The following is a 52067-nucleotide window of genomic DNA, read 5'->3' as shown; positions in this document are numbered from 1 at the left end:
GAACAGCAGCGGCAGCAGAATGCCCATCGAGATCGCCGAACTGCGCACGACGGTCGCGATGCCCATGGAGAAGGTACAGATCAACGTCAGATAGACCACGGCCCCGGCGAGTGCGGCCGGGACTCCGTCCGCGGTGAGCTTCGTGCCGTACGGGCCGAGCGCCGCCTGTGCCACGAGGAAGGTGACGAGGACGGTCACCGTCGAGCCGGCGAGCGCGGTCACAGTGCCGGCCAGCACCTTGCCGCAGTAGAGCAGACCGCGTCCCGGCACCGCGGACAGCGAGGTCCGGATCGATCCGGACGCGTACTCGGAACCGACGAGCAGGGCGCCGAGCACGACGAGGGCGAGCTGCCCGAGCGTCACGCTGTACAGGGCGGCGACCAGCGGATCGAAGTTGACGACATGCTCGATGTCGCCGCGCCAGTTGAACGCGACGAGGGTGCCGATACCGGTGCTGAGCACGAAGGCCAGCAGCAGGGTGAAACCGGTCGAGCGCACGGTCCACACCTTGGTCCATTCGGCGGCGAGAACCGCCCGGGGCGAGTTGCTGGTCATCGCTGTGCTCCTCCCGGCTGCTCCGCCCGGTACTCGACCGCGTCGGCGGTCAGCCGCATGAACGCCTCCTCCAGAGACGCGGTGCTCCGTGTCACCTCGTGCACCGGCACCGCGTGTGCCGCGACGAGTGCGCCGATCCGCTCCGCGCCGGCGGCCGCACTCAGTGTTCCGTCGGCGCAGGCGGTGACCTCGATCCCCACACCGGCCAGCACCTCGCGCAGCCGCCGCGGTTCCGGCGTGCGCACCCGCACCCCCGCTTCCGTGTGCCTGTCGATGAACGCGGCCATTCCGGTGTCCGCGAGGAGCCGGCCGCGGCCGATCACGACGAGGTGGTCCACGGTGAGTGCCGCCTCGCTCATCAGGTGACTGGAGATCAGGACGGTGCGCCCCTCGGCCGCCAGGTCCCGCAGGAGGTGCCGGATCCACCGGACACCTTCCGGATCGAGCCCGTTGACCGGCTCGTCGAGCACCAGGACGGCCGGGTCACCGAGCAACGCCGCGGCGATTCCCAGCCGTTGGCCCATGCCCAGCGAGAACGTCCCCGTCCGCCGGTGCGCGGCGCCCGCCAGCCCGGCCAGCTCGATCACCTCATGGACACGGCGGGCCGGGATCCGGTTGCTCCGGGCCAGGCACCGCAGGTGGTTCAGCGCGGTCCGGCCGGGGTGCACGGCCCCGGCGTCGAGCAGCGCGCCCACCGTACGCAGCGGATCGCGCAGCCGCCGGTACGGTGCGCCGTCGATGCGCACCTCGCCGGCCGTCGGCCGGTCCAGGCCCAGCATCATCCGCATCGTGGTCGACTTTCCGGCGCCGTTGGGGCCCAGGAACCCGGTCACCAGACCGGGCCGTACCCGGAAGCTGAGCCCTTCCACCGCGGTGGTGTTCCCGTAGCGCTTGGTCAGGTTGGTCACTTCGATCATGTCGGCGATGGTCCGCGACGCGAAGCCCCGCCGCATCAGGCCCGGGGCCGACCGCTTTTTCTCCACCCACGGGTGGAGGCGGGCCGTCACAGGAGGCCGCGCGTCCGACCACGGGGGGAGCGCCCGGGACAACCGCCGGACGGAGGTGGCGCGCCGTGCGCCTGGATAGGGTCGAGCGGTGCGAGCAGGTACTGAGGTGGACGCGGACGAACATCCGATCCTGGCCCGGCGGCTGAGCCGACGCCAACTGATCACCCTGGACTGCGCGTTCGTGTTCGGCTACGCGGTCGCGCTGCTGCTGACCGGGTCGACAGCCGATGCGCCGTCGTCCGCGACAGTCACCCCGGCCCCGGTGCCGTGGGAGCGGATCGTGCTCATCGCCGCGGCCACCGCGCCCGTCGCCGTACGGAGGATCCGGCCGTTGCCCGTGTTCCTGTCCGTGCTGGCGGTGACCGTCGTCGCTGTCGTACGGGACGCCACGTGGGACCCGTTCCTGTCGGCGGCGTACGCCATGTACACCGTCGCCCTCACGATGCCGTCGCACCGTTGGTGGCAACGATGGCTGCCCGGACTGTCGCTGGCGGCCCTGGCCCTGGCCGGCGCCGCCGGAGCGACGCACGCGGGCGACGCGTACTGGTGGCGCGGCGGCCCGGGGCTGCTGCTGCTCGGCTCCACCGCGCTGCTCGGCGCCTGGCAACTGGGGCGCTCCGCGCGGCAGCGGCGGGCGTTCGCCGTCCGGGCGGCGGAGCAGCTCGCTCAGCGGGCCGTCACGGAGGAACGCCTGCGGGTCGCCCGCGAACTGCACGACGTCGTCACCCACAGCATGGGCCTGATCGCGGTCAAGGCCGGCGTCGCCAACCACGTCCTGCACGTCAGGCCGCAGGAGGCGCACGACGCCCTGCAGGTCATCGAACGCACGAGCCGCACCGCGCTGAACGACATGCGCCGGATGCTCGGTGTGCTGCGCACCCCCGAGGGCGAGCGGCAGCCGGCGTCGCTCGGACCGGTTCCCGGCGCGGTCGCACTTCCCGAACTCGTCGGGCAGGCCGGTGCGCAGCTGACGGCGCACGGCGTCGAGAACCTGCCCGAAGGAGTCGCGCTGGCCGTCTACCGGATAGTTCAGGAGGCGCTCACCAACGTCGCCAAGCACGCCGGCCCGGAACCCCGTTGCCGGGTGGAGGTCGCCGCGAACGGCCGCGACGTCCGGATCGACATCACCGACGACGGCGGCGGTCGGGTGCCCCCGACGGAGACGACCGGCGGTCATGGCATCGTCGGCATGCGCGAACGCGTCGCCCTGTACGGCGGCACCTTCACCGCCGGACCGCGTCCGGAGGGCGGCTTCGCGGTGCACGCGTCCCTGCCCTACGAGGAGAGCACATGATCCCGCCCACCGACTCCGGCGATCCGGTCCGGGTCCTCATCGCCGACGACCAGGCGCTGCTGCGCGGCAGCCTTCGGGTGCTCGTCGATGCCGAGCCCGGCCTGGTGACCACGTCGGAGGCGGCGAACGGCACGGAGGCGGTGCGCTGCGCCCGGCAGGACCCGCCGGACGTGGTCCTGATGGACGTACGGATGCCGGGAACGGACGGCATCGAGGCGACCCGGCAGATCTGCGGCTCTCCCGGCACCGCGAACGTCAAGGTGCTGATCCTGACGATGTTCGACCTGGACGAGTACGTCTACGCCGCGCTGCGGGCCGGCGCCAGCGGCTTCCTGCTCAAGGACACACCGCCCGCCGAGCTGATCGCGGCGATACGGATCGTCGCCGGAGGCGATGCGCTGCTGGCACCGGCCGTGACGCGGCGCCTGATCGCGGAGTTCGCCCACCGCCCGGAGCCCTCGCAACCGCTGCCGCGCACCCTGGACGGTGTGACCGGGCGCGAGCGCGAAGTCCTCGCGCTCATCGCCCGCGGCCTGTCCAACACCGAGATCGCCGAACGGCTGTACCTCGGCATCGCCACCGTGAAGACCCACGTCAGCCATCTGCTCACCAAGCTCGACTGCCGTGATCGCGCCCAGCTGGTGATCGTCGCGTACGAGAGCGGCCTGGTCACGGCGGCGCGGCCACCGACCGGTCCCTGAAAGCGGGTTCCCGGCTCCGCCGGAGGTGTCGGTCCGCCTTGCGGAGCAGGTCGTCGATCGCCCGGAGCACGGCGTCCTGGCGCTCCTCGTGCAGCCAGCCGTGCCCGGCGTCGGCCAGAATCCGGTGCTCACCGTCCCGGACCGAAGCGGCCAGCCCGGCGTGCAGCGCGGTCTTGGCGTCGTTGATCCGCCGCAGCACCGCCGCCGACCACAGCTGGGCCTGCGTGTCGTCGTGCCCCAGGACGGTGAGGACGATCAGCGGGACGTCCGGGAGCTCCGGTCCGGTGCGGAGCTCGTCGGCGACCACGTCGTAGAGGTTGCGGTCCTCGTACAGACCGGCCCGCCACGCGGTGGTGACGTGGTGTTCGACGAGCGGCTCGCGCACGGGTTCCGGCCAGTTCGCGAAGAGCGGCGCGGCCTGGTTGCGGGCCTGCCGGAGCTGTTCCTGTGTCAGCTCCGGTATGTCCCGGCTGTGCAGCCGCGCCAGCTTCTCCCGCGCTTCCTCAGGTCCGTGCGCGTGGAGATCCTCGTGGAAGGGGTCCAGCAGGAGCAGCCCGGACACCTCGTCGGGGAAGAGCTGCGCGTAGCGACGCGCGTAGGCGCCGCCCAGCGAGTGGCCCACCAGCAGATACGGGGCGGGTACGTCGGCGGCGTGCAGCAGATCGTGGAGCTCGTCGGCGACCTCGGCGGCGGTGCGGGGCAGGTCGGCCGGCTCGCTCCAGCCGGTACCGGCGCGGTCGTAGAGCACACTGGTGGTCGACTCGGCCACCCGGTCGTGGGTGTTGAGGTAGTCCAGGCCGACCTGCCCGGCTCCCGGCAGGAACACCACGGCCGGGCCCCCGCTACCGGAGCGGTGCAGCATCAACTTCCGCCCGGCAGCGGCGTACAGGCGACCCAGCGGGGGTCGGGAGCACGTTTCCTCGGGGCCGACTGAGCCGACTTCGGGCGACGGATGGGGCATGGCCGGTGTCCTCACTCTCACTGTTCTCATCTTTGAGAAAAGTATCGAAGGTGAGAACATTCGTCCATGGATACGGTTGATCTGCTTCTGCACCCGGTGCGGATGCGCCTTGTGCACGCCATGCACGACGGGCGGACGCGTACGACCACCGAACTCTGCGCCCTGCTGCCCGACGTCTCGAAGGCCACCGTCTACCGGCATGTCGGCCTGCTGGCCGACGGGGGGCTGCTCGCGGTGGAGGGGGAGCAGCGGGTGCGTGGCTCGGTCGAGCGCCGGTACCGGCTGCACCGTACCCGGGCGGTGATCGACCCCGACACGATCGCGGCGATGTCGCCGGAGGACTACCGCCGGGGCTTCGCCGTGGCCATGGCCACCCTGCTGGCCGAATTCAACGCGTACCTCGACCGCGAGGACGCCGATCCGACCGCCGACCTGGTGGGCTTCCGCCAGCACGCGCTCTGGCTCAGTCGCGATGAACTCATCCAGATGATCGGCGAGTTGCGCGAGGTGATCGTGGCCCGGATGAGCCATGTCCCGTCACCGGAACGCACCCGACACCTGCTCAGCCCGATCCTGTTCCCCACCGAGGCACCGTCCACCGAGGCACCGCCCCCGGACCTCACCCCGCCGCGGGGCGCAGCTCGCGGATGATGCGGGTCAGGTCGGCCGGGGCGGCCGCGAGGCGGACCGGCCTGCCCTCGTCGTCGAGTTCGGCGATGTGCCAGCCGCCGGGGACGGTGTCGCCGTCGCCGCCCCGGACCCGCCGGACGCTCTTGACGGTGAGCCGGTCCACCGGGATCGGTTTCGCCGCGAAGCGGCCGGGGCCGGGGTGGGGCGTCACCGCGGGCGGGCCGTCACCGAGGACGATGTGGGTACCGAAGAGGTGCGGGTTGTAGTCGGTCTGCTCCAGGAAGCGGGCGGCCACGAACACCTTCCCCCGCTTCCCTCTCCTTCTCCGCGTCGAACTCCGCACGGTCGTCGGGCGACCAGCTCTGCGGCAGAGGCAGGAGCCGCCTGCGCCCGTCGCGGAGCGCCAGACCGACGCGCCGGGATTCCGGCACCCGGGAGTTGCTCTCGTGCTTCAGGAGGATCCGCAGACCGGCGATGTCGTGCCACGGCACACTCCGGCGGCGCAGCAGCGTCCGGGTGTGCACGCCGTACGCGTCGGCGCTCACCCGGGTGGTGACCATGCTCAGCGCCAGGACACTCAACAGCGCGAGCAGCAGACCGACGCTCAGCCACACGTCCAGGAGCCCGCCCCGGTACGCCAGGCGCACCGCGGCCAGGCACGCCCCGGCACCCCCGAGCCCGACGAAGAACCACAAGGGGCGTTTCCGGAGCGGGGGGCAGGTCACTTCCCGGACATCCGCACCTACGCCCTTCCGCTCCACGCCCTGCCGCTCTACTTCTTCTTTCCGCTCCACTCCCCTTCGGCTTCCGGGTCTTCCGGTCTCATACGTTCGAACGCGGTGGGGGTCGTCCGCCGGCGAAGGAACTCCTCGATGTCCCGGGCACACCCGGCCGGGCTCGATTCGCCGGTGTCGCACTCGATGTCATAGACGCCGTGCGCATGGACCCGGTCGAACTGGCGGGCAGCCAGCCCTGCCGGACGATCGCCGCGCGCCCTCTCCCGGCGCTCCAGCACCGGCAGGGGGCAACGCACACCGACGAGGACGACGTCCCGAGGGGGAAACAGGGCCAGGCAGTCCTGGAGGCGCCACGGCTCGCTCAGGACGTGGTCCACGACGACGATGTTGCCTGCCGAGGCCATGCCCGCGACCGCGCGGTGGAACCCCCTCCAGGTGCGCTTGAGTACGACATCCAGCTGGTCCGGTGTCTGCTCGGGCCCTGACCGCATGGCGTGGAAGGCGTCCACGGGCATGTGGAAGCACGGCTCGTCGAGGACTGCGACCAGTTCCCGGGCGATGCTCGACTTGCCCGAACTGGACGTGCCGTTCAGAAAGATGATCAAACCGTCGGCCTCCTGATTGCAGGCCGGACCCGAGGGGGATGTGTTCATGACCACACAGTAGGACCGGGGGTGATCTACGGGGCGGCCTTCCGGTCCTCGACTACGGGTGTCAGGCCGTCGAGTAGCGCCTTGAGGCCGAGTTCGAAGAGGGCGTCGAGACGCAGGTCGTAGCCGTCGTCGAAGGCTCCGACGACCTTGGTGAAGGTGGGGAAGCGGCCGGATTCCGCCAGCCCCTGGAGGGTGGGGGCGCGGCTGTCCATCCACTCGTCGTCCGACTGGCCCGTGGAGGCTTCGGCCTGTGCCTCCCGCTCCAGGTGCACCGCCAGGCCGTGGGTGTGGCTGTAGACCAGTACGTGGATGTCGAACAGTGTGGCGGGGGCGAGGCCGTGGCCGTCGAGGGCGCTCAGTACCCATTCGCCGTGGACCATGAGGTTGGGTGCGAGCAACGGGCGGGTGATGGGCCCGAGTTGGGCCAGCCAAGGGTGCCTGCGATACAGGGTCCAGAGGGTCCGGGCCCCCAGCTCGACGCGGGAGCGCCACCCCTCGGGGGCGTCGGCAGGGTAGGACTCCTCGCCGAATGCCGTATCAGCCATGAGCAGGACGAGGTCGTTCTTGCCGGTGACGTAGCGGTAGGGCGACATGGCGGCGACGCCGAGGCGGGCCGCGACGCCGCGCATGGAGAGCGCCGGCAGCCCTTCGGCATCGGCGATGTCCATTCCCGTGCGGACGATCCGGTCGAGGGTCAGCTCCCGCTCGGGAGCGGGAGCTGAGGCAGGAGCGGAGGCCGGGGCCGTGGTCGAGGTCGGCGACGGGATTCTGCGGCGCGGTGTGACGGGAGCGGTTCCGGCGACGACGGTGCCGGTCCGGGGGCGGGTCTCGACGAGCCCCTCAAGACGCAGAGTGGTCAGAGCCTTGGTGGCGGTCGCGAGCGCGACACCCCACTCCTTGGCGATCTGACGGGTCGAGGGAACCCGGTCCCCGGCGGCGAGTTCGCCATCGGTGATGCGGCGGCGGATTCCGGCGACGATGCGCAGATAGGGCGGCTCGGCGGGTGTGGCTGTGGGCTTCGTCACGTACGGCGGCCTTCCTGTTCTGTACTAGTGCAGAGGGGAGCAGCGGGAACGTCGGGAAGATGTCAACTGTCCTAATACAGAGGGGCTGTTAGGCCAGTTGAGACGGGTGCGCGTACGCCGTACGTTCAGCTTGCGTACAGCGTGCCGAAGGAGCTTCCCATGCAGACCGTTCTCATCTCCGGCGGCGGAATCGCCGGACCCGTGCTCGCCCACTGGTTGCACCGCCACGGCTTCGGGCCCACCGTCGTCGAGCGTGCCCCTGGCCCACGTCCCGGGGGCCAGGCCGTGGACATACGCGGAGTCGCCCTCGACGTCATCGAACGGATGGGCCTGCTGGAGCAGGCGAGGGGCGTACGCACCCGGATGCGTGGCATGTCGATCCTCGATCCCGGGGGTCACGAGATCGACCGCTCCACCGAGTCGACCTTCAGCAGTGGCCGGCTCGACAGCGACGACATCGAACTGCTCCGCGAGGACCTGGTGCGGATGGTGCAGGAGCACACGCGGGCAGATGCGGAGTACCTCTTCGGCGACAGCATCGCCGCGCTCCAGGAGGACGGTGCCGGTGTGCGCGTCGACTTCGTCCACGGGGCCTCCCGCACCTTCGACCTGGTGATCGGGGCCGACGGCCTGCACTCGACCGTACGGCGCCTGGCGTTCGGCCCCGAGGAGCGTTTCGTCCATCACCTGGGTAGCTACCTCTCGGTGTTCGGCGCGGACAACTTCCTCGGGCTCGACGACTGGCAGGTGTGGCTGCGGGACGGCGACGCGGGCTTCGGCATCATGTCCGTACGCGACAACACGGAGCTCAGGATCGCCTTCGGTTTCGAGTCCGGACCCCTCGCCCTCGACCAGCGCGACAGTGGCGCCCTGCGGCGACTCGTCGTCGACAAGCTGTCATCCCTGAGCTGGGAGGGGGCCCGTCTGGCCAAGGCCGCCGAGGAGGCGCCCGACTTCTACTGCGACGCCATGGCCCAGATCCGGATGGACCACTGGTCGCGCGGCAGGGTGGCCCTGCTCGGGGACGCCGGCTACTGCCCCTCCCCGATCTCGGGGCAGGGCACCAGCCTGGCCCTCGTGGGCGCCCACGAGCTGGCCGACTGCCTCGCCCGGACGCCCGGCGACCACCGCGCCGCGTTCTCCCGCTACGAGCGGCGGATGCGCCCCTTCGTCACCCTCAACCAGGCCCTGGCCACCGAGAATCCCGGCGGACCCGCCTCCGAGGCCTCCCTCGCGCACGCCAAGAACGCACTCTCGCTGGACGGCTGATTCGTATACCAATGTATGTGTCGAGGGCGATCTGGACATCGCCCCGACCACCGTGGCGCCCAGTGCGTCGCTGGTCCTGCCGATCGAGAAGCTGCGCGAGCACGGCGTACGGGTCGGGCTCGGCTCGGACGGGGTGCGTGACTCCTGGAGCCCCTTCGGCAACGCGGACATGCTGCACCGGACACACCTGCTCGGCTGGGTCACGGACGTGCGCCTCGACAAGGAACTGGCCGCAGGCCGCTGTGTTCCCAGAGCCCGTGGCAACCGGCCCACGGTTGTCGCCGATGCCTGCGCGACCCGGCCCCTGCGGTCGGTGGGCACCGAACTGACCGCCGACCAGATCCATCACGGCGCGCTCGCCACGATCTCCGACCTCTACGGGGTCGTCGTCGAGTCCGGGAAGTCCCTGTCCTGAGGGCCGCGGCCCGGTCGCCGAGGGCGACGAGGAGGCGGCCTGCGCGCCGCCTCCTCGTCGCCACGTCCCTCGCCCACCAGGAGCACCGGGGCGGCCGACGGCATCTTCACGACGGACGTATCGAGTGGCGCTGGGCCGGTTCCAGAAGGCGCGAAACATTCCAGAGAGACTGGGGACCTACGGCCCGGCGACCCGTAGGGCACTCATCTCGGAGACGGATTCGGCTGATCACGATTCCTATGCCCAGGCGGCCCCGCGAGGCCGGCGGCGGTAAAGGTGTGCGGCACACCGTAGCGAAAATGGGGCACGGTCCGGTCTTTCGAACTGCTCGGCAGCGGACGCTCCTATGAGCCCGCAGCGTCCTGGGCCAGGGGGATCGGGGCCTGTCGTACAGGTTGTGTTTCGGTGCCGTCGGTGAGGATCTCAGTCGTGGTAGGCGGCGATCGCGGTCTGGACGAACGAGCGGATCAGTGGATTCCTGTCGTCCTCGTTCCATGCCGCAACCACGCGGCTCGGTGGCATGCCGATCAGTGGCACCACGGTGAGCCCCGCTGCCGGCCCGTGGTTCAGGAGGGTCATGCCGACCGTGCCGTTCCAGAGAACGGCTTGCCGACACTCCTGGACAGTACGCACCACCGGGCCCTCGCGAGGTTCCCCGCCGTTCCAGTACGACTGCCAGATGGGGTCGGTGCCCTCCGGAAACAGGAACCAGCGGCGATCGGCCAGGTCGGCCGGCTTCAAGCTGCCGCGGCGGGCCAGCGGATCGTCGGCGCGCAGCAGTGCTCCCACCGGGTCGGCGCGCAGCGCGTGCACGGTCAGGCCGGTCTCGTCGAAGGGGCCGCGGGTCAGAGCGACGTCGACCAGTCCGGCGTGCAGCCCGCAGGTGGGATCGGTCAGATCGGCCTCGCGGATGCGGACCTCAACGCGCGGGTGCAGCCGGTGGTAGGCGCGGGCCAGCCGGGATGCGCCCGGGTCGGTGCTGTCGCCCAGGAAGCCGACGGTGATGGTCGCGGCGCCGGCCGCCGCGGCCACGCGTACGCGTACCCGGTCGGCCTGGTCAAGCAGGGAGCGCGCTTCATCGAGCAGTACCGCCCCCACCGGAGTCAGCGTGACACCGGCGGACGATCGATCGAACAGCACGGCGCCGACCTCGGTCTCCAGCTGCTTGATCGCCCGGCTCAGTGGCGGCTGGCTCATGTGCAGCCGGGCGGCGGCCCGGCCGAAGTGGAGCTCCTCGGCGACCGCGACGAAGTAGCGCAGCGTGCGTAGCTCCATGGCGCGACGATACCCGTACGGTATCGACTTCACGGAATGGGTCTTGGACTTTCGGGTTGCCCCGGCGGTGGAATCGACGCATGACTGACGAACCGAAGACCAGCGAGCCGATGGCCGACCCCGCCGTATCGGTGGTCGGTCCGGGCGACGGCGAGACGATCCTCCTGGGCAGCACGCGCATGCGTGTCCTGGAAGACGGCAGCAACACCGGGCACCGTCTCGGCCTCGCCGAGTCCGTCCTCGCGCCGCACACGCCCGGACCACCCCAGCACCGCCATGCCCAGCACGACGAGGGCTTCTACATCATCTCCGGCACGGTGCGGTTCACGGTCGGCGACAAGGACTACGACGCGACCGCGGGCACGCTCGTGATGGTCCCGCCCGGAGCCCCGCACACCTTCGCCAACACGACCGACCAGCCGGCCGTCATGCTGAGCACCTTCACGCCGGACCTGTACGTGCAGTACTTCCGGGACCTGCAGGAGATGTTCGCCGGTGGCCAGCCGCCGACCCCACAGGCGGGCATCCAAGTGATGAGCCGTTACGCCACCGAGCCCGCCGTCGACTTCGCCCGGCCGGCCGTCACCGGATCCGGTCGGCCGCAGCGAGAAATTCAGCCGCCGGGGCGGCCAACCGCTGTCGGCAGCACGGGACGTCGGCAGCCTGTCGGTGCTAGGTCGGCAGACACGCGCAAGCTTGTGCACATGACTGAGCTTCTCGCATCGTCCGATGGCCTCCGCCCCATCACCGCTTTCGACGACGGATCCGGGCCGAACCTGCTGGTGGTCCACCCGGGTGGTGGGGACGCGACCACCTGGAACAGTGTCACCCGCCACCTGACCGACGACTATCGCGTCGTCAGGATCCACCGACGGATCTACGCTCCCGGAGCAGACATCGCACTACCCCACTCGATGGCCGTCGAGGCAGCCGACATCGTCGCGGTCGCGGAACTCCTCGATTCGCCGGTGCTTCTCGTGGGGCATTCCTCGGGCGCCGTCGCCGCGCTGGAAGCAGCGTTGCTCGACCCGACGGCGTTCGCCGGACTGTTCCTCTATGAACCTCCCATGCCCACCCGGGAGTTGCTCGCCGGGGCGGCGGGAGCACGTGCGCGTGCCGCGCTCGACACGGGCGACCCGGTCGAGGCGATGCGTATCCACATGCGCGACATCGTCCGCATGCCTGCGAACACGGTCGATGCGATGTTCGCCGACCAGCAAGTGCAAGCGGCGTTCGCCGCCTACGCGCCGGCCCAGATCGCGGACGACGAGGCAATCGACGCACTCGGCGTCGGTATCGATCGCTTCGCGAACCTCGAAACGCCGACGAGCCTGATCGAGGGAGACCTCAGCCCCGCCCACTTGCGCGAGCGCCTGGCTGATCTGGCGGCAACCCTGCCGAACGCGCGGACCGTCACGCTCGCCGACCAGGGACACATCGCCCACCTCACCGCTCCTGACACACTGGCCAACGCCATCCGGGACATGGCGGAACAAGTTCTCCACGTATGAACCATCCGGGATGCCCCGTCGGCTGAAGCACTCGTTCAACAACACAACGACCGGCGGGCCAACCACCAACTGTTGCCCCGCCGCCCCTGGTTCGGCCGCACGGACCGCGTCCCGCACGGGACCTCAGGACTTCGGAACCGGCGGCAGTTCGGCGTGCTCGACCGTGTAGCCGCCCTTGGTCACCGGGGCGTACGGCGCGGGCGCCATGCAGGTGCCGACCGGGGCATCCTCGGGAGCGGCATCGTCGTTCGGCATCAGGTTCACGCCGTTCCAGGAGAAACCCACGCGGTCGTCGGAGTGCCCCTTGTCCCTGCCGCCGTCGTAGACGCTGAATCCGAGCCGGCGCCCGACGTCGGGCGGCCCACCGGGACTGACCTTGGTGATGATCGCCGTCAGCGTCGCAGTGCGGGGGCCCGTGACCAGGCAGTCCACCCGCCCTTCGGACGTGTAGGTGGTGTTCCGCTCGGCCGAGTAGTGGGAGACCTTGATCGTTCCCCGGGCATCGGTCGGCAGACCCGTGGGTATCCCGGGCAGCGGCCGGCTGTACGGGGCAGCGTGCGCGTCGAAGCTGAACGAGCGGATGTCGTCGTCCTTGTAGTAGGGCAGGACGAACTCCGCGCTTCCGGTGACACTCGCGTACGCCGGCTTCCCCGCACGCTGCCCGGCAGAAGATGCGGACGAGGGAGAGGATGCGGACGAGGCAGGCGAGGGAGAAGAGGGAGAAGAGGCCGAAGCGACCGAGGCGCCGCTGAGGGGCAAGCAGGCGGCGAGCGCGACGAGTACGGCCATCGTCTTGCGGGGGGACAGTCGGGGGGACAGTGAAATCACCGTGTTCTCCTGGGAGTTGCTGTTCCTTCGTGGCGTGGTCCATCCTTCACGACCGTCCCCTCCCGGCCCATCAGCCGCGATCCGTAATTCCCGACGCGCTCACCTCAACCGTGAGACCTACCGGTGTCAGCCTCCGGTCGCACGGGAGGCAGCCCGCTCAGCGCGACGTGGGGAACACGGCGCGCAGAGCGGATCCGTTGATGACGAAGGCGGCTGCGGCGATGGCGAGGGTGCATGCGGCCTGCATCACGGCGAACCACGCAGGGCAGACACCGGGGATCATGTCGACGGCGACGATCCCGAGCGGCATGACGATCGAGATGATGCGTATGCGCAGATGGGCCCATCGCGCTCCCCGTGAGGCGAGGACGGTCAGCCGGGGGCTCATCGAGGCCGTTCGCGCCTTTGCCCTGGACAGCCCGCTCTAAGTGGCCGTCATCACGGACCTTCGGCTGCGCCTGGACCCGCCGGTCGAGTCGGCCGTCTACTTCGGAGTCGCCGAACTGGTGACCAATGCGGTCAAGCACGCCCGTGCGACCCGGGCGCGGATCTCCATGACCCGGGACGACACCGACCTCGTCATCGATGTCGAGGACGACGGCCGGGGCGGAGCCTGCGTGCGCGCCGACGGCGGACTCGCGGGGCTGCGCCGCCGCCTCGCGGCCTTCGGCGGCACCCTGGAGATCACCAGCCCGGCAGGCGGCCCGACCCGCGCGAGGATAGTGGTGCCATGCGAATCGTTGTAGCCGAAGACCTCTACCTCCTGCGCGACGGGATGGTCCGCCTCATCGAGGCGTACGGACACCAGGTGGTGGCCACGGCGGCCACCGGACCCGAGACGCTCGACGCGCTGCTGAAGTGGCGGCCGGATGTTTCCGTCGTCGACGTCCGCATGCCGCCGACCCAGTCGGACGAGGGCCTGCGGGCGGCCCTCGCCGCGCGCGGCGAACTGCCCGGAATGCCGGTCCTGATTCTCTCCCAGTACGTTGAACAGCTGTACGCCCGCGAGCTCTTGGCCGACGGTGTCGGTGGCATCGGCTATTTCCTCAAGGAGAGCGTGTTCGACGCCGACCAGTTCATCGATGCGCTGGAACGCGTCGCCGGCGGCGGGACCGCCATGGACCCGGCCGTCATCGCCAAACTGCTGTCCAGCGGCTCCTCGAACCGGCGGCTGGAACAGCTCACCGAACGCGAACACTCCGTGCTCGGCCTCATTGCCGAGGGAATGTCCAACCAGGCCATCGGCCGGCGGCTCTTCCTCAGTGAAAGCGCCATCAGCAAGTACACCACCTCCATGTTCGGCAAACTGGGCATCACCGATGACGACGACAACAACCGCCGAGTGCTCGCCGTCCTCACCTACCTGAACAAGCCCTGACCGACTGATGAACAAGGACTCTTGCAGGCGACTGCCAGGACGAGAGGGATCATGCCGGACAGCGAGACCCGACGCCCTTTGCTCTTCCTCGACGTGGACGGCCCGCTGAACCCTTCCATCTGCTGCCGGGTGACCACGGTGTCATTGCGGTGGGTGGCCATGACACGGACGCCTGCGGCTCGGCCCGGACGAACCGGTTCACGAACCGCCCGCGCAACTCGACCAGACCAGCAGCCCACCGGACCGCATCAACATCCCCACCACATGACCGGACCGACGAGCCACCTGCAACATCGTCATCCCAACCGCAATTGCAGTACTAGGCCCTGATCCGCCGGACAGGCCCTGGCCGGGGTGGAGGTCTGCGATCCGCCGCATCGCGAGGTCCGGCAGGTGGGCGACCCGGCAGCCCGCGTCCCGGGCGACGGTCAGAGGCAGTCCGGCGGGGGGTCGTCGGTGCGTGTTCCCAGGCCGTCCAGGACCAGGTCGACCAGGACACGGGGGAGGTCCTCGTCCAGGGGCTCCCGCGAGAGCAGCACTCTGCTGTGCAGGGGAGCGATCAGTGCTTCGAGCGCCACGCGCGGGTCGGTCCCGGCGCGCAGCTCACCTCGGGCGATGCCGCGTTCGATCATTACGGCGGCCAGCTCGATCCTTGATCGCCAGAACGTTTCGCGTGCCTTGGCCATCTCTGCGTCTTCCACGGGGATCACTGCGACGTGGGCGAGGACGGCGCCGAGGGGGCTGTTGAGGTAGTCCGCCACCAGGGTGGCGAAGGCCAGCAGGTCCTCTCGTACGGAGCCGGTGTCCGGTACCGGAATGCGGCGGTCGCTCGCGGCGAGCAGGGCGTCGATGAGGAGGTTCTCGCGGGTGCGCCAGCGGCGGTAGAGGGAGGTCTCGTTCACTCCGGCCCGCTTGGCGACGTCGGCGAAGCTGAACCGAGTCGTTCCGCCCTCGGCCAGCGCATCGAGGGCGGCGTCGAGCACCGCCTTGCGTACGCGGGCGGCCCGTCCGCCGGGCCTGCGCTGGATCTCGTCGTCACTCACATGCATCACCTCTCGCACCCACCCTAACGCAAGATTTCTTGCTTTTTTGGCGAGCATGCGCCACGGTGCTTGAAGCAAGTTTTCCTGCTTTTATCGTCACCCGGTGGTGACGTGAAAGGAGACCGACATGTCCTTCGTATGGCCCCAGGACCCGCGTGACCTGTTCGTCGAGCGCTACCCGCAGATGGTCGCCTTCGGACTGCCCGCCCCCGATGTCGACGCCGTCCGCGCCGCCATCACCGAGATGTGGCCCGATGCCCCGGGCGGCTGGGTTCACGAGTGGTCGCAGCTCGCCGACCGATACGCCGCCGACGGTCGGCACGACCTGGCGGTGCTCGCCTACGGCTACGCCAAGTTCCCCACCCTGGCCAACGAGCCCAAGCGCATGGCCCTGGCCCGCCAGGCCGAGGAGTACCAGCTCGCCGCAGTCGGCTTCCCCGTCGACTTCTCACGCCGCATCCTGACGCTCCCGCACCAGGGCGGCTCGACCCAGGTCCCGGTGCACATCCTGGCCGCGCCGGACCTGCCCGCCGACGCTCCCGTCACCCTCGCCAGCGGCGGCGTGGACAGCTGGAAGATGGACCTGCACTCCCTGCTCGTCGGCCTCGCCCTGCAGACCCGCACCCGCATCATCGCCTTCGACCTGGCCGGTACCGGAGAGACCAGCCACATCCCCATGACCCACGATGGCGGCACCGAAATCATCGAGGGCCTCATCACCGAGGCCCGCAGGACGGGCAACGGACAGGTCGTGCACTTCGGCCTGTCCATGGGCGGCTACTACTCCGCCCGCACCGGCCTCACCGGCGCCGTGGACGCCGCCATCAACGTCGGCGGCCCCGTCGAAGCCGCCTTCGCCCCCGGACGCACCTTCGCCTTCGGTATGGAGGGCATCGTCGGCAACGCCCTCGGCTTCGACGAATCCCCCAGCCCCGAAGAGCAGTCCGCGGAATTCGCGAAGTTCAACCTGCGTCACCTGCTCGACCAGGACACCAACGCCCCGATGCTCGTGATCAACGGAGCCGACGACGTCCACGTGCCCCAGCACGACACCCTGGTCTTCCAGGGTCGCCGCGACACCCGCGTCGACCTCATCCCCGGCACCGGCCACTGCGCCATCACCAAGTTGCCCGAGGTCATGCCGATCATCAACGACTGGCTCAAGCGGACGCTCGGCATCTGACACGTCCTCAGCACCGACGGGCTGGTCGGGTGCCCGGCGTGCTCACGCGCCGGGTGCCCGACCAGCCGGATCGCTCACCTCAGGCCGCATCCTCAAGGCGGTGCCTCGGCTGCCCGCGCTGTCGAGCCGTCGGGTCAAGGACCGCCCGCTGCTGCCCCGCGAGGCCGACGTCGAGCTGGTGCCGGTCATGTGGCGGCGGGTGGTGCTGTTCAATGCCGAGCGGCCGTAGGGCGCGGTCGATCGCGATGCGGCTGGACGACTACCAGGTCCGCCACTACGACGGCTCCACGTGCTTCCCCGGATCTGTCGCCTTGCGCACCCCGGCCTGCGCTTCTCCTGGAAGGCCAACTCCGCGCAGTGGCACGGAATTCGCATCCGCACAGACCTCGGAGTGCCCCCGGTCCGAACGGGTGGTTGCGACGGTTGCCCTGTGACGGGATCTTCACGGCCGTGTCCCGACTGTGTGCCATCCGGCGGTCGGCCGAAAATCGCTGGTTAGCCTGGCGGCGCTCAAGGTGTCCCTGGGGGACGTCGGAACAGTCGGACGGAAGAGGGAAACAGGCATGGGCGGTCGTGACGGGCACGTGGTGTCGCGCAGGCAAATATTCAGGCTGGCCGGGACGGGGCTGGGGCTGGCCGTGTTCGGGGCCGGGGTCGTGGGGTGCGGCCCCGAGGAGGAGGCGGTCGTACCGGGCGGCAGCGCGAAGCCGGGCGGGGAGAAGAACGGTGACACTTTCACCACCCCGCCGCCGGGCACCGCGCCCGAGCCGCTGTGGAAGGCGGCTGCCGCGAACACCAGCCTGGCCGGCATCGACGCGCTCGCGGTGATCGGGGACGTGGTCCTGGTGTCGGGCGATCCGCTGGTGGGACGGGACATGGTCAGCGGTAAGGAGAAGTGGTCGCGCAAGGGCGTCACCACGCCCGGCGCCAAACTCATCGTCGGCGGCGGCACGCTCTACCTCGCCAGCGCCGAGTACGACGGTGACGTGGTGGGTCTGGATCCGGCCACGGGCAAGGAGACCTGGCGCAGCCGCCTGGGCAAGAAGTACGAGCAGCCGCGCCCGATCGCGGCCGACGACCGTCATGTGTACGTCCTCGCCGGCATCCTGGAGAAGGACTACACGACGCCGAACAACGTGATCGCCGCGATCGACACCACCTCGGGCAAGATCGCCTGGCGTGAACAGCGCGATGCGGGGACCGAGGAGTACGGCATCACCGCCGCGGCCGTCGGCGGACGCCTGGTCTACACGGACTACCGGGAGAACGTGACGGTCCGGGACATGGCGACCGGCCGACAGCTGTGGACGAAGAAGATCAGCCGGTCCAACAACCGACGCTTCGCCGTGCACGAGGGCCTGGTGATCGTGGCGGACGGCCGGCGGCTGCGCGCGTTCGACCTGACCGACGGCAAGGAACGCTGGTCGCTCCGGACGGAGGAGTTCAGCTCGTTCAACGACCCGCATGTCCTCGACGGGGTGCTCTACGCGGCCGACAGTGCGCGCGGCATGTGGGCGGTGGACCCCGGTACGGGCAAGCAGATCTGGCACAACGACGACCTGGGGGAATCGGCTACGCAGGCGTGGCAGTTCGCCAAGGTGAACGGCACCCTGTACGGCGCGACCGAGTTCGACGAGGACGGCGGCGTGCACGCCTTCGACGCGGCGACCGGAAAGCTGCGCTGGACCTACAACGACAAAACCGGCGACATCCAGCAGTGGTACGTGGTGGCAGCGGGCGACCGGCTGGCCGTGATGCACGGGAAGCGGCTCTACGCGCTCCCCGCCGTGTGATCCGAACGCCGTGGCTGCGCGACGGGACCTCGCTCGCCCGTCGCTCCGCCCACCGGCCGCCCGCAGCGTCGGGGCGGCCGGCGGGGCCGGGCGCTTCTACTCGTCGTCCCAGGCCATCGAGCTCATCCGCCAGCCGACAGGCGTCCGTACGAACTGGGTGGTCTTGCGGCCCGCGCCCTCGAACCACTCGCCGTCGAGGACACCGGACTTCCGGTACTCGCTGAACCGGTGCGCGATGGACCCGAAGACCTCGGTCCGCGCGGCGACCTCCCATTCGGAGAACTCTGTCAGCGTCCCATCGGTGAGCACTTTCTCCCGGGGCTCGATGAATGAGTCGAGGTCGTAGATCACGGGCTCGTCCCCGACGTTCGAGATGATCATCCCTTGCGGAATGAACACCTCACGGACGACATCGAGGTTCGGCCCGCTGCCGCCGGTGTTGGCGAACGCGCCCAGGAAGGCGCGCATCAGCCGGTCGAGCTCGGCCTCGACGTCGGACACCGACGCTTCCCCCGCAGACACTTCGCTCACGGGTGGCCACTCCCCGGAAAGGACCGACCAGACTTCGCTGTCGCGCCGCACGCCCCGGTACGCGGAGCGCTGCCGCAGCACACCGTCATGGGTCATCCCGAGCCGGCGCGCGACCTCGATGCTGCGGGTGTTGCCCGCCGCGACCCACCACTCGACCCGGTGCATCCCGCGCTCCGTGAAAGCCCAGTCGAGCAACGCCCGGCAGGCCCGGGTCACCAGCCCCCGGCCTTCCCCGGCGGCCTCCAGCCAGCAGCCGATCTCACACACTCCGGAGGCGCTGTCGAAGCGCGTGAACATGACGCCGCCGACCAGTGTGCCGTCCAGCCAGATCCCGTAGATCCGGGCGGTGTCCTCGGCCTGTTTGTCGGCGTAACGCCGGAGGACGGCCGTGGCGGAGGCGAGGTCGGTGCTGAACGTCGCCCAGGGTATCCAAGGGTCCACATAGGGCCGTGCGCGGTCGATATGGGCGAGGAACTCCTGAGCGTGCCAAGGCTCCAGGGGGCGGAGCTGAGCAGTGTCGCCGAGCGGCAGAGTGAACACGGATACCTCATCCCTGGGTACGTGACGAGCGTTCGGTACGTAGGCCAGCAGCATGCCGCCCGCACCCGGGGACCGTGAAGCCCGACCCCGCTTCGAAGCCGCGCACGACCAGATCGGCCCGCTGTCCGGACGATACTCCGACGGCGGCGCGACCGTACCCTCGCCCTCATCGTGCGAACGGCCCGTCGAGGGCGGCCCATTGGAGCAGCATGATGGTCTTGGCGTCGGCGATCGTGCCGTTGCGGATCCGGTCGAGCGCCTCGGTGAACGGCAGCTCCACGCTGGTGATGTCTTCGCCCTCGGCGGCGATTCCGCCGGCGGAGGCGGAGGTGTCGGCCGTGTCGTAGGGGGCGGCGAAGAAGTGCAGGCGCTCGGTGACCGAGCCGGGGCTCATATAGACGTCGAAGACGTGCTCGACGGTGCCGACGGTGTGTCCGGTCTCTTCGGCGGCCTCCCGGCGGATCGCTTCCTCCGGGCTGTCGCCGTCCAGGAGCCCGGCAGCGGTTTCGAGCAGCATGCCGTCGGGATGCTCGTTGACATAGGCGGGGAGGCGGAACTGACGGGTCAGCAGCACGGTGCGCCGGTCGGTGTTGTGGAGCAGGATGGTCGCCCCGTCACCGCGGTCGTAGGTCTCGCGCTGCTCGCGGCTCCAGTGTCCATCACTGTGCCGGTAGTCGAAGGTGGTCTTCCGCAGGACGTACCAGTCGCTGGAGAGCAGCTCCACCTCGCGGATCCGCACGCGCGGGTTGCCGGTGAGGTCGAGGCCGTGCTGATCCAGGCCGGTGCGGCCGCGCCGGTCGGGGGTGTCGAGGCCGGCGGTCATCGGGCGGCCGGCACGGCGGCGAGGCCGGCATAGACGTTCTTGCCCTGCGCACGGGCCTGGTCGACCATCCGGTCCGCCCCCTCGGAGGGGCCGCCGATCCGCAGGACCGCGTCGGAGCGGGAGAGCAGCCGCTCGGCGACGGGGTGGAAGATCTCCTGGAAGAGAGCGTCTCCAGGACCGGTGCTGCCGGCCGTCTCCAGGAGCGGCAGGGCGAGCGCCTCGCCGGTGACGGGCAGGTGCCCGGCGCGGAACAGGACGAGGGCGGCTTCGTTCATCGCCCGTACGTTGGCTTCGAGTTCGCGGGGGTCGTCGCCGGTGCCCGACCGGTAGGGGCCCGCGACGAGAATCATCTGTGCGAGTGGAACGCTGGTCATGACCGTTGACTCCTTGGGCATGGGCATGGGCATGGGCATGGGCATGGACGTGGGCGGATTCAGACCAGGAGGCTGTCGACGCCTGCGTCCCGCAGGGCGTCCAGGGTCTCCGGGCCGCTGGGGTGTGTGGCGGCGTCCTCGGCTGCCTTGTCGGTGACGAAGCGGTGCACCGCGCCGAGCGGGGCGACCCGGCTGAACGCGCGGACTCCCAGCTTGGTCGCGTCCGCCACCGCGATGGTGCGGGTGGCCCGGGTGAGTCCGACCTGCTTGACGGCCGCGTCGTCCAGCGAGAACTCCGACCAGCCGTGCTCGGCGTGTACACCGCCGATGGACATCACGAAGCAGTCGAAGGCCAGGGACTCCAGGGTGCGCAGCGCCAGCGGGCCGACGAGGGAGCGCTCGGCGGGACGGGAGCGGCCACCCACGACCAGCAGGTCGATCCCGGGCCGGTCGGCCAGGCTCAGCGCTGCCTGCAGGCTGAGCACGGCGACCGTCAACGGGGCTCGGGCGGCGAGGTGCTCGGCGACGTGCACGGTCGTGGTCCCGGCGTCGAGCAGCACACGCGATCCCGGCTCCACCAGTGCGGCCACGGCCGCACCCAGGCGGTCCTTGGTGGCTGCCTGCCACGGCTCCCGCGCGGAGAACCCGGTGTCCTCGTCGCGCGGGCGGGTGGCGACGGCGCCACCGTGCACCCTGCGCACCAGGCCCTGTTGCTCCAGCGCGTCGAGGTCCCTGCGCACGGTCATCTCCGAGACGCCCAGGCGATGGGAGAGCTCCGACACGGAGACCCGGTCGGAGCCCTGCACCAATCGCAGGGTCAGGTCCAAACGATTGGCGACACCCATGCCTCAATTTCTACCATGCTTGAGTTCGAATGAACATTCTTGTGTGCGAATGCTGATTGTGGGACGCCGGACGCCGGACGCCGGACGCGGGACGCCGAAGGCCGGACGGCTTCGCTCGCTGCCGCTCCCGCAGCCGAGGTCAGTTCATCTGCCGACGGGCCCGCTTCACCTCGCGGTCGACGGCCCAGGCATCGGCGACCGGCCCGAGGTGGCCGAGCTTGTCGGGGTTGATCACCCCGCGGACGGTCTGAATCCTCCCGTCGAGCACTTCGAGGACCATGGCGTGCAGGACCTTGCCGTCCCGGTCGCGGAAGATCGCACCGGGCTGGCCGTTGACCTCGCGCGGCTCGAACGTCACGTCGATCCGGAGCAGCCATGGGAAGGCCGAGCCCAGCACCCGGGCCACGTTCTCCGCGCCCATGACGGCCTTGGCCAGCTGCGGGGCCTTGCCGCCGCCGTCCCCGACCAGCTGCACGTCGGCAGCCAGTAGATTCTGCAGCCCGCCCACGTCGCCGTTCTTCAGCGCGTCGAAGAACCGCGTCGCCAGCTCCTGCCGCTCCTGGGAGTCCGCCGCGAACCGCGGTCGCCCGGCCTCCATATGCCGCCGCGCCCGTACCAGCAGCTGCCGGCACGCCGCCTCGGAACGCCCCACCGCCGCGGCGACCTCGTCGAACCCGAAGGCGAACACCTCCCGCAGCAGGAAAACCGCCCGCTCCAACGGACTGAGCCGCTCCAGCAGCAACAGCGCCGCCATCGACACCGAGTCGGCCAGCTCCACCGACCGCGCCGGATCCTGATACGGATCGCTCAGCAACGGCTCGGGGAACCACGGCCCGACGTATTCCTCCCGCCGCACCCGTGCGGAGCGCAGCACATCGATCGAGATCCGGGTCACCGCGGCCGACAGAAAGGCCTTGGTCGACGTGGGCCGGGTCGTCGAACCGTCGAAGCGCAGCCATGTCTCCTGCACCGCGTCCTCGGCCTCGCTCACGCTGCCCAGAATCCGGTAGGCGATCGAAAACAGCAGTGGCCGCAGCTCCTCGAAGTCCTCGACCTTGCTCACACCGACTCAGTCCCCCTGATGCTCTCCCACCTGGCCGTACTCGTCGGCGCAGGCAGCTTTCCGTGCCCGGTTCCGGTGACCGGCCGGACCACCGGCAGGTCAGAGTAATGCCCGCGAAACCAGGGCCCGGTGGCCCGCAGCGGGGCCCCGGGCCGGTGGCTGACGCCGCTCAGTGGAATTGCCCGGGTTCGTAGGTGCCGGCCGGCTGTTGGGCGATGACGTTCAGCCGGTTCGCCGTGTTCATGAAGGAGACCAGGACCACCAGGGCGGTGAGCTGCTCCTCGTCGTAGTGCTTGGCGGCGGCGGCCCACACCTCGTCGCTGACCCCGCCGGCCCCGTCCGCGATCCGGGTCCCCTGCTCCGCGAGCTCCAGCGCGGCACGCTCGGCCTCGGTGAAGACCGTGGCCTCCCGCCACGCCGCCACCAGGTGCAGCCGCGCCGCGGTCTCGCCGGCCGCGGCGGCATCCTTGGTGTGCATGTCGATGCAGAAGGCGCAGCCGTTGATCTGGCTCACGCGCAACGCCACCAGTTCCTGCGTCGCGGCCGGCAGCGGCGAGTCCTTGATCGCCTTGCCCGCCGACATGAGGTGCTTGAAGGCCTTGCCGGCGGTCGGGCTGGCGAAGTAGTTCAGTCGCGCGTCCATGCTGTGCTCCTCCGTGGTCGTCAGTGGCTACACCCTTATGACGAGGCAGCCCGACCCTCTGTGACACGGGCGGAAGTGACCTGGGTCTCCCCGGTGCGGCGCCGCTTCCAGTACGCGACGGTCAGCACGGCCAGGGTGCTGACAGCCGATGAGTGAACGCCCGCCCCGGCAGGGAGGACCGGTGTGGCGTCCGTGCCCCGGGTTGTGCTCCGGGCCGTGGCCCGGAACACAACCGCTCCCGGTGTCAGACGACGACGAGACGGTTGGGGGCGGAGCCCCGGCTGAGGTTGCGGAACAGCTTCTTGATGTCCTGCGGGGCGAGCTTGATGCAGCCCGCGGACTTGTAGTCGCCCACGCCGTCCCAGCGCCGGCTCTCGGTGCTGCCCTGCTCTCCGGTGCGGGTCATCTCGCTGTGGATGAAGAGTTCCGTACGCGTGGTCCGGCCGTTCTTGCACGTCTTGTTGCTCAGGGGGATGGCGTAGCCCTTGATGAAGTTGCCGTTGTAGCGGGTCTGGCGGGCGCCGACGGTGTACGTGCCGGCGGGCAGCCACCCCTTGCCCGAGGCGCACTCGTCGCGTCCCTCGGCGTGATCGCGGCCGAGCCCGGAGCCGGCGCGGAAGACGGCCTGCGTCTTGTTGTTGCGTACCACCATCAGACGCGAGTTCAGAGGGTCACCGGCGTTCCGTACGAACTTGAGGGTGGTGACGGCGGCGCCGGCAGCCGGGCGGCTGCCGGCCGCGGGAGCCGCCTGACCGCTCGGGGCGGTGGCGGCGGCAATGGTCACCAGGGCCATGGCACTCAGGCCGATGACAGCGGCACGGGTACGCAGGGGAGGGGTCGCGGACATGGGTGGTCACTCCTTCGAGGGTCGGTGAAGCCGGCATGCCCCGGGAGCCCGGAGCGTCTTCCCGGACTCCAGCGGTCCCGGGACGAGTTGCGGGGACCGTGCAGTGCGGGGCGCCGTGAACCAACCATGGGCCCGCGGGGACGCCGTACGGGACGACTGGCCGTCATGCGCTGATGGCCGATCATGCATGCACAAGTGCGCCGCTCCGACCTGCGCTCATGTACGCCGGGTGCGCATGGGGGACCGCGTCGTCGAGTCGCGATCGGACCGTACGGAGGTGGCCGGCAGGGGAGTCACTTGCCCAGCTTCGTGGCCAGGGCGGCACGCCGGGCGAACGTCTCGTCCTTGGACTCGGCCATCTCGCGCAGGGCCGCTTTCCGTTCCCGCTGGGCAAGCCGGTCCAGATAGAGGTGACCGCGCAGGTGGTCCGTCTCGTGCTGGAGGCACCGGGCGAAGTAGCCCCTGCCCTCGATCACCAGTGGCGCGCCGTCCTTGTCGCGGCCCCGTACGACGGCACGGTCGAGGCGGGGCACCACACGGTACGGGCCGGGAACGGACAGACACCCTTCGGATTCTTCGACCAGCCTGCGATGCTCGGCCGGCACCTCGTCCAGGACGGGATTGGCGATGTGCCCGACATGACGCACCCCCCAATCGTCCGTGATGTCCCACACGAACAACTGCAGATCCACGTCGACCTGGTTGGCGGCCAGACCCGCGCCCTCCGCCACCTGGTTCGTGGCGAACATGTCGTCGATCAGCCGCGAGAGCTCCGGCGTACCGAACCGGGTGACCTCCCGGCACCGGCGGCGCAGAACCTCCTCCCCGACGACGGTGATACGGCGCACCGCACCCCGTTCCACCTCCGGCGCGAGCCGCGGATAGGACTCGACGGGTTCGCCCTGCACACGTACCCGGCGGTCGTGCGAGGTGTCACCGAACCGAACAGCCATGGATTATCAACGCCTTCCGCACATGCCTGAGCCGACCGGGGCCGACCCCCGGTCGGCGGCAGCCCGGCTTGACCGAACGCTTTGCAAAGTAGCACCCTTTGCAAAGTGAGCGATGAAGACCGTCAAACAGCATCCGCGGGACCGCCGTCGCAACGTGCCCGGCAGTCACTCCCGGACCATCCCGTACGCGTCGCCCTGCTGGACCTCCTCGCCGAGGTCGGCACCGTCACGTCCACGCAGGCCGCCGCCCGTCTCGGTCACAGCTCCGGCCTCTGCTCATTTCACCTGCGCCAGCTCGCCCGGCACGGCCTCATCGAAGAAGCACCGCACAAAGGCGGGCGGGCACGACCGTGGCGGCTCCGCTGGGAGTCCCCCCACCCGTCCGATCAGGAAGCACCGGAACAGTTCGACGCGCTCGCACGCGGGCTGGAGGACGAGAGCTACCAGCACTGGCTGGCCCACCGGGACCAGGCGCCGGCCGAGTGGCAGCACGACGAATCCTTCAGCGCCGTCGTCCACCTCACGCCGGCGGAAATGACCGAACTCGCCGCCTCCGTCCGCCTCCTGCTGGCCGGCTACCGCGAACGGGACCAGCGCCCCGCCGCGCGCCCGGCAGGCACCATGGCCGTGGCCGCGGTCACCAGACTGTTCCCCCTGCTGACCGAGTGTCCTGCGCAGTCGCCGCCCGCGCCCGAGGGCCCGCGTGGTGGTGCTGGACAGTGCTGAACGAGCCTTCGGTGGTGCGGCAGGATCGAATATCGAATGACGGCGGCCTTCACCGGCCGGAAAAGCCTGGAACGGGTCCGCATGCCCGATGTCGAGCGTCTTGGGTTCGAGCCGATTCTGCCTTGCTGCCGGTGTGCCGGTGGCGGGCGTGGGATCTTCGGTACGGTCCCGCGAGGGCGGGTCCGGCGTGACGCGTGCGGCGTGACGGGCTTCCGAGCGGGGGTTGGGTGGCTTTGAGGGTTCTGGGCGGCCGCTATGAGTTGGTCGCATTCATCGGCCGGGGAGGAATGGGGGAGGCCTGGGAGGGCCACGATCAACTCGTCCCCGACGGTGGGCGACGGGGTCGTGTACGTCGGCAGTGACGACAGGAACGTGTACGCCCGGGGCACCACCATCGAGGCCGGCCGGGCATGATCCCACCGGCCGCGCGCTCCGGACCGGTGGTCCGGAGCGCGTTCGCGTACGTCCAGCCCCGCACACGATCACTCGGACGGACCCTCAGGCGGCCCGCACTTCGGTGTTCTGGCCGGCGTGCAGCAGCCAGGTCCCGTCCCCCTGCTTGGTCATGACATACAGCGGGGAGCCCTCCGCGTCGCTCTCCGTGTCGCCCTCCGCCGAGTGGTAGACCTGCCGGATCTTGACGGCCGCCACATCGGGCCGCAGGAACTGCGTGTGCACTGCCTCGTACGTCACCTCGCCGGCCCAACTCGCAGCGGGAAGGACGGCACGGGTGAATTCGGCGATTGCGTCGAAGCCGATGAGGACCTTGCCGTGGGCGGTCGTCCAGAGGGCATCGGGATGGAAGAGCGCGAGGAACCCCTCGACGTCCTTGGCGCGCTGAGCGCGTTCGACGGTGGCCACGACGTGCTCGATGGCCTTGATGTCCGCGGTTTCGGTGTTCATGGAGATCACTCTGGGACCTCAAGTCAACTTGAGGTCAAGGGGTCGGGGATGCAGTTGCCGAGCGGGTCGCGCGAAGTGCGGGTCGCGGGACCGCGCCTAGCATGATCGTTATGGACATCACCATTCACACGAGTTTCCTCCCGCACGACGACCCGGACGCGTCCCTGGCCTTCTACCGCGACGTCCTCGGCTTCGAGGTCCGCAGCGACGTCGGGCAGGGCAAGATGCGCTGGATCACGGTCGGCCCGGCCGACCAGCCCAGCACGTCCATCCTCCTGGCGCCGCCGGTCGCCGACCCCGGGGTCACCGAGGACGAGCGCCGCACCATCGCCGAGATGATGGCCAAGGGCACCTACGGCTGGATCCTGCTGGCCACCCGGGACCTCGACGGCACCTTCGGCCAGGTGCAGGCCGGCGGCGCCGAGGTCGTCCAGGAGCCGACCGAGCAGCCGTACGGCATCCGCGACTGTGCCTTCCGCGACCCAGCGGGCAACCTGGTCCGCATCCAGGAACTTCGCTGAGCCATTCGGCAGCGGCTCGGTGTGATCGGCATGCCGTCGGTGCGGCGGAACAGGCGGCAGGACCGATCAGGAATCGAGAAGCACCGGTTGCCGGGCCGCAACTAGCGTGACGGACATGGCATCCATCGAAACCGTCACCCTTGAGGTGGCCGACCCCACGGCCTCCCATCAGTTCTGCACCACCGCCTTCGGCCTGGACACCCAGGTGCGCCTGCGGGCCTCGGGGGCGGCCACAACCGGCTTCCGTGGGTTCACGCTCGCGCTCACGGTGTCCCAGCCGGGCTCCGTCGACAGCCTCATCGGCGCCGCCCTCGACGCAGGCGCCACGTCGCTGAAGCCCGCCGCGAAGTCTTTCTGGGGCTACGGCGGCGTCGTACAAGCCCCGGACGGGACGATCTGGAAGGTCGCGACCTCGGCGAAGAAGGACACCGGCCCCGCCACCCGGCAGATCGACGAGATCGTGCTCCTGCTGGGAGTCGAGGACGTGGTCGCGAGCAAGCGGTTCTACGTCGGCCAGGGTCTTGCCGTGGCGAAGAGCTTCAGCCGCGTGTACGTCGAGTTCGCCGCCGGGGCGAGCCCCGTCAAGCTGGCGCTGTACAGGCGCCGTGCCCTTGCCAAGGACGTCGGCGTCTCCCCCGACGGCACCGGATCGCACGGGCTCGTGATCGGCGGCGAGGCCGGCCCCTTCACCGACCCGGACGGGTTTGCGTGGGAGGCCGCATCGCAGGTGCCCACGCGATGACGGGCGCGCCGCCGCGTGGACTTGAGGAGAGGCTGCGGGACACCCGGGCGAAACTGGAGAGCGATGTCGACATCTGGGTCGCGACATCGGGCTCCCCGAGCGGCGCCCACCTCATCCCGCTCTCGTACCTCTGGGACGGGACCGCGTTCCTCATCGCGACGCCACGCGCCTCGGTCACCGGCCGCAACCTGCTGGCGGACGGCCGGGTGCGACTCAGTCTCGGGCCGACACGCGACGTCGTCGTCATCGACGGCACCGCCGAGCCGGTGGACACCGCCGGCCTCGGCCTGGAGACGGGCGACGCATTCGCGGCCAGGACCGGTTTCGACCCGCGCGAGCTCGACGAGCCCTACCAGTACTTCCTGATCCGGCCGCGGCGCATTCACGCCTGGCGGGAGGCGAACGAGTTCCAGGGACGCGCCCTCATGCGCGACGGCCGCTGGCTCGGCTGACCGCCGCACGGCAACACCCCCACGGTGGGAATTGATGCGGGGCCCTGAGCCGAACCGGATTGTGCAGCGGCGCCGGAGCCAGGCATGATCGCCCCGGCAGACTGTTGCGGCACCTGGTCCGCCGGGCCGAAGGGCCAGGGCAACCGGCCCGATCTGCTCGCCGCGGGGCCCGCCGCAGGACCCGAGGAGTTCACGGTGACGTCCCAAGTGCCCGTCTCACCCGAGCAGTTGACCATCGTCCCGGCCAACGAGGCATCCTGGGACGACATCGCCGCCGTATTCGGCACCACCGACGCGGGCCGCTGCCAATGTCAGCGGTTCAAAGTCGTCGGCTGGATCTGGCGTGACACCACCCAGCAGGAGCGAACCGAGATGCTCGGGGCCCAGACGGCCTGCGGCATCCCGGACGCCGCGGACACCTCGGGCCTGGTGGCGTACGTCGACGACGACCCCGCAGGCTGGGCCGCGGTCCAGCCCCGTACCGCCTACCCCAAACTGCGCACCTCGCGCGTGGTGTGGGCCGGCCGGGACGAGGACAAGGACGACGACGGGGTCTGGGCGGTGACCTGTCTTGTGGTCCGCAAGGGCTACCGGGGCAGAGGTCTGACCTACCCCCTCGCCCAGGCCGCCGTCGCCCACGCCCGCGACCGCGGCGCTCGGGCTCTCGAGGCCTACCCGATGATCACCCACCCCGGCAAACAGATCACCTGGGGCGAACTCCATGTGGGCGCCCAGCAGGTCTTCGAGGAGGCCGGGCTGACGGAGGTCGCCCACCCCACTGTCCGGCGCACGGTGATGCGGATCGACTTCTAGGCCCTGTCGTCGAACTGCCGTCTGTCGCGATCACGCGTTGCGGGGGATCAAGTGGCGGTCTCCTCCGGCCGCGGGACGTTGTCGACGCAGCAGCGGACGAAGTCCTGAACGACGGGATCGGTGTCGTCGGCGCAGGCCCAGACGACGCCGACCTGGCTGGGGCTGACGCCGCTGACGGGGCGGTAGACGATCCCGGGGCGGGCGTAGAAGCGGGCGGCGGATGCGGGGGCCAGGGCCATGCCGTAGCCATTGGCGATCGCGCTGAGCCAGTCGTCCGGCCGGTCGGTGACAGCGCCGATGCGGGCCGGCCGGCCGTCGCGTTCGTCGGTGGCCAGCCAGTACTCGCGCCACCGGCCCGATTCGGGCGGGGCGGCCACGAACGGCTCGTCCCACAGATCCCGGAAGGGGATCACCTCGCGTGCGGCGAAAGGGTGTCCGGTGGGGAGGGCGACCCAGCGGGGCTCGGTGAACAGCACTTTCGTCCGCAGGGTGTCCTGGCCGGGGAAGGGCAGTCGCAGCAGGGCGACATCGACGTCCCCGTCGGCCAGCCCGGCGCTCGGACGCGACCAGGCGGCCTGCCGCATGTCCACCCGCCAGCCCGGTCGGCGTCGGGCGAACTCCGCGATGATGCGCGGAGTCGTCTCGTTGGCGGCACTGGCCATGAAGCCGACCCGCAGCACGCGGGCCGCGCGGTCGGCGGCGCTCCTGGTCTCCCGCAGCACCTGGTCCCACCCGGCCAGCAGGGCGGGCACCCGCACTCCCAGGGCCCGGCCCGGTTCGGTGAGAGCCATGCCGGTGCGGGACCGCGTGAACAGCCGCACTCCCAGCTGGGCCTCCAACTGCTTGATCTGTTTGGTGAGCGCCGGCTGGGACACGAAGAGTCGCTCCGCGGCGCGGGTCAGGGACCCCTCCTCCGCGACGGCGACGAAATAGCGCAGCAGCCGAGTGTCCACATCCATGCCGCCAGGTTATAGACGCAGGTATTGGAAGTCACTCCGCGGCTGAGGAAGGCTCAAGGCATACCGCAGCGAGCGCTCAGGGATCGCCGACCTCACGACGCGCTCGGCTGGAAGAACGGAAGGAGTGGCACATGTTCACCGCCTACATGATCATCACCGTCATCACGATCCTGGCCAACGCGGGGATCGCCGTGGCGGACTTTCTGCGGGCCGAGTTCGTCGTCGCCAACTCGACCGAAGTGGGTCTCCCACAGAACTGGCTCCCGTGGCTCGCCGCGCTCAAGGCCGCAGGAGCCACCGGACTCCTGCTCGGGCTCCTGGGTGTCACGGCCATCGGCGTTGCCGCCGCGGCGGGACTCGTGCTGTTCTTCATCGGTGCGGTCGCCGCACATATTCGTGCTCGCGTCTACCACAACATCCTGTTTCCTGGCGGCTATCTGGGTCTGGCTGTTGCGTCCCTCGCCCTTGCCGTCGTGCGATAGACGACCGCGATCGGACCTCAGGGAGGCTGTGATGCAGAGCGCTTCGTTGCCGTACATCGATGAGCACGCGACGGTCGTTGCGGCGGGGCCGACGACGTCTGGTGCAGTCTGGGCGAAACATTGGACCGGTCGTCCTCACGTCCTGGTATGGCCGGCTACGCGAGACTGGTCGGATCCGCCTCCCCCTGCTCCTACCTGCTGTTCGGCCCTCCGTACGAGGACATGGCCACCGACGCGCGGGAACGAGGATGGCGGACCGCCCACCTGCCCGGCGCGCATCTGCACCAGATCGTCGATCCCGTCGGCACCACCCGCCGGCTCCTCGAACTCGCCGCCGGTGAAGCCTGACAACCACGATGCACGCGCTCCGGCACAATGGCCCGCACGGGGGACTGACGTCTGCCGTCTGCGCAGGCAGGCGTGACCTCGTTCAGTCCCGACCGTTGAGTCAGTCATGATCATTCGACGTATGACCTCTGTCCTGGGCGCCTTTGCCGCGGCCACTCTGTTTGCACTGTCGGTACCCGTACCAGCGGCTCATGCCGCCGAGTGCGGGGTCCGTTCCGACGGCCGGCTGTACTGCGGCAACAAGGCGGGCGCGAAAGGGTACGCCGACCGCTCCTACCGTTCCGCGACCCGCGGCACACTCGTCGGTACCTTCAGCTGGTTCCAGTGTTGGGGGCACGGCGACCCCCACCCGGGAGGAAACGACATCTGGTACTGGACACAGCTCGACAACGGCGCGTGGGGCAATGTTCCGGCCGTGGACGTGAGCACGGGCCAGGACCCCGCGCCCGGTCTGCGCGAGTGCTGAGAAGGCGTCATATGAGGTTTCGCCGGTCGGCCTCGACATCGGCGCCGGCGACCTGACGCGAGCCGAGCTGTGGGCCCTGCGGCACGTGACAGTGCCGCGGGGTCAGACCTGGGCCGCCTTCCCGGCCGTCTTCTTCCTGCGGGCCCGGCCGCCGAACTCCGCCATGACGTGGAAGGCGGCCTTGGGCTCCCACCCCAGCTCCGCATACGGTCCTTCGACTGTGCCGGGCGGCAGGACCCTGACTACGCCGAAGCTGGCGGCGTCGAAGTCGCGCTCCGGATCGTGGCGGGCCGTGGTCGCCAGGTCCCGGCGGGAGAAGGTGTAGACGAACGCGGCGTCGACGCCCGCCGCGTCGTGGACGTCGAGCATCTCCCGGACGTAAGTGGCCTGCTCCTGCTCGTCGCGCACCGTCCCGGCGGCCATCCTCACCGGCCGCGCGTCCTCGCTCCACTCGACGACCGAGTCCCCGACCAGCAGCGCGGCGGCGCGACCCGGCACCGGGGCGCGGCGTTGGGGGACGCGATCCTGCGGGCGGCGGTCGAGGAACTGCGGACCGTCGGCTACGCGAGCATGACGATGGACCGTGTCGCACAGCGCGCCGGCACCAACAAGAACGCGATCTACCGGCGCTGGCCGGCGCGCGCGGCGCTGGGCGTCACGGCTTACTGCCACCTGGCCGACGCGGAGTTGCGGATCCCGGACACCGGGACGCTGCGCGACGACCGCGCTGGCGCTGCTGCGCGCGGCGAACACGACGTGGTCGTCACGGCAGGGGGCCGTGCTGCGCGATCTGCTCGCGGCAGTGGCCGACGACCCCGACCTGCTCACGCTGCTCCGGGAGCAGGGTGGTGGGAGCAGCACGGACGCGGCCTGGCTGACGCTGCTCGAGCGCGCCGCGGCCCGGGGCGAAGCGACGGCCGGTGCGGTGCATCCGCGCGTGGCGTCGGTGCCGATGATGCTGCTGCGCGGCGAATACGCCCTGCGCGGCCTGCCCGAGGTCCCCGACGAGGTGCTGACGGAGATCGTGGACGAGGTCTTCCTGCCCCTGGTACGCGGACGCGCGATCGACCGCTGAGCAGCGCCGGGTTGTTGTTCGGCCGCTACGTCGTCGACGGCTGCTGCCGCAACCCGCACGGCCCAGCGACCACCGGTCCCGCGCCGACGTTTTCCTCGCACAGCTGCCCGATCAAGCCAACTTGCCTGCCACTTCAGCGACATGGGCGCCCGGGGTGCTCGTCGGAACCCGTGCCTGACGGTCTATCGTGAGCGGTATGTCCGCCCCTGAGCTGATCCGTATCGTGTCCCGCGACTCGCCCATGGCCCTCGCCCAGGTGGAGCGCGTCCGTGCCGAGCTGGCCGCGCTCCACCCCGCCACCGCGACCGAAGTCGTCCCGGTCAAGACGACAGGTGACAAATGGATGGGCGACCTCTCCCTGGTCGAGGGGAAGGGCGCGTTCACCAAGGAGGTCGACCAGGCACTGCTCGCCGGGGAAGCAGACCTCGCGGTGCACTGCGTCAAGGACGTCCCCGCCGACCGGCCCCTGCCCGCCGGGACCACCTTCGCCGCCTTCCTCGAACGCGACGACATCCGCGACGCACTCATCCACCCGGACGGCCTGCGGCTCGACCAGCTCCCGGCCGGCACCCGGATCGGCACCTCCTCCGTACGACGCATCGCCCAGCTGGCCGCATCCCACCCGCACCTGGAGTGCGTACCGATGCGTGGCAACGCCAACCGCCGCCTGGAGAAGCTCGCCGCGGGCGAGGCCGACGCCCTGCTCCTGGCCGTCTCCGGACTCGAACGCATCGACCGCACCGACGTGATCACCGAGATCCTGTCGATCGAAGTGATGTGCCCGCCGATCGGAGCCGGGATCCTGGCCCTGCAGTGCCGCGAAGGCGACACCGCCCTGATCGACGCCGTCAGCCCACTCGGCGACCCCGCCACGTACCGCGAGACCACCGCCGAGCGGATGTTCCTCCACGTCCTCCAAGGCCACTGCAACAGCCCCATCGCGGGATACGCCCAGGTCGAAGGCAATGGCGAACTGTCCCTACGGGCCAAGGTCTTCACACCCGACGGCAAGACCGTCCTCAACGCCCACGAATGGGCCGGCCCCCTCGACCCCGCCACCCTCGGCACCTCCGTCGCCGTCAGCCTGCTGCGCCAAGGCGCACGCGAGCTGATCGACGGCATCGCGCACTGACGCCGACTCCCGTCCGGAGCAGCCGATACCTCACCGGACCGGGCTCAAGGCGCCGTTGGCGGAGGCCATGTACGGGATCCAGCACCGGGCCCGCTCGGCCCTCGGGGGACCGTGTGTCGCCCTCCTCCTTGTCGGTCGTGTTGTCGGCGGCGCTGATCTCCAGTCGCCACGGGCCCAAGAACAGGTGACAAGGAGCCGGCCGAAAGCGACATCGGAGCAGCGTCTGCTCGGCACGCGGCCGTATCCCACGGCTATTCGAAGTGCCGGCCGTCAGTGCCTGCAACCGACACGGAAGTGGTGGACGCCATGGGTGACATGTGGACCGGTGAGAAGATACGCCTGCGCGGTGTCGAGCCCGAAGACTGGGAGGGCTTTCGTGACCTGGCCCGGAACACCCTCGATGTCCGCAATGCCGACCTGGTCGCCCCTCCGCGCTCTGCTGAGAGTTTCCGTTCCTGGACTGCTGAGCGGGCCGGGCGTCCGCCCGGGGGTGAAGCATTCCGCCTGGTGGTCGAGGTGCTGGCCGACCACACGTTCGCAGGGTCTGTGACAGTCGGAGAGACCGACAGCCGTGCAGGACGATTCAGGACGGGTATCGAGATCATCCGCGACCACCGCCGCATGGGATACGCGGCCGAGGCAACCGAACTCGTTCTCACCTACATGTTCGCCGAACAGCGCTGCAATAAATGTGAGGTGGAGGTCTACGCCTTCAACGACGCCTCCCTCGCCCTCTACCGCAGGTTGGGCTTCGTCGAGGAGGGACGGCTCCGCCAGCATGAGTTCTTCGCCGGCAGGTACCACGACCTCGTGCTGCTCGGCATCACCGCCGCCGAGTACTGGGCCACACACCAGCGCCCGTCAGTGCGGTGATGAGCCCTCCTGGCCACTGGGACAGGGACCAGGAGAGGCTCGGGGGAACTCGTGGGATGTCGTACACGCAGCAGTGCTGCGTCAGTCCAGGCAGAACTCGTTGCCCTCGGGGTCCGTCATCACGATGAAGCCGGCCCTCAGCGGGGGAGCGGGCTCGTCGCGACGTACCCGCTTCGCTCCCAGCGCGACGAGCCGGTCGCACTCGGCCTCCAGCGCCGCCATCCGCTCCTCTCCCCGCAGTCCGGGAGCCGCACGGACGTCGAGGTGCACGCGGTTCTTGGTTGCCTTGTCCTCCGGCACCTGCTGGAAGAACACCCGTGGGCCGTGCCCGTCCGGGTCCTCGATGGCCGACTTCGAGTTGCGCTCTTCCTCCGGTACGCCGATCCGAACGAGGAAGTCGTCCCACGCCGCCAGCGGATCGGCGCCCTCGGGCAGATCGACCCCGGGCGGGCCGGGGTGGACGTAGCCCAGTACGTCACGCCAGAAGGCCGACAGCGCCCGCGGGTCATGGGCGTCGAAGGTGATCTGGATGTGGCGGCTCATCGGGTAGCTCCGTTCGTAGTGGGATTCATGTGCCGGTAGAGGTCGCGCATCAGGCAGACCTCGGACAGGTGGTGGATCAGCTCGCGGTGGATGTGCAGCACCAGATCGGCCGTGGGCGCCTCGGGGAAGGGCTCCTTCTCACCGACCGGGACCCGGAGCCCGGCGTCGCCGAGGCTGCGCACCCCGGCCAGCCAGAGGTCGAGCTGGGTCCGGAGCTGGTCGAGCGCGGTGGCCGCGCTACCGGCGTACTCCCAGCTCTCGTACGACGCCGGAGGCGCGCCGAAGTGCGCCGCGTTGCGCGCGGCGAGCACGCCGACGATGACATGACCGAGTCGCCAGGCGATCGTGGTGAAGGGCGCCGGGACCGGCTGCGGGAAGGCGAAGTCGATCGTGAAGTCCCCGGTACCGGCCGGCACGGGCGCCGTCGAGTTGCCGCGCGGCCACACGTTCCAGGTGTCCGGTACCGGCGACCAGAAGTACTCGTCGTCGGTGAGGCCGTCGAGCCGGTCTCGGAGCTGATGGTTCCAGTGGAACTCCCACTGCTCGCGCAGCGTTTGGTTCCAGTCGAGTTCGTCTGCGTCCATGGGACCACCCTGACACCCCAGGCGGACAGAATCGGTCCGCTATCTCTGGCAGGGTGGGCGACATGGACGTGGCAAACGGTGTCGAGCGGGGTACGACGGAGCGGGTGCTCACCCTGCTCGGGCTGCTGCAGCAGCGCCAGGTCTGGACCGGTCCGGAGCTCGCCGAACGGCTCGGGGTCACCTCGCGCACGGTACGACGTGACGTCGAGCGGCTGCGCACGCTCGGCTATCCGGTGCATGCCGGCCAGGGGGTCGGCGGCGGTTACCGGCTCGGCCCGGGGCAGGAACTGCCGCCGCTGCTTCTCGACGACGAAGAGGCGATCGCCACCGCGGTCTCGCTGCTCGTCGGCGCGGGAGGCGCGGGAGGCATGGGTGGCGGTGCGGTCGCCGGAGCCGGCGACGCCGCACTGCGGGCGCTGACCAAGCTCGACCAGGTGCTGCCCACTCGGCTGCGGCACGAGGTGCGCGCGCGCTCTCCGGCTCGGTGGAGTCCTTCGGCGGAGGCCGCACGCCGGTCGAGCCCGAGGTGCTCATGACGCTGGCCCGAGCCTGCCGCGACGAGGTCGAGGCCGGCTTCGACTACCCGTCCGGGAACGAGGTGCGACGGCGGCGGGTCGAGCCCTACCGCCTGGTCGCCTCCGACCGGCGCTGGTACCTCCTCGCCTACGACCTCGATCGCGACGACTGGCGCAGCTTCCGCGTCGACCGGATGACCGAGGTGTCCGCACGGACCTGGCGCTTCTGCCCGCGCGAGGCGCCCGACGCGGCAACGTACGTGCAGGAGGGAGTGGCGAGCCGGGTCTACCCGCACCAGGCACGCTTCCTCGTGCACGCGTCGGCCGACACGGTGCGCGCGCAGATTCCGGCGTCGGCGGCCGTCGTGCGACAGCGCGGGAGTGAGCGCTGCGAGGTGCTCAGCGGCGCCGCCAGCCTCGACGCCTTGGTCATGCACGTACTCCTGCTGGGGCACGACTTCGAGGTACTCGACCCTCCGGAGCTCGGGAGGCGTTGCCGCGCGCTGGCGGAGAAACTGCTGTCGGCCGGTGCGTCGATCTCACCGCTGCCGGACATCCGGGAGCCCTGAGCCGCGACCACACCGGGCGCCGATCGAGCACCTCCGCCGAGAGACTGATCCCCGAGCGTCAGCTGTTGGCCAGGGTGCGGTCGAGGAGGGGGAGCAGCCGGTCCCAGTGGTGTTGGAGTGCGGAGGGGTTGAAGGCGTCGGTGTCGGACATGGTGAAGCCGTGGACGGTGCCGGGGTAGATCTCGATGGCGTAGTCGACACCTGCGGTGTCCAGCGCCTGGTTCAGCTCGCTGATGACCTCGGACGACATGTCGTTCTCGGCGAGGCCGAGGTGGACCTGGGCGGTGAGCTCGGGGATGAGGCGGTGCGGGCTGTCGGGTGCGTCGGTGACCAGGCGGCCCGGGTGGAATCCGGCGACGGCGGCCACCTGGTCGGGGTGGGCCGTTGCGGTGCGCATCGCCAGGACGGCGCCCATGCAGTAGCCGATCGCGGCGACCGGTCCGGCGCCGACCTCGGGCTGGGCGGTGAGAAACTTGAGGTAGGCGTCGGCGTCGCGCAGGGCGAGTTCGGCGGTGTGCGCCTCCATCAAGGGCATCAACCGGGCGAAGACCGCGGGGCGGATCTCTGCTCCGATGTGCTCGGGAAGTTCGACCACCGGTGCCGGGCCGTGCCGGTAGAAGACATTGGGGACGAGCACGTAGTACCCGTGCCCGGCCAGTTCGCGGGCCATCTCCTCCAGCACGGGCCGCACGCCGAAGACGTCCATGTACAGCAGAACCCCCGGGTGCCGCTCGCCACGGTCGGGGAAGGCGGCGAAGGCGTCGGCCTGGCCGTCCGCGGTGGGAATCTGCACTGTCTTGGTGGGCAAGAGCTTCCTTCCTTGGACCGATGCCGGTGCACAGCCTCAGTCATGGGTTGAGGCCAACGCTACACACTCCATCTCCATCAGACCGAGAAACTGGAATCCGCCGTGCGATGCTGCCGGTTCAGGCGAGGGGGCGCCCGGACCAAGGCACGCCACCGCGGGTCATACCCAGGTCTGACGCCGAGATCCAGGCCCTGGTCCGATGCCTCGGGCGGGCCGGCCACGACACGGTCAGGGGTTGTGAGCTGCTGTCGGTTTTCTGAGCTGAAGTGCGTTGTAGTGAGCGGGGGTGAGTCCTGTCGGCGGGTTCACCGAGTGGGAACGGAAGTTCTGGGATCGAATGGGTGACCTTGGCGTCTGCTGCTCGTTGGGCGGGTGGCAGGTTTCCAGTCTGGGGGGAGGGTGTTGTGGTGGGTGGTGTGCGGGGAGTTGACGGCACTCTTCGCGGTGCCGGGGCCTTGCGGGGTGGCGGTCCGGGACCGCCTGAAGCACCTCACGCCCCAGGACGAGAGTGTTCTGCGCGCGGTCGGTGAGCATCAGGGTCGTCTGGCTTCGCGTGATCTCAGGGCTCGCTGTGCGGATGCTGGAGCACAGCGCGGACACCTGGGCGTCGCGCAAGCGGGACCTGACCGCGCAGTCGTCGTCGCGGATCGCCGGTGCGATCACCAAGGCCACGCACGATCAGTGGGCACTGGCCCGCCGTTGCCAGGCCGCGTACATCCAGACACTGGAGGCCGGGATCAGGACGCTGCCGCACCGCCTGTCCCTCCCGATCGGTGAGCGACCAGGTCCCGATCGGACCTGGTCGCTCGCTCATGGGGCTACCAACTGGGCCGTCACCCGGTGTGATCCAGGAACTGCCGGGCACCGCGCAGTGTGGTGCGCAGATTCCGCTGGGTCGCCCGGCTGTCGAGGCGTACGTCGAGGGCGCCGCGATGTGTGCTGCGGGCCCGCAGGCCGGTGGGCAGCCGGGAGGCATCGAGGTTGTCACGCCTGGCGATGAGGGTGCCGAGCTCGTGACGGCTCAAGGCGTCGGACCCGGCGAGATGGTGGATGCCGGCCGCGTCGCCCGAGGCCAGTTCCAGGAGGGCGGCGGCCAGGTCGGCGACGTGCACCGGGCAGCGGATGTCGTCGGTGAACAGGGCGCCGTTGTGGGTGCCGGCGGCCAGTTCGTGTACGAGGCGCTCATGGACGGAGCGCCCGTAGCCGATGATCAGCGACGTGCGGGCGACAACGGCCTCCGGATGCACGACGAGGACGCCGGTCTCCGCTGCCGCCTTTGCTGCTCCGTACGGGGTGATGGGGTCGGGCAGGCAGGTCTCGTCGTAGTGGACTCGGGCACCGGAGAACACCGCGTCGCTGGACACCTGGACCAGGCGGCTGCCGCACTTCGCCGCGGCCATCGCGATCCGGACAGGGCCCTCGGCCGTAGTCGCCCAGTCGGCCTTGCCGCTCGATGCGTCGACGACGAGATGCGGGCGCACCTCGGCCATGACGGCGTCCAGACGTCCCGCATCCCGCAGATCAAGGGCGTACCACTCGGCCTGGGAAGTGTCGCCGGGCATGGTCGCGTAGGTCGCGGCTGTTGTGTGCCCGGCCGCTCTCGCCTGCCGGATCAGTTCGTTCCCCAGGAAGCCGCTGCCGCCGATGATCAGAGCTGTCATGTGCGACACGGTAGAGGTCCCGGTGGGTACCTGCGGTGGAGATGCCCGGCCTCGCTGCGAGGCCGGGCATGCTGGCGGTCTTTATGGGATCTGTGTTTGGGATCTCTGCATGGGATCCGGGAACCCTAGGTGACCGTCAGGGTCACCGGCCCACTCGGCATCGGGGTGTTGTTCGGGAAACCGAAGGACGAGGACTTGCCCGCCTGGTCGGACAGGCGCAGGGCGATGGCATACGTCCCGGGGGCCACGGCGGAGGGGAGTGGGAAGGAGAGGGTCAACGGGCCGCTGAAGGTCAGTGAGGCACCGCCGGACGAGGCCGGGATCCACTGCCCCGAGGAGTCGATCAGGTAGATGTCGTAGCCGTTGACACCCGCGGTGGTGCCCGAGACGTTGACGGTGAGGCGGATGTCGGTGGAGTGTTCCGTTGCCGGGATGGTGGCGGGCGAGAGTGTGGCCTGGTCGATCTCGGGCAGCACCGTGTCGGGTGCCGAAGTGATCGTCAGGCCGGTCTCCGGTGCGCCGTACTTCGAGCCGTACAGGGCGACGTTCCCGGCGTTGTCCGTGATGATCATGCCGGTGAGTCCATGTCGGTGACGGCCATGTTGCCCGTCTCCTGCGCCGCCGCGGTCCCCGTGATCGGCGTCAGGGTCAGCGCGAGCCCCATCCCGATCGCCGCGATCATCCGTCTCAGTCGTATGCGCAACTGCGGGCCCCTCGTTCTGTTTTCCGTCGTGTCCCCGTTGCCCGGGGCAAGCGGACTGTAACAGCGCAGTCACTGATCTGTTCGACTGTTTCCGTGCCGGCTCGTCCTCGCCCACGACCACCATCCGGGCCCGGCCGATGGGGATCTGCACGAGCCACGACAGACGCGGCTCCAGGTCCCTCGCCGTGGGTCCGGAACGATCGGCACCGCCGGGATCGAGGAACCCTACTGGCGCGCCAGGCCGTGGCGGCCGGCCCAGGCGTTGATCGCCGCGGCCAGCTCCTCGGGGCGGTCCTCCGGGGAGTGGTGGCCGGCGAGGCCGTGGTGGGAGACCTCCAGGCCCGCGATGTTCTCCTCGCACCAGGCCACCGTCCCCCGGTCGGTCATCGCCCCCGGGCCCGGCTCGAACGCGGCGAGCAGCTTGGGGACTTCGGGGCTGGCGGCCAGCCAGGCGTCGTAGCGCTCGACGCGGGCCACGACGTCGGCGGGCTCGCCGTCCAGCGGCATCATGCGCGTCCACGCCAGTACCGGGCGGCGGCTGTGCGGGGTCGGGAAGGGGCGGCGGTAGACCTCCAGGTCGGCAGGGTCGAGCGGGGTGGCGAGCGTGTTCGGGAGCCCTTCGATGAACAGCGACTTCTCCAGGATCATCTCCTCGCCCACCCCGGGGGTCCGCAGGAGGGTGAACAACTCCCGGCCGGCCGCCGGGAACTCGTCGCCGACCAGCGGCTTGATGATCGTCTCGGTGAAGGCGAGGCCGCGGACGCGGCCCGGGAGACGGGCGGCGCGGTCGAAGGCGAGCGCCCCACCCCAGTCGTGGCCGACGAGGACGGCCTCGGCCAGGCCGAGGCCGTCGAACCAGGCGTCGAGATGGCGGGCGTGCTCGTCGAAGGAGTAGGCCAGGTCGGGCTTGCCGGAGTCGCCCATGCCGATGAGGTCGGGGGCCAGCAGGCGGCGGCCGGGCGCTGCCACCCCCGGCAGGACGTTCCGCCACAGGTGGGAGGAGGTGGGGTTGCCGTGCAGGAAGACGAACGGCAGCCCGTCGGGGTCGCCGGACTCGCGGTAGTGGAGGGTGGAGCCGAGGACGGGGAGGGTGGGCATCGCGGTGTAACTTCGCTTTCCGTACGGGGATTCAGAGGTTGAGGCTCAGGACGCGGTCGACGGCGATCTCGATGACGACCAGGTCCGGCGGGGCGGGCGGGGCCGCGCGGTAGCGGGCGGTGTAGCGGCGGACGGCCTCGGCCAGGTGCTCGGGGGCGTCGGTGACGGCGGCCCGGCCTTCGAGAGTGACCCAGCGGAAGCCGTCCGCCTGGCAGAGCGCGACACGAGCCGCCGGGCCGCCCGCCGCCACGTTCCGGGCCTTGCGCGCTCCCGCCCGGGTGGTCACCCGGACCAGGCCGGTGGCCGTGTCGACAGTGAAGCGGACAGGAGCGACGTGCGGGGTGCCGTCCGGGCGGAGGGTGGTGAGGGTGGCCGTGCCGGGGCGGGTGAGGAACGCCCGCGTGCCGGCCGGGAGTTCGACCGCCGCCCGGCTCACTTCTTCTTCACGCCCTCGTTCCAGATCAGCTTGGCGATGTTCGGCTTCACGGCCGTGGTGATGACGCCCATGGCCGTACGGACGTACCGCCGCTCCTCCAGCTCGCGCAGCATGCTCGCGGCCAGGTCGGCACGGGCGGTGAAGACGCCGTCGGCGCTGGTCTCGGCGGTGTGGTGGTCCGTGACGACGGGGTGCTCGAAGAGACCCGAGGGCCGGACGAGGGTCCAGTCGAGGTCCGTCCGACGGATCACGGCCTCCATGCGGCGCATGTCCTCGTGGAGGGTACGGCCGAGACGTCGGTTCACCAGCGGGTCGAGCACATGGTTGAAGAAGTGGGCGCCGGTGGGGCGCCAGTCCGGGTCGGCGATGCTGGAGCTGACGGCGAGCAGCCGCTTGACGCCGTGGCGTGCCATGGCCCCGGTGATGGCAGTGGCGCTCGCCGAGTACGTGGTGATGGTCTGCTTGCTGAAGCGCGCGCCCAGCGCGGAGAGTACGGCGTCGGTGCCGTCGATCGCGGCATCGACGGCCGCCGGGTCGGTGGCGTCGGCGACGGCCACGGCGAGGCCGGGGCGCGCGGCGAGGGAGCCGGGGCGGCGGGTCACGGCGACGACCTCGTGGCCGGCGGCGAGGGCCTGGTCGGTGAGGTGGCGGCCGGTCGGTCCGTTGGCTCCGAAGACTGCGATACGCATGGTGTCGGGTCATCCCTTCGTGTGGTTCGTGGAACGCCCTTGACTGTCCCGATCACCGAACGCAGGCTCAACGCTGATGAATAACGCAGCCCCCGCCCCCGCCCGCACCCGAGGCCGCCCCCGCGGCAACCCGCCGACCCGCGAGTCGATCGTCCCGGCGGCCCGCGCGCTGTTCCTGGAGCGCGGCTACCGGCGCACCACTCTGCGCGCGGTGGCCGCGGCCGCCGGGGTCGACCCGGCGCTGATCGCGTACCACTTCGGCTCGAAGAAGGGCCTGTTCGCGGACGTGATGCAGTTCCAGTGCGCCAACGCGCTGGCGGTGGAAGCCGTCCTCGGCGGCGACCCGGCCACGCTCCCCGACCGCCTGATCGACGCGGTGACGGACCTGTGGGAGGACGCCGACTTCCGACAGCTCACCGCCCAGGGCGACGAGGCCGCCGAGGCGATCCGCGAATACCTCGAACACGAGCTGCTGGCCCGGCTTGTTGAATTCCTCGGCGGCCGGGACGCGACCGCACGTGCCACGGCCGTGGTGACGATCCTCGGCGGCCTCATCTACACCCGCTACCTCAACCCCCTCCCCACCCCCGCGGCCCTCACCCCGTCCGAGACCCGCCGCATCCTCACCCCGGCGCTGCGCGCGGCACTGGCCCCGAGGCCGCGCACCGCGGCAACCACCAACGCAGGCCGTCGGGGCTGACCGGCCTCCGGCGGAGGCGCCGTCCGGCCCCGCCGGGCAGCTTGTGGCCCGGGTGGCCGCGACGACCGCGGTGGCGTTGCTCGTCGTCCTCGGGTACGGGTTCATCCGTGGGGGACTCCACGGGCTGAACGACGCCTCCGCGGTCGCCGCGCGTGGACGGTCGGTCGACGGGGTCGTCGTGGCGAAAGACAACGGTGATCGGGCCCCGCGGCATGGAAGACGCCGGCCCCACCGTCGCCCACAGCGACGCCCCTGCCCCGGGTGACGAGGACGACGACACCATCATCCCCGAGGGGCAGACCTTTGCCCACCTCGCTCGCGAGCTGGCTCCCGACTGGCGGGTCATCGCCCCCGATCAGCGTGGACACGGAGCGAAGAACCCGCCGCGGCCGAGGCGTCCCTGGACCCGATACGGTCCCGGATCCTCGCCGCCCTGGCCGAGCCCGGCTCGGCCGCCATGCTGGCCGTCCGCCTGGGGCTTCCCCGGCAGAAGGTCAACTACCACCTCAAGGAGCTGGAGCGTCACGGGCTGGTCGAGCTCACCGAAGAACGCCGCAAGGGCAACGTCACCGAGCGGGTGTACAGCGCCACCGCCGCTTCCTACGTGATCTCCCCCAACGCCTTGGTCGCCGTCAGCCCCGATCCATCCCGGTCTCCCGACCAGCACTCCGCCCGCTGGCTGCTGGCACTGGGGTCCCGGCTGGTGCAGGAGATCGGCACACTGCTGACCGGCGCGGCCCGGGTTCGGCGGCGGGTCGCCACCTTCGGCATCGACGCCGAGGTGCGGTTCGCCTCCGCTGCCGACCGGACGGCCTTCGCCGATGAACTGGCCGAGGCGGTGGCGGCCCTCGTCGGCCGCTACCACGACGAGGCCGCCCCAGAAGGCCGGAGCCACCGAGTGATCGTCGGGCTCCACCAGATCCCCGCGCCGCAGCCCGGCCCCGACGCGAACGCGGCCGGCCCGCAGCAGCAATCCGGGGGGACGCACGAGACCGAACCCGAAGCAGGACAGGACTGCGCACCATGACACACCCATTCGAGATCGAGCTGGAGACGAACCTCCCGGCGAGCCCGGAACAGGTCTGGGAGGCGATCGCCACCGGACCGGGGATCGACTCCTGGTTCATGGGCCGCAACGAGGTGGAGCCACGCGAGGGCGGGTCCGCGGCCATGGAGACCGGGGGCCACCGGGAGGAGGCGGTGGTCACCGCCTACGAGCCCGGCAATCGCTTCGCGACCCGCACGGCCACCGCCGAGGACGGCCGGTTCATGGCCTTCGAGTACCTGATCGAGGGGCGGGGCGGCGGCAGCACCGTGCTCCGCGTCGTCCACAGCGGCCTACTCGGCGACGACTGGGAGGACGAGTACGACGCCCTGCGCCGCGGCTGGCCCTTCCACCTCCACACGCTCCGCGAATACCTGACGCACTTCCCCGGACGCACCGGCGTTCCCGTCTTCGCCCGGGCGCCGTCCGGCGAGCGATCGGCACCGGAGGTGCGATCGGCACTCGCCCGAGGGCTTTCGCTGCCGAGCCCGATCCCCGTCGGCTCGCAGACACACGCCGCGCCGGCCGGTCTGCCGCCGCTGGATGGCGCAGTCGTCTGGTCCGACGACGAGCGCATGGAGCTCCGCACCGCCGACGGGATCTACACCTTCCACCACGGCTCCGGCATGGTGCTGATGTTCCACCACCTGTTCGGCCCGGACACGGACAGTGCCGAGGTCGCCTGGCAGCAGTGGCTGACCGGGCTCCTCGGCTGACCTCCGCAAGCCACTCAGGCCGCCCGTACGCGCGGCGTGTGCCGGGTCCCGATGCAACCGAAGAGCTCCCTGATGCGCCGCTCCGGGATACGTCATCACTACACCTCTGCCGTCTCGAACATGACCGAAGCGGCAGCAAACAACCGAGAACCAGACACGAGACACCGAGGAATCCTCATGCGTCCCCTGATCAGCACCGCTTTCATCTCGCTTGACGGCGTCGTGGAGGGCCCCGGCGGCGAACCGGGCTACCGAAACTCCGGATGGACCTTCAAGGACGTCGAGTTCGTCCCCGAGGCGTTCGAAATCAAGGTGCGGGAGCAGAAGGAATCCACCGCGATCCTGATGGGCCGGATCAGCTACGCGTTCAGCCCGGTGTGGCCGGACATGGAGGAATTCGCCGACTACAAGACGATGCCGAAGTACGTCGTGTCCACCACCCTCACCGACGACGGCCTTGTCTCGAACTGGGGCGAGACCACCATCCTGCGCTCGCTCGACGAGGTCGCCGCACTGAAGGAGACCGAGGGAGGCCCGATCATCATCCACGGCAGCGCCACCCTCAACCATGCCCTGTCCGACGCGGGCCTGATCGACCGCTACCACCTGCTCGTCTTCCCGCTGCTGCTCGGCGCCGGCAAGCGACTGTTCAGCACCACGGACAAGGACACCCAGAAGCTGAAGCTGGTCGAGTACGAGGCCTACTCCAACGGTCTGCAGAAGAACGTCTTCGATGTCGTCCGCTGACAGGGCTTCGATTCCTGCCCTGCCGTCGCCGCCTCCTCACGGGTGGGCATAGGGTGCCGCGTCGTGAACACTGACATACCTGATGAGCGGCTGCTCGCCATGGCCAGTACAGCCGGATACGGCGAGTCCGCCGCTGCCCTGGCCGAGCAGTACGAGAGCGTTTCGTCGGATGAGGTGCACCGGGAAGTGCTTCACCTTTTCCCGGCGCAGCCAAGCACGGTCCTGGACATCGGGGCGGGAAGCGGGCGTGACGCGGCGGCCCTGGCTGCGCGGGGACACCGGCTCGTCGCCGCGGAACCCACCGCCGAGCTGCGCGAGCTGGGCGAGCGTATCCACGCAGGACAAGACATCGAGTGGGTCGACGACGCCCTCCCCGGCCTGCCGACCCTGACCAGTCAGGGGCGTCGCTTCGACCTGATCCTGCTGACCGCGGTCTGGATGCACCTGGACGAGCAGGAGCGGAAGGCGGCCATGGCCACCCTGGTCAGTCTGCTCGGCAATGCCGGTCAGGTGGTCCTCTCGCTGCGGCATGGTCCTGTCCCCGCCGGTCGCCGCATGTTTCCTGTCTCCGCGCAGGAGACGATCGAGCTCGCCCAGCGGCAGGGTTTGGAGGTCGTGCACCTTGCCCACCGCGAGGATCCGCACGGGCGCACCGATGTCTCCTGGAGCTACTTGGTCCTGCGGCACGCGCCACTGCACCATCGACAGGCGGACGAGCGCGATCTGTCCGCCCTGGTCCGACTGCGGGACGACGCGGCGCGCTGGCACATTGCCCAAGGCATCGACCAGTGGAAGCCCGGGGAACTCGACATCGAGCACTTCCGCACACGACTGCACGACGGAGAGGTCTGGATCGCTGCCCTCGGTCCACACGGACCGATCGCCGGGGCCTGGGAGTTGTGGTGGGACGACCCCGCCGCCTGGGGGCCACAGTCTCCGAACGCCGGATACGTCCACCGGCTCATGACCGACCGCCGCGTCGCACCATCAGGCACCGGGCGGCAGATGCTCGCCCGGGCCGAAGCCCGCATCGCCGCCGCAGGCCGGCAGATCTGCCGACTCGACTGTCTGGCCGACAACTACCGGCTCCGGGAGTACTACGAGACGGCCGACTACAACGTCGTTCGTGAGCACGCAAAGGACGGCGGACTCGGTCGCATCTACGCAGTCACGCTGATGGAGAAACGGCTCTAGCCCGCGAGAACGCAAAGCACCGGGCTCCTCCGGACCGCGCCTGTCAGGGACGCGGGCCGACAGGGCCCGGTGATCGTCGCCCGGTCAGGGCTCTCACCTGCGATACCGCGGCCCTGCTGGTGGTGACCAGCAACAACTGGGCCCCGCGCACACAGCACCCCAGGACAGCTCCATCATCGTGCGTCTCGCAGTCCGAGAATGTACGTCGCGGTGAGGGCAACGGCACGGTCTTCGTCATGGGACAGATCCGCGAGGGCACGCAACGCCGTGGTTCCCGGGATGTCCGCGAGCGCCTGTGTCAGCCGTCGGCGTGCGGACGGTTCAACGGAGCCGTGGGCGAGGCGGTCGACGAGCCCAGTAGCGATCTGATCCGCCAACGCGGGACGACCCGCCAGCGCGCCCAGCGCATCGGCCGCATCGGCGTCATTCGCATCCTCCACGACCATGTCGATGAGCGTCGGGACCGCGTCGGCTGCTCCACGGGCCCCGAGCGCCAGAGCCGCATACCTGCGGACCACGATGTCGGGGTTCGCGAGGGCGTCCTGCAGCAGCGCGGTCGCCTCATCGTTCGGAATCTCGGCGATGGACTGGACGGCACGCTTCCGCACCTCGGCCGCTGGTGCGCGGAGGCCCTCCGCCAGCAGCGCCGATGCGTCATCGCCCGATTGCGCCAAAGCCCATCGAAGGGCTCCGGCGACGTTCGGGTCCGTCTCGCTCAGCGCCGCTTCCACCAGTGCCTCCACTGGCACCGGAACCTCCTCGACCGAGGACAAGGCCGCGCGCTGGCGCGTCCCGGCGCTCTTCGACCCCAACGCCTGGAGGAGTACGACGATCTGGAGGACGTCCTCCCAGCCGGCGGGTTCCGCTGCACCGATCCGACCCAAACGCGTAAGCAGCTCCGTCTCATGTGCAATGCGTTCTCGCGTCTGGCGGATGAGGTCGTCGACGAGGTCCCGGGGTGTGAAGCCGGGATCATCGAGCGCGCGCCCGACTTCACGCAGCGACAGTCCCAGTGACCGCAGGCTCTCGATATGGAAGATCCGTCGGATGTCCTCGTCTGAATACTCTCGGTAGCCGGCGTCGGTACGACCCGTTGGCCGCACCAGGCCGAGCGCGTCGTAATGCCTGAGCATGCGGGCGCTGACCCCGGACCGTCGTGCCACATCACCGATCAGCACTGCCCATCACTCCTCCTGGTCGGTCCTTCCGAGGACTACGATGCGCTTCGCCTCCTCGATCGCGAACTCGAATCCGGCGTCCGGGTCGCGCAACAGCCGTTCCGTGGCGATTGCGTGGGCGCGCACTCGGGGGTCGAGATCCGTCATCGCAGCGCGCAGAGTCGGCAGAATCACCTCACCGAGCGCGATCAGCGCCCGGCTGAGACTCAGCTGCGTCTCACGTTCGCCGCGTCCGAGCTGTGCCGACAACACCGCGGCCAATTCGGGCTCTTCACCCTCGGGCACGAGCGCGACCGCTGCCCGCCAAGCGCTCCGCGCCACCTCGTCGTCGGCGTCGGACAGAACCGCCCGTGTGATCGCCGGCCACGCTCGCCGATCCCCGATCTTGGACAGTGTGTGCAAGGCCTGGCTCCGTGCCTGCGTACGCTCCGAGCGGACTTCATCGATGAGCTCCGGGACCGTCAGCGATGCCGAGTGGCGGGTGAGTGCCCACGTAAGCATTTCGCGCACGTAGAACTCGGGTTCGATCGCGCATCTTTCGATGAGCGTGTCGACGAATCGCGGGTCAGGGGTCGTACCGACCGCCAGCGCCGCCCGCAGCCGTACTGCCGAGCGGCTGTCCGCCAACCCCTGGACAGCGCGCATCGCATCCGTGTCCTGTTTCGCCATGGTCATCGGGACCACCTCCTTGGCCACAGTGAAGACCTTGTCACTGTGCCAAGGTCAAGCGCCGGGGTGCACCATGTGGGACTTCCCCGACGGCCGGACCGGTGGCAACCGGTACCTGGTACTCGGCCTCGGCACGGGGCAGGCTGCCGACCTCGCGATGCCGCGACACCGGGACGAGCTGATCGTCTACGGACCGCTGCTCCGGTCGTCCCGCTTCCCTGCTCTGTGGCTCTGTGGCTCTGTGACTCTATGGCCCTGTGACTCTATGGCCCTGTGACTCTGTGGTTCCTGCGGCTCGACCTTGTCGCCGCCCGCCAGAAGTGGCTTCCCCGGCATCGCGACCGCGAACGCTTCTCCTGCAGTACCTGGGCCTTCGCATCCACTACCCGGATGCGGTACGAAGTCCGATGTGAACGATCAGACTCAGCCCGCGACTGTTCGCGTGTTCATCGCCCTGGCCCCGCCCGACCCCGCGAAGGAAGAACTGGCCCGGGAGCTGCGCACCGCCTATGACACACACCCTCAGATGCGGTGGAACCGCATCGAGGACTGGCACATCACCCTGGCGTTCCTCGGGGAGCTACCGGTCGAGACAGTTCCGGTCCTGCGCCCGGCTCTCGCCAACCTCGCGGCGGACCACCAGTCACTCCGTTTGGCACTGCGCGGCAGCGGAGTCTTCGACGACCGGGTGCTGTGGAGCGGAATCGACGGAGACCTCGACGAGCTGCACATGCTCGCCGCCGATGTGCGTACCGCCGTCAAGAATTGCGGTGTCACCTTCGAGGAACGACCCCTGCGCCCCCATCTGACGTTGGCCCGTGCCCGCCGAGGAGATCGATCCTCGGCAGGAGAGATCGCCGAGAGGTTCGCCGGATTCACCGGTCGTCGATGGCCTGCCGAACGTCTGCACCTGGTCGGCAGCAACGTCGGCCGTAGCCGAGGACCGATCCACTACCGCGACATCGAGGCTTGGGCCCTCGGCAACGGGAACTCCACCGGATCTCGGGGGTGAGGGGCGTGGCCGGTGAGTTGGCCGCCGGGCTTCCGGGCCGGGGTCCGACCCGACGCGGATGTCCTTGTCAGTGGTGGCAGGCAGACTGTGGTGCATGACTTCGGTGACCGCGCATGACTACGCCTGGATACGGTCCTCCCCGTTCTTCCGCTATGCGCTGGAGACCGGGTACGCCCTGACCCTGGTGCGGGGCGTCGCCCCGGGGGAGGTGCTGCGGGTCATGGAGACGGAGCCCCAGGGCATGTGCGCGGGGACGGCGGCGTGGGGATGCAGCCGCGCTTCCTGGAAGCCCTGTCGGCGGGCGGACGCGCCGTGGGGCACTCCAGCAACGGAGGGAAGCCCATCCACCTGTTCCACTGGTACGAGGACGGGCAGCTCAGGACCGCCTTCGAGTGGCCCACGGCGAGGGACGGCAGCACCCCCGACGCCCTCAACCCGGTGATGCGTGAGGTCGGTTTCCATCTCTCCGACGGCGAGGGCGACACCGGCGTGCCCGTGGACACCAAGGCGGCGGTCCTCGCCCTGACCGAGCGGCTGACCGGTGTGCGGGTGACGGAGGAACTGCTCCAGGAGGCCGAGTACCGACTCGGGCTCGTACCGGAGGAGCCCGCCGAGGAGTGGACCGGCATCGTCATCGACATCACCGACGCCCACGGGGAACGCCTCTACAAGGAAGTCAGCCGCGAGGAGGTCGAGTCAGCCATGGCGCGCGCCCGCGCGCCCGCGCCGAGGCCGCAGAACCGATTGTCATCCGCAGGCCCTCATCACCGCCCCCTGATCGTCACGACGGTCGAAGCGGATCGTTGACCGGGTCCGGATCGATGACTGGATTGTGCGGATCGATGGGGGCGGGCGAGGCGGGAGCGTCTTGCGTGGCTCAAGCCAGACGGAGAGCGGAGACCAGGTCCGGCGGCGGGCGTATCGGAGAGCTCGCCTGCACGGTGTAGGGGCCGTTGATGGGCGTCGGCATGCCCATGGCTGCCTCGTTCGCGAGGCTGGGCTTCAACGGGTCTTGTCGTGGGTGGGGCCGAACCGGGATGATCTTCGGTCATGCGTCTCGACGAACTCAACGCTGGTGAACGTCAGTTGTGGAACTCCTTCGCCCAGGGCGGCGTTGTCGATGTCCGCGACGCCCCGCAAGCGGCGGAACTCGCAGTGCGGGCCGAGGTCATTGCGGCGCTGCTGCTGGGCGCCGGCGCCGACCCCGCCCCGGGCGACCGCCCGGCACTGCGCCTGACCGGCGCCCGCATCACGGGCAGGCTGGATCTGCAATTCGCCGAGATCCCCGTGCCGGTCGTCCTGGACGAATGTCGCTTCGACGAAGTGCCCCTGCTCCGGGGCGCCAGGATCCGCGAGCTGGTCCTCACCGGATGCGCCTTCCCGGGGCTCGCCGCCGACGCGGCCCAGATCGACGGCCGACTGGTCCTGTCCCGCTGCCACCTGACCGGGCCCCTCGTACTCACCCGCTCGCAGATCCACAGCGACCTGGACCTCCGCGACACCGTGATCACCGCGCCCGGGACCGAGGCGATATCCGCTGTCCACCTCATCGTGGGCGGCGACGTGCTGTGCACCAACCTCGCGGTCCGGGGAACCTTCCGCTGTACCGGCGCCGCCGTCTCCGGCGAGTTCGACCTGGAGGGCGCCTCCCTGCGCAACCCCGGCGGCCACGCCCTGGACGCCTACCACGTCCGGATCACCGGGGACTTCACCTTCCACCCGGGCTTCAGCGCCGAAGGGCGGATCATCCTCTCCGGTGCCACGGTCGCGGCGGCGATCGGATTCTGTGGGGCCCGGCTGAACAACGTCGGCGACGTTGCGCTGGAGGCCGTTGACGTCACAGTCGCCCGCAACTTCGACCTCGGCCTAGGGCTCCGCGTCGACGGAGGCATCAAACTCGACGGCAGCAGCATCGGCACGCAGCTCAGCTTCCGCGATGCCACGCTGACGAATTTCGGCGGCACCGCCCTGTCCTTGCGGCTGGCTCGCGCCCGGGAGACCGATCTGCGCACCCGGCAGCCGATCGACGGCACCGTCGACGCCAGCAATGCCCAGCTGGGCACCCTGTACGACACCCCCGACACCTGGCCCGCCGACCTCCGACTGGCCGAGACCACCTACGACGCGCTTGCCATCCCCCTGACAGCCACCGAACGGCTCGACTGGATCCGGCACAGCACCGATGCCTACCTCCCCCAGCCGTACGAGCAGCTCGCAACCGCCTACCGACGGCTCGGACACGAGGACGAAGCACGCACGGTGCTCCTCGCCAAGCAACGCCATCGCCGTGCCATGCTCCCCCTGCACACCCGCGTCTGGGGCTACATCCAGGACACAACCGTCGGCTACGGCTACCGGCCACTCCGCGCCAGCCTCTGGCTCATGGCGCTGCTCGCCTGCGGCGCACTCTTCTTCGCAGCCCATCCGCCCGCACCTCTCGAAGCGGAGAAGGCACCGCCATTCAACGCCGTCGTCTACGCGTTCGACCTGCTCGTCCCGATCACCGCCTTCGGACAGGACGTCGCCTTCGCACCACGAGGCACCGGTCAATGGCTCGCCTACGCGCTGACCGCTGCCGGGTGGATCCTGGCCACGACCGTCGCCGCCGGCATCTCACGGGCGATCAACCGCCAGTAACGAACCGACAGCCACGACGTGACGCGGTATGCACGCTCAGAGCCCTGCCCGTAAAGAACCGGCCGAGGCGTAGCGCGACTGCGGTCGGCCCCCGCTGTCAGAGGGCGGTATGTGACGTGATGCCACGTTTGCTGTCGCTGGAACGTGTGGCACAGGCGTATCGGGGCTGATCGGAGAGTCCTGTCGTGCTGGAG

At 70.0% G+C, this 52067-nt stretch carries 61 protein-coding genes and 7 pseudogenes (1 of these 68 running past the window's edge); 35 read left to right on the top strand and 33 right to left on the bottom strand.

Translation table 11 applies throughout. The features are described 5' to 3' along the window. On the bottom strand, window positions 1-555 hold the 5' portion of the coding sequence (locus tag ACFVX4_RS24825) for an ABC transporter permease subunit (protein ID WP_389980926.1). The gene continues 219 nt to the left of window position 1, outside the view; the window shows 555 of its 774 coding nt (coding positions 1-555); it begins with the start codon at window positions 553-555; the stop codon falls past the left edge of the window. Further along, window positions 552-1472, bottom strand: a complete 921-nt coding sequence (locus ACFVX4_RS24820; RefSeq protein WP_389980924.1) for an ABC transporter ATP-binding protein — start codon at window positions 1470-1472, stop codon at window positions 552-554. The genes ACFVX4_RS24825 and ACFVX4_RS24820 overlap by 4 nt, the downstream gene beginning before the upstream one ends. 178 nt (window positions 1473-1650) lie before the next feature. On the opposite strand from ACFVX4_RS24820, the gene ACFVX4_RS24815 reads away from it, so the two are divergent. Further along, window positions 1651-2856: a sensor histidine kinase gene (locus ACFVX4_RS24815; RefSeq protein WP_389980922.1), complete on the top strand. Its 1206-nt coding sequence runs from the start codon at window positions 1651-1653 to the stop codon at window positions 2854-2856. After that, complete coding sequence (locus ACFVX4_RS24810) at window positions 2853-3557, top strand: response regulator (protein ID WP_389980920.1); 705 nt, start codon at window positions 2853-2855, stop codon at window positions 3555-3557. Before ACFVX4_RS24815 ends, ACFVX4_RS24810 begins: the two co-directional genes overlap by 4 nt. On the opposite strand, the gene ACFVX4_RS24805 is transcribed toward ACFVX4_RS24810, so the two are convergent. Further along, a complete protein-coding gene (locus tag ACFVX4_RS24805) occupies window positions 3526-4419 on the bottom strand; it encodes an alpha/beta fold hydrolase (RefSeq protein WP_389980918.1) in 894 nt (297 codons plus the stop codon). The two genes, ACFVX4_RS24810 and ACFVX4_RS24805, sit on opposite strands and share 32 nt — an antisense overlap. Before the next feature lie 165 nt (window positions 4420-4584). Here ACFVX4_RS24805 and ACFVX4_RS24800 point away from each other — a divergent pair, with 165 nt between their 5' ends. Then, window positions 4585-5169, top strand: a complete 585-nt coding sequence (locus ACFVX4_RS24800) for a helix-turn-helix domain-containing protein (RefSeq protein ID WP_389980916.1) — start codon at window positions 4585-4587, stop codon at window positions 5167-5169. On the opposite strand, the gene ACFVX4_RS24795 is transcribed toward ACFVX4_RS24800, so the two are convergent. The 4 genes from ACFVX4_RS24795 to ACFVX4_RS24780 all read right to left on the bottom strand — a co-directional run bounded on the left by ACFVX4_RS24795 (window position 5138) and on the right by ACFVX4_RS24780 (window position 7563). After that, window positions 5138-5443 carry a hypothetical protein gene (locus tag ACFVX4_RS24795; RefSeq protein ID WP_389980914.1) on the bottom strand — a complete coding sequence of 102 codons (306 nt, stop codon included), beginning with the start codon at window positions 5441-5443 and terminating at the stop codon, window positions 5138-5140. The genes ACFVX4_RS24800 and ACFVX4_RS24795 overlap by 32 nt on opposite strands. Then, window positions 5373-5708 (bottom strand): PH domain-containing protein, encoded by a 336-nt coding sequence (locus tag ACFVX4_RS24790; RefSeq protein ID WP_389981079.1) that lies wholly within the window; start codon window positions 5706-5708, stop codon window positions 5373-5375. Before ACFVX4_RS24790 ends, ACFVX4_RS24795 begins: the two co-directional genes overlap by 71 nt. Window positions 5709-5920: 212 nt before the next feature. Then, window positions 5921-6538: a chloramphenicol phosphotransferase CPT family protein gene (locus ACFVX4_RS24785; RefSeq protein WP_389980912.1), complete on the bottom strand. Its 618-nt coding sequence runs from the start codon at window positions 6536-6538 to the stop codon at window positions 5921-5923. 26 nt (window positions 6539-6564) lie between these two features. Next, window positions 6565-7563 carry a TetR/AcrR family transcriptional regulator C-terminal domain-containing protein gene (locus tag ACFVX4_RS24780; RefSeq protein ID WP_389980910.1) on the bottom strand — a complete coding sequence of 333 codons (999 nt, stop codon included), beginning with the start codon at window positions 7561-7563 and terminating at the stop codon, window positions 6565-6567. Between the two features lie 159 nt (window positions 7564-7722). Here ACFVX4_RS24780 and ACFVX4_RS24775 point away from each other — a divergent pair, with 159 nt between their 5' ends. From ACFVX4_RS24775 to ACFVX4_RS24765, 3 genes and pseudogenes are all read left to right on the top strand, one after another. Next, window positions 7723-8832 carry an FAD-dependent monooxygenase gene (locus ACFVX4_RS24775; protein ID WP_389980908.1) on the top strand — a complete coding sequence of 370 codons (1110 nt, stop codon included), beginning with the start codon at window positions 7723-7725 and terminating at the stop codon, window positions 8830-8832. Window positions 8833-8860: 28 nt separating this feature from the next. Next, window positions 8861-9067 (top strand): annotated as a pseudogene (locus ACFVX4_RS24770) (amidohydrolase family protein); the annotation flags it as partial. Window positions 9068-9088: 21 nt separating this feature from the next. After that, a pseudogene (locus ACFVX4_RS24765) lies at window positions 9089-9247 on the top strand (cysteine hydrolase); the annotation flags it as partial. Between the two features lie 423 nt (window positions 9248-9670). Here the strand turns inward: ACFVX4_RS24765 and ACFVX4_RS24760 are convergent. Next, the gene (locus ACFVX4_RS24760; protein ID WP_389980906.1) at window positions 9671-10522 is read right to left on the bottom strand and encodes a LysR family transcriptional regulator; all 852 of its coding nucleotides are present in this window, start codon (window positions 10520-10522) and stop codon (window positions 9671-9673) included. Window positions 10523-10602: 80 nt separating this feature from the next. On the opposite strand from ACFVX4_RS24760, the pseudogene ACFVX4_RS24755 reads away from it, so the two are divergent. Together ACFVX4_RS24755 and ACFVX4_RS24750 are read left to right on the top strand one after the other, a co-directional pair. Continuing rightward, a pseudogene (locus tag ACFVX4_RS24755) lies at window positions 10603-11094 on the top strand (cupin domain-containing protein); the annotation flags it as partial. Between the two features lie 132 nt (window positions 11095-11226). After that, the gene (locus ACFVX4_RS24750) at window positions 11227-12033 is read left to right on the top strand and encodes an alpha/beta fold hydrolase (protein WP_389981077.1); all 807 of its coding nucleotides are present in this window, start codon (window positions 11227-11229) and stop codon (window positions 12031-12033) included. A gap of 123 nt (window positions 12034-12156) precedes the next feature. Here ACFVX4_RS24750 and ACFVX4_RS24745 read toward each other — a convergent pair whose 3' ends face one another. Next, window positions 12157-12861, bottom strand: a complete 705-nt coding sequence (locus ACFVX4_RS24745; RefSeq protein ID WP_389980904.1) for a hypothetical protein — start codon at window positions 12859-12861, stop codon at window positions 12157-12159. A gap of 157 nt (window positions 12862-13018) precedes the next feature. Then, window positions 13019-13249 carry a hypothetical protein gene (locus ACFVX4_RS24740; protein WP_389980903.1) on the bottom strand — a complete coding sequence of 77 codons (231 nt, stop codon included), beginning with the start codon at window positions 13247-13249 and terminating at the stop codon, window positions 13019-13021. A 40-nt stretch (window positions 13250-13289) separates the two neighbouring features. Here ACFVX4_RS24740 and ACFVX4_RS24735 point away from each other — a divergent pair, with 40 nt between their 5' ends. After that, complete coding sequence (locus ACFVX4_RS24735; protein WP_389980901.1) at window positions 13290-13607, top strand: sensor histidine kinase; 318 nt, start codon at window positions 13290-13292, stop codon at window positions 13605-13607. Beyond that, complete coding sequence (locus ACFVX4_RS24730; protein WP_389980899.1) at window positions 13592-14239, top strand: LuxR C-terminal-related transcriptional regulator; 648 nt, start codon at window positions 13592-13594, stop codon at window positions 14237-14239. Before ACFVX4_RS24735 ends, ACFVX4_RS24730 begins: the two co-directional genes overlap by 16 nt. Window positions 14240-14667: 428 nt before the next feature. On the opposite strand, the gene ACFVX4_RS24725 is transcribed toward ACFVX4_RS24730, so the two are convergent. Continuing rightward, on the bottom strand, window positions 14668-15282 hold the full coding sequence (locus ACFVX4_RS24725; RefSeq protein ID WP_389980897.1) for a TetR/AcrR family transcriptional regulator: 615 nt from the start codon (window positions 15280-15282) through the stop codon (window positions 14668-14670). A gap of 127 nt (window positions 15283-15409) precedes the next feature. Between ACFVX4_RS24725 and ACFVX4_RS24720 the strand changes: the two genes are divergently transcribed. From ACFVX4_RS24720 to ACFVX4_RS24710, 3 genes are all read left to right on the top strand, one after another. Then, window positions 15410-16465 carry an alpha/beta hydrolase gene (locus tag ACFVX4_RS24720; protein WP_389980895.1) on the top strand — a complete coding sequence of 352 codons (1056 nt, stop codon included), beginning with the start codon at window positions 15410-15412 and terminating at the stop codon, window positions 16463-16465. 100 nt (window positions 16466-16565) lie between these two features. Further along, window positions 16566-16694 carry a hypothetical protein gene (locus ACFVX4_RS24715; RefSeq protein WP_389980893.1) on the top strand — a complete coding sequence of 43 codons (129 nt, stop codon included), beginning with the start codon at window positions 16566-16568 and terminating at the stop codon, window positions 16692-16694. A 334-nt stretch (window positions 16695-17028) separates the two neighbouring features. Continuing rightward, window positions 17029-18258, top strand: coding sequence for a PQQ-binding-like beta-propeller repeat protein (locus tag ACFVX4_RS24710; protein WP_389980891.1), 1230 nt, complete (start codon window positions 17029-17031; stop codon window positions 18256-18258). A 96-nt stretch (window positions 18259-18354) separates the two neighbouring features. Here the strand turns inward: ACFVX4_RS24710 and ACFVX4_RS24705 are convergent, their stop codons facing one another. The 8 genes from ACFVX4_RS24705 to def form a co-directional block, all read right to left on the bottom strand. Beyond that, complete coding sequence (locus ACFVX4_RS24705; RefSeq protein WP_389980889.1) at window positions 18355-19329, bottom strand: GNAT family N-acetyltransferase; 975 nt, start codon at window positions 19327-19329, stop codon at window positions 18355-18357. Between the two features lie 166 nt (window positions 19330-19495). Continuing rightward, window positions 19496-20152 carry an NUDIX domain-containing protein gene (locus ACFVX4_RS24700; protein WP_389980887.1) on the bottom strand — a complete coding sequence of 219 codons (657 nt, stop codon included), beginning with the start codon at window positions 20150-20152 and terminating at the stop codon, window positions 19496-19498. Beyond that, the gene (locus ACFVX4_RS24695; RefSeq protein ID WP_389980885.1) at window positions 20149-20526 is read right to left on the bottom strand and encodes a DUF4406 domain-containing protein; all 378 of its coding nucleotides are present in this window, start codon (window positions 20524-20526) and stop codon (window positions 20149-20151) included. Before ACFVX4_RS24695 ends, ACFVX4_RS24700 begins: the two co-directional genes overlap by 4 nt. Before the next feature lie 59 nt (window positions 20527-20585). Then, entirely contained in the window at window positions 20586-21371 is a 786-nt protein-coding gene (locus ACFVX4_RS24690; RefSeq protein WP_389980883.1) for a DeoR/GlpR family DNA-binding transcription regulator, read from the bottom strand. Window positions 21372-21510: 139 nt separating this feature from the next. Then, window positions 21511-22434: an RNA polymerase sigma-70 factor gene (locus ACFVX4_RS24685; RefSeq protein ID WP_389980882.1), complete on the bottom strand. Its 924-nt coding sequence runs from the start codon at window positions 22432-22434 to the stop codon at window positions 21511-21513. Between the two features lie 169 nt (window positions 22435-22603). Continuing rightward, complete coding sequence (locus ACFVX4_RS24680; protein ID WP_389980880.1) at window positions 22604-23077, bottom strand: carboxymuconolactone decarboxylase family protein; 474 nt, start codon at window positions 23075-23077, stop codon at window positions 22604-22606. A gap of 244 nt (window positions 23078-23321) precedes the next feature. Continuing rightward, window positions 23322-23924, bottom strand: coding sequence for a L,D-transpeptidase family protein (locus tag ACFVX4_RS24675; protein WP_389980878.1), 603 nt, complete (start codon window positions 23922-23924; stop codon window positions 23322-23324). Window positions 23925-24217: 293 nt separating this feature from the next. Further along, window positions 24218-24877 carry a peptide deformylase gene (def, locus tag ACFVX4_RS24670; RefSeq protein WP_389980876.1) on the bottom strand — a complete coding sequence of 220 codons (660 nt, stop codon included), beginning with the start codon at window positions 24875-24877 and terminating at the stop codon, window positions 24218-24220. Window positions 24878-24982: 105 nt separating this feature from the next. Between def and ACFVX4_RS24665 the strand changes: the two genes are divergently transcribed. Both ACFVX4_RS24665 and ACFVX4_RS24660 read left to right on the top strand, forming a co-directional pair. Then, window positions 24983-25603: a helix-turn-helix domain-containing protein gene (locus tag ACFVX4_RS24665; protein WP_389980874.1), complete on the top strand. Its 621-nt coding sequence runs from the start codon at window positions 24983-24985 to the stop codon at window positions 25601-25603. Window positions 25604-25858: 255 nt separating this feature from the next. After that, window positions 25859-26017, top strand: coding sequence for a PQQ-binding-like beta-propeller repeat protein (locus ACFVX4_RS24660; RefSeq protein ID WP_389980872.1), 159 nt, complete (start codon window positions 25859-25861; stop codon window positions 26015-26017). An 84-nt stretch (window positions 26018-26101) separates the two neighbouring features. Here ACFVX4_RS24660 and ACFVX4_RS24655 read toward each other — a convergent pair whose 3' ends face one another. Then, window positions 26102-26506, bottom strand: a complete 405-nt coding sequence (locus ACFVX4_RS24655) for an SgcJ/EcaC family oxidoreductase (RefSeq protein WP_389980870.1) — start codon at window positions 26504-26506, stop codon at window positions 26102-26104. Window positions 26507-26616: 110 nt separating this feature from the next. Between ACFVX4_RS24655 and ACFVX4_RS24650 the strand changes: the two genes are divergently transcribed. From ACFVX4_RS24650 to ACFVX4_RS24635, 4 genes are all read left to right on the top strand, one after another. After that, window positions 26617-27027: a VOC family protein gene (locus ACFVX4_RS24650; RefSeq protein ID WP_389980868.1), complete on the top strand. Its 411-nt coding sequence runs from the start codon at window positions 26617-26619 to the stop codon at window positions 27025-27027. 115 nt (window positions 27028-27142) lie between these two features. Continuing rightward, window positions 27143-27769, top strand: a complete 627-nt coding sequence (locus tag ACFVX4_RS24645; RefSeq protein ID WP_389980866.1) for a glyoxalase — start codon at window positions 27143-27145, stop codon at window positions 27767-27769. Further along, window positions 27766-28221, top strand: a complete 456-nt coding sequence (locus ACFVX4_RS24640; RefSeq protein WP_389980864.1) for a pyridoxamine 5'-phosphate oxidase family protein — start codon at window positions 27766-27768, stop codon at window positions 28219-28221. Before ACFVX4_RS24645 ends, ACFVX4_RS24640 begins: the two co-directional genes overlap by 4 nt. Before the next feature lie 84 nt (window positions 28222-28305). Beyond that, complete coding sequence (locus tag ACFVX4_RS24635; RefSeq protein WP_389980862.1) at window positions 28306-29034, top strand: GNAT family N-acetyltransferase; 729 nt, start codon at window positions 28306-28308, stop codon at window positions 29032-29034. Between the two features lie 47 nt (window positions 29035-29081). On the opposite strand, the gene ACFVX4_RS24630 is transcribed toward ACFVX4_RS24635, so the two are convergent. Continuing rightward, a complete protein-coding gene (locus tag ACFVX4_RS24630; RefSeq protein ID WP_389980860.1) occupies window positions 29082-29993 on the bottom strand; it encodes a LysR family transcriptional regulator in 912 nt (303 codons plus the stop codon). 131 nt (window positions 29994-30124) lie between these two features. Between ACFVX4_RS24630 and ACFVX4_RS24625 the strand changes: the two genes are divergently transcribed. The 3 genes from ACFVX4_RS24625 (at window position 30125) to ACFVX4_RS24615 (ending at window position 31289) form a co-directional block, all read left to right on the top strand. Then, window positions 30125-30475, top strand: coding sequence for a DoxX family protein (locus tag ACFVX4_RS24625; protein ID WP_389980858.1), 351 nt, complete (start codon window positions 30125-30127; stop codon window positions 30473-30475). 147 nt (window positions 30476-30622) lie between these two features. Then, window positions 30623-30823 carry a hypothetical protein gene (locus ACFVX4_RS24620; protein ID WP_389980856.1) on the top strand — a complete coding sequence of 67 codons (201 nt, stop codon included), beginning with the start codon at window positions 30623-30625 and terminating at the stop codon, window positions 30821-30823. 121 nt (window positions 30824-30944) lie between these two features. After that, window positions 30945-31289: a hypothetical protein gene (locus tag ACFVX4_RS24615; protein ID WP_389980855.1), complete on the top strand. Its 345-nt coding sequence runs from the start codon at window positions 30945-30947 to the stop codon at window positions 31287-31289. A 102-nt stretch (window positions 31290-31391) separates the two neighbouring features. Here ACFVX4_RS24615 and ACFVX4_RS24610 read toward each other — a convergent pair whose 3' ends face one another. Beyond that, a complete protein-coding gene (locus tag ACFVX4_RS24610) occupies window positions 31392-31787 on the bottom strand; it encodes a hypothetical protein (RefSeq protein WP_389980853.1) in 396 nt (131 codons plus the stop codon). Between the two features lie 280 nt (window positions 31788-32067). Between ACFVX4_RS24610 and ACFVX4_RS24605 the strand changes: the two genes are divergently transcribed. From ACFVX4_RS24605 to ACFVX4_RS24595, 3 genes are all read left to right on the top strand, one after another. Further along, the gene (locus ACFVX4_RS24605; RefSeq protein ID WP_389980851.1) at window positions 32068-32364 is read left to right on the top strand and encodes a TetR-like C-terminal domain-containing protein; all 297 of its coding nucleotides are present in this window, start codon (window positions 32068-32070) and stop codon (window positions 32362-32364) included. 196 nt (window positions 32365-32560) lie between these two features. Continuing rightward, window positions 32561-33496, top strand: a complete 936-nt coding sequence (hemC, locus tag ACFVX4_RS24600; RefSeq protein ID WP_331748457.1) for a hydroxymethylbilane synthase — start codon at window positions 32561-32563, stop codon at window positions 33494-33496. Window positions 33497-33802: 306 nt separating this feature from the next. Beyond that, a complete protein-coding gene (locus ACFVX4_RS24595; protein ID WP_389981075.1) occupies window positions 33803-34369 on the top strand; it encodes a GNAT family N-acetyltransferase in 567 nt (188 codons plus the stop codon). 81 nt (window positions 34370-34450) lie between these two features. On the opposite strand, the gene ACFVX4_RS24590 is transcribed toward ACFVX4_RS24595, so the two are convergent. Together ACFVX4_RS24590 and ACFVX4_RS24585 are read right to left on the bottom strand one after the other, a co-directional pair. After that, the gene (locus ACFVX4_RS24590; protein WP_389980849.1) at window positions 34451-34912 is read right to left on the bottom strand and encodes a VOC family protein; all 462 of its coding nucleotides are present in this window, start codon (window positions 34910-34912) and stop codon (window positions 34451-34453) included. After that, on the bottom strand, window positions 34909-35496 hold the full coding sequence (locus tag ACFVX4_RS24585) for a DinB family protein (protein ID WP_389980847.1): 588 nt from the start codon (window positions 35494-35496) through the stop codon (window positions 34909-34911). The genes ACFVX4_RS24590 and ACFVX4_RS24585 overlap by 4 nt, the downstream gene beginning before the upstream one ends. A gap of 62 nt (window positions 35497-35558) precedes the next feature. On the opposite strand from ACFVX4_RS24585, the pseudogene ACFVX4_RS24580 reads away from it, so the two are divergent. Next, a pseudogene (locus ACFVX4_RS24580) lies at window positions 35559-36580 on the top strand (helix-turn-helix transcriptional regulator). A 58-nt stretch (window positions 36581-36638) separates the two neighbouring features. Here the strand turns inward: ACFVX4_RS24580 and ACFVX4_RS24575 are convergent. Then, entirely contained in the window at window positions 36639-37388 is a 750-nt protein-coding gene (locus ACFVX4_RS24575) for a dienelactone hydrolase family protein (protein WP_389980845.1), read from the bottom strand. A gap of 407 nt (window positions 37389-37795) precedes the next feature. On the opposite strand from ACFVX4_RS24575, the pseudogene ACFVX4_RS24570 reads away from it, so the two are divergent. Further along, a pseudogene (locus ACFVX4_RS24570) lies at window positions 37796-38169 on the top strand (IS200/IS605 family accessory protein TnpB-related protein); the annotation flags it as partial. 52 nt (window positions 38170-38221) lie between these two features. Here the strand turns inward: ACFVX4_RS24570 and ACFVX4_RS24565 are convergent. From ACFVX4_RS24565 to ACFVX4_RS24540, 6 genes and pseudogenes are all read right to left on the bottom strand, one after another. After that, window positions 38222-39049 carry an SDR family oxidoreductase gene (locus ACFVX4_RS24565; RefSeq protein ID WP_389980843.1) on the bottom strand — a complete coding sequence of 276 codons (828 nt, stop codon included), beginning with the start codon at window positions 39047-39049 and terminating at the stop codon, window positions 38222-38224. A gap of 125 nt (window positions 39050-39174) precedes the next feature. Then, the gene (locus tag ACFVX4_RS24560) at window positions 39175-39621 is read right to left on the bottom strand and encodes a hypothetical protein (RefSeq protein WP_389980841.1); all 447 of its coding nucleotides are present in this window, start codon (window positions 39619-39621) and stop codon (window positions 39175-39177) included. Continuing rightward, window positions 39618-39752, bottom strand: a complete 135-nt coding sequence (locus ACFVX4_RS24555; RefSeq protein WP_389980839.1) for a hypothetical protein — start codon at window positions 39750-39752, stop codon at window positions 39618-39620. Before ACFVX4_RS24555 ends, ACFVX4_RS24560 begins: the two co-directional genes overlap by 4 nt. Window positions 39753-39977: 225 nt before the next feature. After that, a pseudogene (locus tag ACFVX4_RS24550) lies at window positions 39978-40856 on the bottom strand (haloalkane dehalogenase); the annotation flags it as partial. A 25-nt stretch (window positions 40857-40881) separates the two neighbouring features. After that, window positions 40882-41286: a pyridoxamine 5'-phosphate oxidase family protein gene (locus tag ACFVX4_RS24545; RefSeq protein ID WP_389980837.1), complete on the bottom strand. Its 405-nt coding sequence runs from the start codon at window positions 41284-41286 to the stop codon at window positions 40882-40884. Beyond that, the gene (locus ACFVX4_RS24540; protein WP_389980835.1) at window positions 41283-41975 is read right to left on the bottom strand and encodes an NAD(P)-dependent oxidoreductase; all 693 of its coding nucleotides are present in this window, start codon (window positions 41973-41975) and stop codon (window positions 41283-41285) included. The genes ACFVX4_RS24545 and ACFVX4_RS24540 overlap by 4 nt, the downstream gene beginning before the upstream one ends. 76 nt (window positions 41976-42051) lie before the next feature. Here ACFVX4_RS24540 and ACFVX4_RS24535 point away from each other — a divergent pair, with 76 nt between their 5' ends. The 5 genes from ACFVX4_RS24535 to ACFVX4_RS24515 all read left to right on the top strand — a co-directional run bounded on the left by ACFVX4_RS24535 (window position 42052) and on the right by ACFVX4_RS24515 (window position 46377). Beyond that, window positions 42052-42675, top strand: coding sequence for a TetR/AcrR family transcriptional regulator (locus ACFVX4_RS24535; protein WP_389980833.1), 624 nt, complete (start codon window positions 42052-42054; stop codon window positions 42673-42675). Between the two features lie 457 nt (window positions 42676-43132). Further along, window positions 43133-43702 carry an ArsR/SmtB family transcription factor gene (locus ACFVX4_RS24530; protein ID WP_389980831.1) on the top strand — a complete coding sequence of 190 codons (570 nt, stop codon included), beginning with the start codon at window positions 43133-43135 and terminating at the stop codon, window positions 43700-43702. Further along, a complete protein-coding gene (locus tag ACFVX4_RS24525) occupies window positions 43699-44436 on the top strand; it encodes an SRPBCC domain-containing protein (RefSeq protein ID WP_389980829.1) in 738 nt (245 codons plus the stop codon). The genes ACFVX4_RS24530 and ACFVX4_RS24525 overlap by 4 nt, the downstream gene beginning before the upstream one ends. Before the next feature lie 177 nt (window positions 44437-44613). Continuing rightward, on the top strand, window positions 44614-45183 hold the full coding sequence (locus tag ACFVX4_RS24520; RefSeq protein WP_389980827.1) for a dihydrofolate reductase family protein: 570 nt from the start codon (window positions 44614-44616) through the stop codon (window positions 45181-45183). A 63-nt stretch (window positions 45184-45246) separates the two neighbouring features. Continuing rightward, complete coding sequence (locus ACFVX4_RS24515; protein ID WP_389980825.1) at window positions 45247-46377, top strand: class I SAM-dependent methyltransferase; 1131 nt, start codon at window positions 45247-45249, stop codon at window positions 46375-46377. 173 nt (window positions 46378-46550) lie between these two features. Here ACFVX4_RS24515 and ACFVX4_RS24510 read toward each other — a convergent pair whose 3' ends face one another. Together ACFVX4_RS24510 and ACFVX4_RS24505 are read right to left on the bottom strand one after the other, a co-directional pair. Further along, on the bottom strand, window positions 46551-47555 hold the full coding sequence (locus ACFVX4_RS24510) for a HEAT repeat domain-containing protein (protein ID WP_389980823.1): 1005 nt from the start codon (window positions 47553-47555) through the stop codon (window positions 46551-46553). A gap of 6 nt (window positions 47556-47561) precedes the next feature. Next, entirely contained in the window at window positions 47562-48230 is a 669-nt protein-coding gene (locus ACFVX4_RS24505) for a HEAT repeat domain-containing protein (RefSeq protein ID WP_389980821.1), read from the bottom strand. 403 nt (window positions 48231-48633) lie between these two features. Here ACFVX4_RS24505 and thpR point away from each other — a divergent pair, with 403 nt between their 5' ends. From thpR to ACFVX4_RS24490, 3 genes and pseudogenes are all read left to right on the top strand, one after another. Continuing rightward, entirely contained in the window at window positions 48634-49236 is a 603-nt protein-coding gene (gene thpR, locus ACFVX4_RS24500; protein WP_389980819.1) for an RNA 2',3'-cyclic phosphodiesterase, read from the top strand. A gap of 58 nt (window positions 49237-49294) precedes the next feature. Beyond that, a pseudogene (locus ACFVX4_RS24495) lies at window positions 49295-50043 on the top strand (DUF6461 domain-containing protein). Between the two features lie 243 nt (window positions 50044-50286). Then, window positions 50287-51873, top strand: a complete 1587-nt coding sequence (locus tag ACFVX4_RS24490; protein ID WP_389980817.1) for an oxidoreductase — start codon at window positions 50287-50289, stop codon at window positions 51871-51873. Window positions 51874-52067: the final 194 nt, after the last annotated feature.

Origin of the sequence: Streptomyces sp. NPDC058240 (genome assembly GCF_042882135.1) — a bacterium.
Taxonomy (GTDB): Bacteria; Actinomycetota; Actinomycetes; order Streptomycetales; family Streptomycetaceae; genus Streptomyces.
This window is presented reverse-complemented; position numbering and strand designations above follow the sequence as displayed.

What these genes read in the sequence shown, in the direction of transcription:
- ACFVX4_RS24820 (WP_389980924.1), bottom strand. Translation starts at nt 1,472, where the DNA reads ATGATCGAAGTGACCAACCTGACCAAGCGCTACGGGAACACCACCGCG.
- ACFVX4_RS24810 (WP_389980920.1), top strand. Translation starts at nt 2,853, where the DNA reads ATGATCCCGCCCACCGACTCCGGCGATCCGGTCCGGGTCCTCATCGCC.
- ACFVX4_RS24805 (WP_389980918.1), bottom strand. Translation starts at nt 4,419, where the DNA reads ATGCTGCACCGCTCCGGTAGCGGGGGCCCGGCCGTGGTGTTCCTGCCG.
- ACFVX4_RS24800 (WP_389980916.1), top strand. Translation starts at nt 4,585, where the DNA reads ATGGATACGGTTGATCTGCTTCTGCACCCGGTGCGGATGCGCCTTGTG.
- ACFVX4_RS24790 (WP_389981079.1), bottom strand. Translation starts at nt 5,708, where the DNA reads ATGGTCACCACCCGGGTGAGCGCCGACGCGTACGGCGTGCACACCCGG.
- ACFVX4_RS24785 (WP_389980912.1), bottom strand. Translation starts at nt 6,538, where the DNA reads ATGAACACATCCCCCTCGGGTCCGGCCTGCAATCAGGAGGCCGACGGT.
- ACFVX4_RS24775 (WP_389980908.1), top strand. Translation starts at nt 7,723, where the DNA reads ATGCAGACCGTTCTCATCTCCGGCGGCGGAATCGCCGGACCCGTGCTC.
- ACFVX4_RS24760 (WP_389980906.1), bottom strand. Translation starts at nt 10,522, where the DNA reads ATGGAGCTACGCACGCTGCGCTACTTCGTCGCGGTCGCCGAGGAGCTC.
- ACFVX4_RS24750 (WP_389981077.1), top strand. Translation starts at nt 11,227, where the DNA reads ATGACTGAGCTTCTCGCATCGTCCGATGGCCTCCGCCCCATCACCGCT.
- ACFVX4_RS24740 (WP_389980903.1), bottom strand. Translation starts at nt 13,249, where the DNA reads ATGAGCCCCCGGCTGACCGTCCTCGCCTCACGGGGAGCGCGATGGGCC.
- ACFVX4_RS24730 (WP_389980899.1), top strand. Translation starts at nt 13,592, where the DNA reads ATGCGAATCGTTGTAGCCGAAGACCTCTACCTCCTGCGCGACGGGATG.
- ACFVX4_RS24720 (WP_389980895.1), top strand. Translation starts at nt 15,410, where the DNA reads ATGTCCTTCGTATGGCCCCAGGACCCGCGTGACCTGTTCGTCGAGCGC.
- ACFVX4_RS24710 (WP_389980891.1), top strand. Translation starts at nt 17,029, where the DNA reads ATGGGCGGTCGTGACGGGCACGTGGTGTCGCGCAGGCAAATATTCAGG.
- ACFVX4_RS24700 (WP_389980887.1), bottom strand. Translation starts at nt 20,152, where the DNA reads ATGACCGCCGGCCTCGACACCCCCGACCGGCGCGGCCGCACCGGCCTG.
- ACFVX4_RS24695 (WP_389980885.1), bottom strand. Translation starts at nt 20,526, where the DNA reads ATGACCAGCGTTCCACTCGCACAGATGATTCTCGTCGCGGGCCCCTAC.
- ACFVX4_RS24690 (WP_389980883.1), bottom strand. Translation starts at nt 21,371, where the DNA reads ATGGGTGTCGCCAATCGTTTGGACCTGACCCTGCGATTGGTGCAGGGC.
- ACFVX4_RS24680 (WP_389980880.1), bottom strand. Translation starts at nt 23,077, where the DNA reads ATGGACGCGCGACTGAACTACTTCGCCAGCCCGACCGCCGGCAAGGCC.
- ACFVX4_RS24675 (WP_389980878.1), bottom strand. Translation starts at nt 23,924, where the DNA reads ATGTCCGCGACCCCTCCCCTGCGTACCCGTGCCGCTGTCATCGGCCTG.
- def (WP_389980876.1), bottom strand. Translation starts at nt 24,877, where the DNA reads ATGGCTGTTCGGTTCGGTGACACCTCGCACGACCGCCGGGTACGTGTG.
- ACFVX4_RS24660 (WP_389980872.1), top strand. Translation starts at nt 25,859, where the DNA reads ATGAGTTGGTCGCATTCATCGGCCGGGGAGGAATGGGGGAGGCCTGGG.
- ACFVX4_RS24655 (WP_389980870.1), bottom strand. Translation starts at nt 26,506, where the DNA reads ATGAACACCGAAACCGCGGACATCAAGGCCATCGAGCACGTCGTGGCC.
- ACFVX4_RS24650 (WP_389980868.1), top strand. Translation starts at nt 26,617, where the DNA reads ATGGACATCACCATTCACACGAGTTTCCTCCCGCACGACGACCCGGAC.
- ACFVX4_RS24645 (WP_389980866.1), top strand. Translation starts at nt 27,143, where the DNA reads ATGGCATCCATCGAAACCGTCACCCTTGAGGTGGCCGACCCCACGGCC.
- ACFVX4_RS24640 (WP_389980864.1), top strand. Translation starts at nt 27,766, where the DNA reads ATGACGGGCGCGCCGCCGCGTGGACTTGAGGAGAGGCTGCGGGACACC.
- ACFVX4_RS24635 (WP_389980862.1), top strand. Translation starts at nt 28,306, where the DNA reads ATGATCGCCCCGGCAGACTGTTGCGGCACCTGGTCCGCCGGGCCGAAG.
- ACFVX4_RS24630 (WP_389980860.1), bottom strand. Translation starts at nt 29,993, where the DNA reads ATGGATGTGGACACTCGGCTGCTGCGCTATTTCGTCGCCGTCGCGGAG.
- ACFVX4_RS24625 (WP_389980858.1), top strand. Translation starts at nt 30,125, where the DNA reads ATGTTCACCGCCTACATGATCATCACCGTCATCACGATCCTGGCCAAC.
- ACFVX4_RS24620 (WP_389980856.1), top strand. Translation starts at nt 30,623, where the DNA reads ATGGCCGGCTACGCGAGACTGGTCGGATCCGCCTCCCCCTGCTCCTAC.
- ACFVX4_RS24615 (WP_389980855.1), top strand. Translation starts at nt 30,945, where the DNA reads ATGACCTCTGTCCTGGGCGCCTTTGCCGCGGCCACTCTGTTTGCACTG.
- hemC (WP_331748457.1), top strand. Translation starts at nt 32,561, where the DNA reads ATGTCCGCCCCTGAGCTGATCCGTATCGTGTCCCGCGACTCGCCCATG.
- ACFVX4_RS24595 (WP_389981075.1), top strand. Translation starts at nt 33,803, where the DNA reads ATGGGTGACATGTGGACCGGTGAGAAGATACGCCTGCGCGGTGTCGAG.
- ACFVX4_RS24590 (WP_389980849.1), bottom strand. Translation starts at nt 34,912, where the DNA reads ATGAGCCGCCACATCCAGATCACCTTCGACGCCCATGACCCGCGGGCG.
- ACFVX4_RS24585 (WP_389980847.1), bottom strand. Translation starts at nt 35,496, where the DNA reads ATGGACGCAGACGAACTCGACTGGAACCAAACGCTGCGCGAGCAGTGG.
- ACFVX4_RS24565 (WP_389980843.1), bottom strand. Translation starts at nt 39,049, where the DNA reads ATGACAGCTCTGATCATCGGCGGCAGCGGCTTCCTGGGGAACGAACTG.
- ACFVX4_RS24560 (WP_389980841.1), bottom strand. Translation starts at nt 39,621, where the DNA reads ATGATCATCACGGACAACGCCGGGAACGTCGCCCTGTACGGCTCGAAG.
- ACFVX4_RS24540 (WP_389980835.1), bottom strand. Translation starts at nt 41,975, where the DNA reads ATGCGTATCGCAGTCTTCGGAGCCAACGGACCGACCGGCCGCCACCTC.
- ACFVX4_RS24535 (WP_389980833.1), top strand. Translation starts at nt 42,052, where the DNA reads ATGAATAACGCAGCCCCCGCCCCCGCCCGCACCCGAGGCCGCCCCCGC.
- ACFVX4_RS24530 (WP_389980831.1), top strand. Translation starts at nt 43,133, where the DNA reads ATGCTGGCCGTCCGCCTGGGGCTTCCCCGGCAGAAGGTCAACTACCAC.
- ACFVX4_RS24525 (WP_389980829.1), top strand. Translation starts at nt 43,699, where the DNA reads ATGACACACCCATTCGAGATCGAGCTGGAGACGAACCTCCCGGCGAGC.
- ACFVX4_RS24520 (WP_389980827.1), top strand. Translation starts at nt 44,614, where the DNA reads ATGCGTCCCCTGATCAGCACCGCTTTCATCTCGCTTGACGGCGTCGTG.
- ACFVX4_RS24505 (WP_389980821.1), bottom strand. Translation starts at nt 48,230, where the DNA reads ATGACCATGGCGAAACAGGACACGGATGCGATGCGCGCTGTCCAGGGG.
- ACFVX4_RS24490 (WP_389980817.1), top strand. Translation starts at nt 50,287, where the DNA reads ATGCGTCTCGACGAACTCAACGCTGGTGAACGTCAGTTGTGGAACTCC.